The sequence below is a fragment of the Sphingopyxis sp. genome, from assembly GCF_035944815.1.
GTDB lineage: Bacteria > Pseudomonadota > Alphaproteobacteria > Sphingomonadales > Sphingomonadaceae > Sphingopyxis.
The window spans coordinates 112,263-167,388 of sequence record NZ_DASZAU010000006.1; the positions used below are offsets into that span (position 1 = coordinate 112,263).

Here is a 55,126-nt window from a genome sequence, read left to right on the forward strand (position 1 = left end):
GAAACTGGTGCGGCAGTTTCAGTCTGTCGGACGGCTTGCGGCTCATCGGGGCGGCAGTTGCTTCATCGGATCGACAGGTATGCGATTTTTGCGCAACTGGAAATGGAGTTGCGATGTCTGGACCTGTCCGGTGGCGCCGGCGCGGCCGATGACGTCGCCCATGCGCACCGTCTGGCCCCGCTTCACGTCGATCCGCCCCGCATGGCCATAAGCGCTGACCCAGCCGCTGCCATGGTTGATCAGGATCAGCCCGCCATAGACACCGATCTGGTCCCCGGCATAGGCGACGACACCGTTGGCGGTGGCGCGGATCGGAGTACCGGCGGCGGCGGCGATGTTGATCCCGTCGCTGACCTTGCCCGGCGCAATGGGACCGAAGCGGGCGAGGATCGGGCCGTTGAGCGGCCATTCGAAGCGCCCGGTGAAATAGGCCGGGCCCGCGATCGCGGTGGTCACGGGTTTGCGCGGCGCGGCGCTGCCTGTTGCAGGTTTGCCGCTGGCGGCAAGCGCCGGCTGGCTGCCCGTCGCGATGTCGTCGATGTCGAGGCGGAAGGCGGCGGCGCGCGCGCCGACATCGACCGGACCGCGCGCCGCCCGCGCGTCGGCGGGCAGGCGCAGCCGCTGGCCCACGCGCAGGATATAGGGCTCGCTGAGCGCATTGACCGTGATGATCTCGCCCCAGTCGGCGGCGTAGGCGGCGGCGATGCCGATGCCCGTCTCGCCCGCCGCGACGCGGTGATAGAGGCCGGCGGGAATGCGCAGCTGTTGTCCGGGGCGCAGCGTGTAGGGCGGGGCCAGGTCGTTTTCGATCGCGAGCGCTTCGGATCCCGCGCCCGTCATTTCGCCGATGGAGCGGAGTGTGTCGCCGGCGCGAACGGCGTAGCTGCCCGCCTTGACTTGCACGGCGTTGGTGGTGACCGGCTTCAGCGTCCAGGTCGGCTTTGCGTCGCCGCCGACGACCTCGCCTGCGAAGATGTCGCGGCGCACCGCCTCCTCGCGAACGGGTTGTTCGGCGCGCGCCGGCCGCGAAACAGGGGCTGGCGCGTGGCTCGCCGGGATACAGCCCGCGAGCAGAAACGCCCCCGACAACAGCCAGATACGATGGTTAACACCCCCCATGCGCCCTCTTTGCCAAAGCAAAGCGGCGCTGGCTAGGCTTCTGTCCCGATCTGGAACATAATTCCGATTTTTACGTGCGGTTCAGCCGCCATAGGCGCCGCGCAGCGCCGCGAGCGAGGCATCGTGCGTCAGGTCGAGCTGGAGCGGGGTGACCGAGATATATCGATCGTCGATCGCCTCGAGGTCGCTGTCGTGACCGAGGCTGTGTTCGATGCCGTGGAGGCCGAACCAGTAATAGCGATAGCCGCGCGGATCGGTGCCCTCGACGATCGAACCGCGGCCATAGTCGTGGAAGCCTTGGCGGGTGACGCGAATGCCTTGCACTTCGGCGGCGGGGATCGCGGGGAAGTTGACGTTGATCAGCGTGCGCGGCGCCATCTCCATGTCGAGCAGCGGGCGCAGCACCTGTGCGCCCCATTGCTCGGCGGCTTCGAACGGTACGCTGTCGCCCATGCCTTCCTTGGCATAGACTTGGCTGAGTGCGATCGAGCGGATGCCCGCGAGCGCGCCCTCGATCGCCGCCGACACGGTGCCCGAATAGGTGATGTCGTCGCCGAGATTGGCGCCGCGATTGACCCCCGACAGGATCAGGTCGGGCTTTTCGGGCATCAGCTTGCCGATCGCCATCATCACCGAGTCGGTCGGCGTGCCGCTGCACGACCAGCGGCGTGTCCCATGCTGGCGGATGCGCACGGGGCGCGAGAGGGTGAGCGAATGGCCGGCACCCGACTGTTCCTCGGCGGGGGCGCAGACCCAGATGTCGTCCGAAAGCTGGCGCGCGATCGCTTCGAGGACCGCCATGCCGGGGGCGTGATAGCCGTCGTCGTTGGTGAGGAGGATGCGCACGTTTCGTTTCTCTCTTTCTTCGTCATGCCGGACTTGATCCGGCATCCATTCAGCGGTTGGGTCATGGACCCCGGATCAAGTCCGGGGTGACGAGTGTTTATGTCGACGCGGGCGTCAGCTTCGTGATGCCGCCCATATAGGGCAACAGCGCCTTGGGAATATCGACGCTGCCATCGGCTTGCTGGTAGTTCTCAAGGATCGCGACGAGCGTGCGGCCCACAGCGAGGCCCGAGCCGTTCAGTGTATGGACGAACTCGTTGCCCTTGACCTCTTCGCGGCGGAAGCGCGTGTTCATGCGGCGCGCCTGGAAATCGCCACAGTTCGAACAGCTCGAAATCTCGCGATAGCTGTCCTGACCGGGCAGCCAGACTTCGAGGTCATAGGTCTTGCGCGCCGCAAAGCCCATGTCGCCGCTGCACAGCAGCATCTTGCGATAGGGCAGCTCGAGCGCTTCGAGGATTGTCTCGGCCGCGCGCGTCTTGCGTTCGAGTTCGGCATCGCTGTCCTCGGGGCGGACGATCGACACGAGCTCGACCTTCCAGAACTGGTGCTGGCGAATATAGCCGCGCGTGTCGCGCCCCGCGGACCCGGCTTCGGACCGGAAGCAAGGGGTGAGCGCGGTCATACGGACCGGCAGCTCGGCCTCGGGCAATATCTCTTCGCGCACCGCATTGGTCAGGCTCATTTCGGAGGTCGAGATCAGCCAGCGGCCGTCGGTGGTCTGGAACAGGTCCTCGCGGAATTTGGGGAGCTGCGTCGTGCCGAATGCGGCTTCGTCGCGCACCATCAGCGGGGTTGCGCATTCGGTGTAGCCCGCCTCGTTCGTCTGCTTGTCGATCATGAACTGGCCAAGTGCGCGTTCGAGGCGCGCCATCTGGCCTTTCAGGAAGGCGAAGCGCGCGCCCGACATCTTGGCCGCAGTCTCGAAATCGAGGCCGAGCGCCGGAGCAAAGTCGGCATGTTCCTGCGGTTTGAAGTCGAAGGTGCGCGGCGTGCCCCAGCGCGCAATCTCGACATTGCCTTCCTCGTCCTCGCCGTCGGGGACGTCGGCGGCGGGAAGGTTCGGGAGCGCGGCGAGAATGTCCTGCAGCGCGGCAAGCTGCTCGCGTTCGGCGTCTTCCTTGGCGGGGAGCGCGGTCTTGAGGTCGGCGACTTCGGCTTTCAGCGCCTCGGCCTTGTCCTTGTCGCCCTGCGCCATCGCCTGGCCGATCAGTTTCGATGCTTCGTTGCGGCGCGCGAGCGAGGCCTGAATCTCGGTCTGCAGCGCGCGCAGCGATGCGTCCGCTGCCACGATTTTGGCGGACAGGGGTTCGAGGCCGCGGCGCGCGAGGCCGGCATCGAAGGCTTCGGGATTGTCCCGGATCAGGCGGATATCGTGCATGCGCCGCGCTATGGCGGGGCGGCCCGCGCGGCGCAAGCCCGGTTTAGCGCTCGATCAGCGTTGCGAGCTGGCCGATTGCGGTGCCCCAACCTTCGTAAAATCCCATTTCGTCATGCTTCGCGCTGTCTTCGGGGCTTTTGTGAAGGACCCGCGCCGCATAGAGCGTGCCGCCGTCCTTCGGTTCGAAGGTCAGGATCGCGGTCAGCGCGAGCCAGGGCTCGACGGGCTGCCAGCCTTCGGTCAGCACCGTCGTGAAGACCAGCTTTCGTTCGGGGATCGCTTCGAGGAAGCAGCCATCGACATGCGGCTGGAAATCGGCGGCGCCCGGTTCGCGCATGCGGGTGACGAAACCGCCGCCGGGCCGCAGGTCGAGTGTGTCGACACGGCGTTCGATCGGTGCCGGAATCCACCAGCGGGCGAGCTTTTCGGGGTCGCTCCACGCATCCCATACGACCGCGGGTGGGGCTGCGATGTGGCGGGAAATGGTGAGTTCGCTCTTGCTCATGCTTTCGGCTCCTTGCGATTTTGCGATTCGACAAATTCGGCGAGGCGGTCGGAGCGGCCCTGCCATTCGGCGCGCTGTTCGGCGAGCCAGTCTTCGGCCGCCGCAAGCCGGGCGGCTTCGATATGACAGGTGCGGACGCGGCCACGCTTTTCGGTACGGATCAGGCCCGATGTTTCGAGTACCGACAGATGTTTCATGAAGGCGGGAAGACCCATGTCGAAGGGCTCGGCGAGCCGGCTCACCGGCGCCGCGCCCTTGAGCAACCGGCCGACCACCGCGCGCCGCGTCGGGTCCGACAGCGCGTGGAAGACATCGTCGAGCGGGTGGGATTGGTTCACCATATGGGAAACCATGGCGTATAGTTTTCCATATGGCAAACTATTATTCGGCGACAGGAAAAAAGGGCCACTCCGGAGAGCGGCCCTTCAGTAAGGTGGCGCGGGTGTCCCCGGCCGCCAGTGGATAGGTTACGCCGCGTTCGCGTCGTCGTCGTTGCGGTTCGCCGCGCGGCGACGTGCGACGAGTGCAGCGGCCGCGGCACCGAACAGCAGCATCATCGGCGGCGCGGGGACCGGCGTCGGATCGCCCGACGATCCGCCGTGGCTGCTGCTGCCGCCCGAGCTGGACGACGAAGAAGAGGATGACGACGAGCTGCTGCTCGACGAGGAAGAGGACGAGCTGCTCGTCGTGCCGAAGCTGCTGGTGCCGCCCGTCGCGCCCGACGAGGTGGCGCCGCTCGACGTGCTGCTGCTCGACGAGGACGACGAAGAGGAGGACGACGAACTCGAGCTGCTCGAGCTGCCGCCCTTCGACGAACCGCCCCAGCCCGAGCTGCCCTTCGACGAATTGCCATGCGAGGACCCGTGCGAGGAGCCATGCGACGATCCGTGCGAACTGCCGCCCTTCGACGACCCGCCCGACGACGACGAGCTCGACGACGAAGAAGAGGAGGACGATGAGGACGAGGAGCTCGACGACGAACTGCTGCTCGTGCTGGTCGTGCTCACGCTGCCGGTCGAAGTCGAGACGTTGCCCGACGACGTCGAGACATTGCCCGACGAGGTGCTGACGCTACCGGTCGACGTCGAAACACTGCCGGTCGACGTGGAAACGCCGCCCGTCGAGGTCGAGACGCTGCCGGTCGAGGTCGAAACGCCCGACGAGGTGCTGGTCGAGGTGCTGACGCCGCCCGTGGTGGTCGAGGTCACGACGATGCTGCCGCTGCTGCCGCCGCCGCTGCTGCCGCCGAAGAAGCCGCCAAAGAAGCCGCCGCCGAAGCCGCCACCAAAACCGCCGCCGATCACGGTCACGCCGCCGCCACCGCCGCCGCCTTCAAAACCGCCGCGCTGCGGGAAGGGGGCATAGGGGATCGGGGGCAGGGGGATCGTTTGCGTCACGACCTGCGTCTGCGGGGCTGCGCTGCGGATCACGCGCTTCGTCGTCACGACGCGGCGAACGCGCTTCACTGGCTTGCGCGCCGCATGGCGCTTGCGCACGACCTTCTTGGCCGGCCCCGCGCAGGGCGAGCAGGATTGCGCCGCGCGCGCCTTCGGAACGTCGGCGATCTGCATCGCGCCGCCACCGATGAGTGCCCCGCCGCAGGTGCAGGCGCAAAGCTTGGCAAGGGCCATTCGGACAGACATAGGTTTCTCTTTCTTTCCCGTTGCAGGTGCGAAGCGTCCTCGACCGACACCCAATTTCACCTTCGCTATAACCCAAAAGGCCAAAGCTTTATGAACGCGGCAATCGCGTTAACCGCGTTTGCCTGTCCGACAGCGGGAAATGGGCACCGGAATCAACCAAAATCACCGTATCTGTCCCAAAACAGAACGGAATCTGCAACGATTCTATGCGATTGGTTAATCTTCGGCCCTAAATGGGGGCTGACGCGGCCCCCCGGCCGGGTCCTTTGGCGACCGGGAATCATCGGCTGGTGTACGCCGGTTCAGCCCTGCTTCACGCGGTCGATGCGATGCGCTGCTTCGGCGCTTGTATCGTGACCGGTGGCTGGTTATAGGCGCGCCACTCCCTGCACGCTTGACGGCCTGCGGGGTGACAGGAAAGGACGCGAGAGCCCCTCATGCCGACCAAGATTGCCGATGTTGGCGCAGACGCGCTTCGCGAAGCCATATCCAATCTGGATTCGGATTACGTCCCCAGCGACGACGAAGAGTTTATGAACGAGCGGCAGCAGGACTATTTCCGCGGCCTGCTCCTCGCCTGGAAAAAATCGATCCTGTTCGAATCCGAATCGACGCTCGCGCATCTCCAGGACGGACCGCTTCGCGAACCCGACCTTGCCGACCGCGCTTCGAGCGAGACCGACTGGGCGATCGAACTGCGCACGCGCGATCGTCAGCGCAAGCTGATTGCCAAGATCGATTCGGCGATCCGCCGCATCGACGAAGGCGAATATGGCTATTGCGCCGTTACGGGCGAGCCGATTTCGCTTGCGCGCCTGCAGGCCCGGCCCATCGCGACGATGACGCTGGAGGCGCAGGAGCGTCACGAACGCAACGAACGGATTTCGCGCGAGGATTGATCGCGCGGGCGTTCGCCCCATTTACGATTCCGCAACGACCCGGACCTAGATTCGCGCCCTGACATTCAACGCGGGGAACGGGTCGCAATGGAATCGCGCGTACCAACATCAGTGGACGAGGAAGTCGCTGCGCTGTCGCGCGGCGCCGATCGGGACAGCCTGTTCATGCAGGCCAATCTGGTCGTGCCGGGCAAGACCGATGCCGTCGTCGTGCGCGTGCGCAACCTGTCGGCCGGCGGCATGCTGGCCGAGGCCAAGGTGCGAATCGAGCAGGGGGCGACGGTCGAGGTCGAACTGCGCAACGTCGGCCCGGTGCCGGGCCGCGTCGTCTGGGCGGGCGAGGGCAAGTTCGGCATTGCGTTCGACCGGCCGGTCGATCCGCAGGCGGTTCGTCGTCAGGTGGTTTCGGAGTCCGATCTGCCGCCGCATCTTCGGCGCACTGGCCTCGAACGGGGGGCCTTGTACCGCCGACGCTGATGCGTCCTGCATAGGGCAGCATCAGCGGGCGGCGGTTGTCGCGATCGTCAGGCGATCGCGAGCATCTCTTCCTTGATTTTGAGCTTCTGCTTTTTCATCTGTGCCAGCACGCCTGCGTCGGGGCAGGGGCGGCGTTCCTCATTCGCAATTTTCTCGTCGAGGTCCGCGTGGCGGGACTTCAGGGCGGAAAGGTGCGACGTGCTCATATGCCATTCTCCTTTTTCGACTCGATTGGCATGGCTGAGTAAATCACGAATCGCACCGAATGTCGTCGCGATTCGGTCAGCCGGTCCCCGTTGCGGACCAGCGGTGAACGTGGCAGGAAGGCGGGCGTGAGCCCCGAGGAAATTACCCAGCGCCTGGAACTGCTTCGCGTCGAGCATCGCGATCTCGACGCCGCGATCATCGCGCTCGGCGACGGCGCGGTGCCCGACCAGTTGCAGATCGCGCGATTGAAAAAACGCAAGCTGCGCCTGCGCGACGAGATCGCCTGGTGCGAGGATCAGCTGGTTCCCGACATCATCGCCTGATCCGGGTAAGGCGCTGAATCAAAACGGGACGCTCGGCACCCGAGATTTCATGGTTACCGCCATTGCGAAGCCGCCCGGCGGCGTGGCATCCCCGTCCCATGGTCGGTGGGCAGGCAGACATGATGGCGATGGCAAGGCCGGTGCAGCGCGCGCAGGTGGAAAATCTCTATGTCGAGGCGATGTTGCTTGCCGATGAGGCGCATGCCGCCTTTGCCGCACAGCGCGACCTTGGACGCGCGAACGGCGACGCCCTGTCGCAGATCGGCCTCGCGTGCGAATCGCTGAAGACGACGACGCGCCTGATGCACGTCATCGCCTGGCTGCTTCACCGACGCGCGATGTTTGCGGGCGATCCGGGCGCCGGGCCGAACGACAGCGCGGCGCGCATCGGAGAGCCCGTCGCCGCCGACTGGGATGTGTGCGCGCGTTTCGACATATCGGTCCGCCGCATCATTTCGGCCAGCGAGCGCCTGTTCGAACGCATCGCGGCGATCGAGGCCGGATGGGAAGCGCCGCGCGCCCTGCCGCCCGTGCAACAGCTTCTGGCCCAACTGGAAGCGCGGCTCTGAAGGCAGCCGAACGGTCGCTTTCGGCCGGTTGTGGCCATAGCTATCATCGTCACCCCGGACTTGATCCGGGGTTCACGACTTCAGTGCTGCGATGGATCCCGGATCAAGTCCGGGATGACGAATATCGGGAAGGGCGGCTCTCCACCCCGGAATCGACGCGATCCGACGTCGGCTAGTCCAGCCACTCGATCCACGCGCCATGCGCATGGGCATGGCCCAGTTTTTTCGGCGTATCGCCGGCGGGCCAGTATCGCACGACCAGCTCGTGATGATGCACCGTCCGGTTCGCCTCCAGTGCGATCCAGGCGAGCGGCCGTTCGGGTGTCGCCCGGGCGCCCGCGGCCTCCATCGCCGCCGTGACGCGCGCCTGCTGGTCGGCTGGAACATATTGCCAGACGATCGAGTGCATCAATATCCGTGTCGTGCCCTCGGCCTGCGGGCGGGCGAGTTCCGCCTCGATGAAATCGGCGGCGTTCGCGTGGACCAGTTGCGGCGGCTTCTCTGACGCAGCGGCGATCGCCGCCTCCATGCGCGCAAACCGGATATGATGTTCGGGCCAGATATAGGCCTTGAGCCGCAGCGCCTGCGCCGGGTCGGTCAGGTCGACCGGCGCGACGTCGCAGCCCTTGAGTCCCGCGAAGTCGATCCGGTGCTGCGGCGGATGACGGCCGCGCCAGTCGGGTGTAAAGGCCATTGCGCCCGGCTGCGGCCCTACCTGTACGCCGCCGAGGTCGTAGTGATAGCGGTCGATCATCAGGTTGATCCCGGCGCTCGATCCGATCTCGAGACAGTCGAAATGCGGGGGCAGACCCTGGTCGGCGAGCCACAGCATCGCCGCGATGAAGTTGGAAGATCGCCCGGCTTCGTTCGTCTGCGGCGGACCGTCGAGCCACGGGAGGAGCGCGGCTTCGTGCCGCCGGACGACTCCGGCGATGATGGCGTCGTCGTTGATATCCTCGGCATCGGCATAGACGGGCGCGAGTTCGTGCGCTGCGCCGGACAGGTGGAGCGCGTGAATGCCGCCCGCGGCGCGCAGCGGCAGCGCATCGGCGAGCGGGGCGCCCTGCCAGCCCGCGATGCGGCGCGCGAACTCGCTGGCGGGCTTGTCGAGTAGCGATCCCAGCGCCGCAACGACGCGCGCGGTGACTCGCGCATCATTGTGGCGGCAATAGGCGACCTGATTGGCAAAGGCGGTCCGGACCGCCCGGGGGCCGGTCTCCGCCATGTCGACAAACTGGTACCGGTCGCTCATTGCCCTTTCTCCCTCCGCCGCTTATGGGCTGGCGCGCTTATGCCTGAACCGATCATCTTTGCCATCCCGAAAGGGCGCATCCTCGACGAGGCGCTGCCGCTGCTTGCGGCCGTCGGTATCGAGCCTGCGGCGGATTTCTTCGACAAGAAGAGCCGCGCGCTGGTGTTCGGGACGAACCAGCCGCATATCTCGCTGATCCGCGTGCGCGCGTTCGACGTCGCGACCTTCGTCGCGCATGGCGCGGCGCAGCTCGGCATCGTCGGATCGGATGTCGTCGACGAGTTCGATTATTCGGAGCTTTATGCGCCGGTCGACCTTGGCATCGGCCATTGCCGCCTGTCGCTTGCGGGGCCCGAAGGCAGCGCCCCGCCGGGGCTGGGTGAAAGCCATATCCGCGTCGCGACCAAATATCCGGCGACGACGCGCCGCTGGTTCGAGGCGCAGGGCATCCAGGCCGAGTGCATCAAGCTCAATGGCGCGATGGAGATTGCGCCGAAGCTCGGGCTCGCCTCGCACATCGTCGATCTGGTTTCGACCGGTCGCACGCTCGTCGAAAATGCGCTCGCCGAACAGAAGATCATCAGCGAGGTGTCGGCGCGGCTGATCGTCAACCGCGCGGCGTTCAAGCTGCGCTCGGCCGAAGTGCCCGCGCTGGTCGAGAAATTCCGTCAGGCAGTCGGCGATGCGGCGGCTTGACGCCTCCGCGCCCGGCTTCGCAGCTGCATTCGACGCGCTGGTCGACGACCGGCGCGAAAGCGCGTCCGATGTGTCGGCCGACGTCGCGGCGATCGTCGCGCGCGTAAAGGCCGAAGGCGACGCCGCACTCGCCGATTATACGGCGAAGTTCGACCGTTTCGATCTCGATGCGAGCGGCTGGAGCATTTCGAAGGAGGAATGCGCCGCCGCCTATGCCGCGCTCGCGCCCGAACTCCGCGACGCGCTCGATCTCGCCGCCGCGCGGATCCGCGCCTATCACGCCGCGCAGCTTCCCGAGGATCGCGACTATCGCGACGACACCGGCGCGCGCCTCGGCGCGCGCTGGCGCGGCGTCGACGCCGCCGGCGTCTATGTTCCCGGCGGGCGCGCCGCCTATCCGTCGTCGGTGTTGATGAACATCCTGCCCGCGAAGGTCGCGGGGGTCGAGCGGATCGTGATGATGACCCCGACGCCGGGCGGCGAGACCAATCCGGTCGTGATGGCCGCGGCGCATATCGGCGGGGTCGACGAAATCTGGCGCGTCGGCGGTGCGCAGGCGATAGCCGCGCTGGCCTTTGGCACCGACAGGATTGCACCGGTCGACGTCGTCACCGGCCCCGGCAATGCCTGGGTGGCCGAGGCGAAGCGCCAGCTTTACGGCGTCGTCGGGATCGACATGGTCGCGGGGCCGAGCGAGATCGTCGTCGTCGCCGATAACAGGAACGCGCCGCACGTCATTGCCGCCGACCTTTTGAGCCAGGCCGAACATGACCCGACGAGCCAGTCGATCCTGTTCACCGACGATAGCGATTTCGCCGATGCAGTGGCCGCTGCGGTTGCGGATGTCATTCCGACGCTCAGCACCGCCGCGACGATGCGGGATAGCTGGGCCGACAATGGTGCGGTGATCGTCGTGCCGACGCTGGCCGATGCGATCCCGCTCTGCGACCGGCTGGCGCCCGAACATCTCGAACTCGCGGTCGATCCCGCCGAAGCCGACGCGCTGTTCGCCAGGGTACGGCATGCGGGGTCGGTCTTCCTTGGCCGCCAGACGCCCGAGGCGATCGGCGATTATGTCGCCGGGCCCAACCATGTCCTCCCCACCGGACGCCGCGCGCGCTTTTCGAGCGGGCTGTCGGTCACCGATTTCATGAAACGCACCAGCTTCCTCGCGCTCGACGACGCGAGCCTCGCGGCCATCGGCCCCGCGGCGGTCGCGCTCGCCGGCGCCGAAGGACTTCCCGCACACGCGCTCAGCGTGGCCAACAGATTGAAACAGAAATGAACAAACGCACCCAATCCCGCTCCGCCGCCCGGCTTGCCGCCGTGCAGGCGCTGTACCAGCACGAGATGGAGGCGACCCCGGTCGCCAAGCTGATCCACGAATTCCACATGCACCGCATCGGCGCGACGATCGAGGACGCCGAATATGCCGACGCCGACACGGCGTTCTTCGACGACATCGTCAAGGGAACGCTCGCGCGCGCCGACGAGATCGACGCGGCCATAGTTGCCCGGCTGGCGAGCGGCTGGACCATGGACCGGCTCGACCGCACGATGAAGGCGATCCTGCGCGCTGGCGTCTATGAGCTCATCGCGCGCGGCGACGTGCCAGTCGGTGCGGTGGTCAGCGAATATGTCGACGTCGCCAAGGCCTTTTTCGACGGTCGTGAGGCGGGCTTCGCCAACGGCCTGCTCGACGCGATCGGCAAGGATGTGCGCAGATAAGTCCAACCGTTGCGCAAACGCGCCCTGCATCCCCGCCTTCGCGGGGACCCGTGGCACGGCACCTTTTATCCCGCCGCGCTATTCGCTACGATTTTCGCATGAGCGAAGCCGATTTCATCGCCCGCCTGCGATCCATCGCGACCGATCCCGCTGCCCGCGGGCTGGCCGACGATGCGGCCGAATGGGAGGGCTTGGTGCTGACCCACGACATGATCGTCGAGGGCATTCACTTCCTGCCCGACGACACGCCGCAGGATGTGGCGTGGAAACTCGTCGCGGTGAACCTCTCCGACTTGGCCGCCAAGGGGGCGGCGCCAATTGGCGTGCTCGTCGGGTACAGCCTCGGCGACGATGCGTGGGACGCGGCCTTTGCCGAAGGGCTCGACCTCGTCCTCCGCCGCTTTGGCGTCATCCTGCTCGGCGGCGACACGGTGCGCGTGCCCGCGGGCGCGCCGCGCAGCTTCGGCCTGACGGCGATCGGGCGGGCACCACCGGGCGGCGCGCCCGCGCGCGGCGGGGCGCGGCCGGGCGACCAGATCTGGGTGACGGGAACGATCGGCAATGCCGGGCTCGGTCTCGCGATGCGCCTCGGCCACGAAGAGGTCAACGAGACCTGCCTTGCTGCCTACAAAAGGCCGCAGCCGCAGCTCACCTTCGGACAGGCGGTTGCGCGCCATGTCCATGCGATGATGGATGTATCCGACGGCCTTTTGATCGATGCGCAGCGGATGGCGCAGGCCAGCGGGTGCGAATTCGGGATCATGCTGGAATCGGTGCCGCTTTCGGCAGCGCTGCTCGCGGTGCGCCCCGACGTACTCGACACGCGGCTTGCCGCCGCGACGGCGGGTGACGATTATCAGCTGCTCTTTGCCGCCGATCCGTCGGCAGCGGTCGCGATCCGCGAGATTGCGGGCGGGCTGGATGTCGCGGTGACGCCGCTCGGCCATGCCGGGGTTGGCGAGGGGCTTATGCTCACGCATCGCGCGCAGCGCATCGCCTTGCCCGCCAGCCTCGGGTTTATGCACTGAAATCTCTTTATATTCTGTTCGATGGCGGGCACAGATGGGTCGATGATCGACCGACAAAACCGGCACCGCACCTGCATCCGAACGATGATGGCAATCTGTCTCGCCAGCTTGGCCGCACTGGCCGGTCCCGCACTGGCCGAGCCGGGTCCGCCGGTCGAGACGGCGCGCGCACAGGCGGTCGATCCCGAGGAACCACAGCCCGACGCGCCCGACGATCGCGCGGCCGCCGCCGCTGATTGCGACGCGGGCGATGCCGAAGCCTGTACCAGGCTTGGCTATATGCATCATGAAGGTGATGGCGTCCCGCGCGAGGACGCCCTTGCCACGCCGCTGTTCGCCCGTGCGTGCGGCATGGGCGATATGACCGGCTGCGCGATGGCTGGCTACGCCTATAGCCGCGGGAATGGCGTTGCGCTGTCGCACGAGCGCGCGGCCAGCTATTATGCCTTTGCCTGCCACGGCGGCGAGGCGACATCCTGCTCGAACCTCGGCTTGGCATATATCGGCGGCGAGGGGGTTCAGAAGGATCCCGAGCGGGCCTTCGAACTCTTCCGGCAGGCCTGCGACATGGGCGACAATGCGGGATGCGCAAACCTTGGCGCGTCCTATTCGCTCGGAAAGGGCGTCACGTCCGACCAGCGCCGGGCGGCGCGGTTGTTCAGGCGGACGTGCAAGGCCGGCGACGAACATGCCTGCTACAATCTGGGCGTCCTGCACCGTGACGGCCTCGGCATGCCGCGGGACTACAAGCAGGCGCTCGCGCTGTTCGAGCAGAGCTGCCGCGCCGACGACAAGTCGGCGTGCGGCAATCTGGCGCTGATGGTCAACGACGGGCGCGGTACGCGCCGCGACCGCCGCCGCGCGCTCGAACTGTTCGACAAGGCGTGCGCGATGGGCGAGCCCGAAAGCTGCTTTTCGCTGGGGCGCGCCTATCAGACGGGCAACGGCATCGAGCGCGATCTCGCGCGCGCCGTCGACCTCCTCGAGCGGACGCTCGAACTCGATCCCGATACCGAATCCGCCGCCGAGGCGCGCAAGGCGCTGGACGCTGCGCGTGGTACGGATAGCGGCGCCCCGGTTGAGGTTGTCGTGCCGAAATCACGGAAAAGCGCCGAATAACCGGGGTTGCGTGCGGCTTTCTTTCTTCCCATAAATCACCGTCCAAATTTGGGGCGGTCGCATCAGGGGAGAGAGCGAACCGGCATCAATAAGTCGGACGTGCTCGACTGCTATCTTCTGCGTCGCCCTTCTCATGGGGAAGGAAGCAACACGCATGAATCCGGTTTTGATCGCGATAGCGTGCGGCCTTTTGGCTGTGCTCTATGGATTCATTACCTCGCGGCAGGTGCTCAGTGCATCGGCGGGTAATGAGAAGATGCAGGAAATCGCCGGCGCCATCCAGGAAGGCGCCAAGGCCTATCTGGGCCGCCAATATCGTACCATCGCCATCGTCGGCGTCGTCGTCGCCGTACTCGTATGGTTGTTCCTTGGCGAGGTTTCCGCCGTGGGCTTCCTGATCGGCGCCATTTTGTCGGGCGTCGCCGGCTTCGTCGGCATGAACATATCGGTGAAGGCCAACGTCCGCACGGCGGCGGCGGCGCAGACCGGACTGCAGGCGGGCCTGACCATGGCGTTCCGCGCCGGCGCGATTACCGGCATGCTCGTGGCGGGCCTTGCCTTGCTCGCGATCTCGGTCTTCTTCTGGTACCTCATCGGTCCCGGCGGCTTCACCGTCGGCGGCGAGGACCGCACGGTGGTCGACGCGCTCGTCGCGCTGGCGTTCGGCGCTTCGCTGATCTCCATCTTCGCGCGCCTCGGCGGCGGCATCTTCACCAAGGCGGCCGACGTCGGCGCCGACCTCGTCGGCAAGGTCGAGGCCGGAATTCCCGAGGACGATCCGCGCAACCCCGCGGTGATCGCCGACAACGTCGGCGACAATGTCGGCGATTGCGCCGGTATGGCGGCCGACCTGTTCGAAACCTATGTCGTCACCGTCGGCGCCACGATGGTGCTGATCGCGCTGCTGCTGAAGAGCGCGGGCGACATGCTGGTGCCGCTGATGACGCTCCCGCTGCTGATGGGCGGCGTCTGCATCATCACCTCGATCATCGGGACCTATTTCGTGCGTCTCGGTTCGTCGACCAACGTCATGGGCGCGATGTACAAGGGCTTCCTCGTCACCGCGATCCTGTCGATCCCGGCGATCTGGTTCTCGACCAGCTATGCGCTGGGCGGCGACATGAACACCAACATCACGGGCACCGACTTCAACGGCAGCGACCTTTTCTATTGCTCGCTGCTCGGTCTCGTCATCACCGGGCTGATCATCTGGATCACCGAATATTATACCGGCACCAACTATCGTCCGGTGCGGAGCATCGCCAAGGCGTCGGAAACGGGCCATGGCACCAACGTCATCCAGGGTCTGGCCATCAGCCTTGAATCGACCGCGCTGCCGACGCTCGTCATCTGCGTCGGCATCATCGTCGCCTATCAGACCGCCGGCATCATCGGCATCGCCTTTGGCGCCACCGCGATGCTTGCGCTTGCGGGCATGGTCGTTGCGCTCGACGCCTATGGCCCCGTCACCGACAATGCCGGCGGCATTGCCGAAATGGCGGGCCTCGACGATTCGGTCCGTGAAAAGACCGACCTGCTCGACGCCGTGGGCAACACGACCAAGGCGGTGACCAAGGGCTATGCCATCGGTTCGGCGGGTCTTGCGGCGCTGGTGCTGTTCGGCACCTATACCGCCGACATCGCCGAATATTCGGCGAAGCTCGGCATCGACGCGCCGCTGACCTTCTCGCTGTCGTCGCCCTATGTCATCGTCGGGCTGCTGCTCGGCGCGCTCCTGCCGTACCTCTTCGGTGCGATGGGCATGACGGCAGTCGGCCGCGCGGCAGGCGACGTGGTGAAGGACGTCCGCGACCAGTTCGCGAACAACAAGGGCATCATGGACGGCACCAGCCGCCCCGATTATGCCCGCACCGTCGACCTCGTCACCAAGGCGGCGATCAAGGAAATGATCATTCCGTCGCTGCTGCCGGTGCTGGCGCCGATCGTCGTGTTCTTCGTGATCCGCGCGGTGGCCGGTCCGGCTGCGGCCCTGGAAGCGCTTGGCGCCCTCCTGCTCGGCGTGATCGTCGGCGGGCTGTTCGTCGCGATCTCGATGACCTCGGGCGGCGGCGCGTGGGACAATGCCAAGAAATACATCGAGGACGGCAACCATGGCGGCAAGGGCAGCGAAGCCCATAAGGCCGCGGTGACCGGCGACACCGTCGGCGATCCGTACAAGGATACCGCGGGTCCGGCGGTCAACCCGATGATCAAGATCACCAACATCGTGGCGATCCTGCTCCTCGCGGCGCTGGCGCACGGCGCGGCGTAAGTCGCGCCGCCTTCACAGGCGAAGAAAGAGCCCCGCCGGAGCGATCCGGCGGGGCTCTTTCTTTCTCACGATCCAGCTTGCCTCCCGGCGGCCGGATGTTAGGATTTATCCCTCATTATCAGGAGCCAAGCCCTTGGATAAGCCGTCGTACCGCCGCATCCTGATCGCCGCCGCGATGCTCGCCCCGGCGCTGCCGGCAACGGCGCCCGGCGTCATGGCTGCGGACGCCGCGCTGGCGGGTGGCCGGGTGCCGACCGCACAATTCGCCAACCGTGCGACGCTGCAGATGCCGCGCCTCTCGCCCGATGCGACGAAGATGGCGGCAAAGGTCAGCTACAAGGGGGTCGAATATCTCGCGATCTTCGACCTCACGGGAAAGGCGCAGCCCGATTATTTCCTGAAGACCGAAGCCTATAAGGAGTTCGGCGATCGCCGCATCATGAGCTGGCGCTGGGTCGGCAACCGGACGCTTGTCGTCACCGCCGCGTCGGGCGAGATCGGGTTGTTCGAGGGCGAGCATGGCCGGCTGTTCAGCTATGATGTCGAGGGCAAGAAGCTCGCCCCGCTTGCCTGGAAGGATGCCGGTGGCGACGCCAGCGATATCATCCACGTCGATCATGCGAAGGAGCGCATCCTGCTCTCGCGCACGTCGACCGCCTACAGCTATGAAATGCTGAACCGTCCCGAAGTGGCCGACGTCGACGTCCGCAGCGGCGCTTTCAACATCGTGCAGAAACCCAATATTCTCGTTGGCCAATGGGCCTCCGACGGCAAGGGCGTTGTCCGGATGGGGGTCGGCTACGACGGCGACAACGGCAAGACGCGCGTCCTCTATCGCGCGAAGGACGGCGACAACCTCAAAACCATCTATGACAAGGCCGACCCCAGTTTTTCGGGTGACTCGCTGGTCCCGCAAATATTCCTCGCCGAAGCGGGAAAGGCGATCGTGACCAGCAACAAGGACGGGTTCAACAAGGTCTACAAGCTCGACCTTGCGACGATGGAGCTCGGCCAGCCGATTTTCGAGATCGCCGGCTATGACGTCGGCGGGGTCGGCTGCAACCATGCGTGCGATGCGCTCGAGGCCGTCTATGCGACCGAAAACCGGCCCCGGACCTATTGGATGAATCCGGATTTCAAGGAGACGCAGGCGCTGTTCGAAAAGCAGTTCGGCGCCGGCAATGTGCAGATCGTGTCGAGCGATCTCGCCGACAAGGTGATGCTGGTGTGGGTCGGCAAGGCCAACCAGACAGGCCTTTATTATTCCTTCAATACCGCGACGGGCAAGGTGACCCGGATCGGCTATTCGAACGATCTGTTCCGCGATACCGAGATGAACCCGACGCGGACGATCGTCTATCCGGCGAGCGACGGCGAAAAAATCCATGCCGTCGTCACCATGCCGCGCCACCGTGCCGCGCAGACGAAATTGCCGGTGGTGATGATCACCCACGGCGGTCCCTTCGGACCACGCGACGAGGAAGGCTTCGGGCCTTTCCCCTGGCACCAGGCCATCGCCGAACTCGGCTATGTCGTGGTCCAGCCCAATTATCGCGGATCGGGCGGCTATGGCCGCGAATGGATCAAGAAGGGCCGCGACAATGGTTTCGGCCTGCGGATGCAGGACGACCTCAACGACGCCATCGACTATCTCGCCGCGCAGGGGATCGTCGATCCCGCGCGCGCGTGCATGATGGGCTGGTCGTACGGCGGCTATGCCTCGGCGCGCGCGGCACAGCGCGATCCCGCGCGCTGGCGCTGCGCGATCGCGGGCGCCGGGGTCTACGACCTGGGCGAGATGCGAAAATTCGACAAATATTATCTCGGCCGTTTCGGGGCCAATTATCTGAGCAAGGGCCCCGCGGACCTCGACACCGTTTCGCCGACGCAGAATGCGGCGGGCAAATGGTCGCCGATCCTGATCGTGCATGGCGTGAAGGACGAACGCGTACCGATCGCACAGGCCAGGCGGCTGGTCGCGGCGCTCGAACGATCGGGCAAGGTGAAGGGGCAGGACTATGATACGCTCTATCAGCCCGACAACACGCATAATTTTCCGGCGCCGACCGATGAGGCGCAGTTCCTCGAAGCGACCGAGAAATGGCTCGACCGCTTCAATCCCGCTTATGTTGCAAGCGATCCCGACAAGGAGCCGCCGGTCATCACCGCGAAATAGGGAGCGGGTTCAGTCGGCGGCGGTCGCGTTCATCTGCCGGGCATAGCCCGCCTGCACCATCGCGCTCATCCGGTCGAACAGCGCGTCGGGATCGCCGCGGCGCATCGCCGCGATCGCCGCCTCGGCCCCTTCGGCGACGACCAGCTCGCGCGTCCCCGCGTCGACGGCGGCCAGCATCTGCGCCGCGGCATCGTCGGGTGACAGGCCGTTGTCGATCGCCGCGTCGCTTGTCCCGCGAACGCTGCCGTCGGCGTTGAGCGCGTTGCGGCTGACATTGGTGCGCACCGATCCCGGCGCGACGACGAGCACTTTCAGCCCCAGATGCTCATTCTCGGCGCGCACCGCGTCATGATAGCCGATGATCCCGTGCTTTGCCGCCGAATAGGCGCTGCGCAGCGGCACGCCGGCGATGCCGGCGACGCTCGAGATGGCGATGATCTGTCCGCCGCCCGCGCCGACCATGCGCGGCAGCAATTGCTGGGTGAGGGCGATGGGGGCGAGCAGGTCGACGCCGATGATCTGCTGATACACCGAAAAATCGGTCTCGACCGCAAGGCTGCGCTGCGAGATGCCGGCATTGTTGACGAGCCCGTCGATCCGGCCCTGCCAGGCCCAGGCCTTGTCGGCGATGGCGGGAATCGCGGCATAGTCGGTCGCCTCGAACGGCAGGACCAGCGTTTCGGTGCCGCAGGCGGCGGCGACCTCTTCGAGCGCCGCGACATTGCGTCCCGAAAGAATCAGCTTCGCGCCGCGGGCCCCCAGTGCCCGTGCCAACGCCGCGCCGATGCCCGACGAGGCACCGGTGATCCACCAGATTTGATCCTGCATAATGGCTCCCTATCTCTGTTTCGTTTCAACCTGAAACGGGTATCGGGGGCCGTCAAGCCACTGCCCCGCGGATTTCCGTGCGGGGGTGGTAATTTTGTTGCGAATCTGTTATAATCCATAACAACACGTCGACATTTTGCCTCTTCCCGTCACTGGGCTGGGGCATTTTTCGGCGTTCCGATGGAGCCATATCCCTTGTCACTCTGACTGGCTAGCGCCGACCGAATGGTAATCCACCTCCAGAGGAGGGCGGGATGCAGCGGTGTTGTCGCACTTTCAGATCGGGGTCAAGGTACAAGAAAAGGAATTTGCATGTCCGTGAACACGCTCTTGTTCGAAGTCGGTGATTATGTCGTTTATCCGAAACATGGCGTGGGGCGCGTCATTGAACTGCAGCGGTCGGAAATCGCCGGCATGCAGCTCGAACTTTATGTCCTGCGCTTCGAAAAGGAAAAGATGACGCTTCGCGTGCCGACCAACAAGGCTGAGGGCGTGGGCATGCGCAAGCTGTCGTCGGACAAGACGCTGAAGGAAGCGCTGCAGGTGCTGACGACCAAGCCGAAGGTGAAGCGCACCATGTGGTCGCGCCGTGCGCAGGAATATGAAGCGAAGATCAATTCGGGCGACCTCGTGTCGATCGCCGAAGTGACCCGCGACCTGTTCCGCGCCGACGACCAGCCCGAGCAGAGCTATTCGGAACGCCAGATCTTCGAAGCGGCGTCGAGCCGCCTCGCGCGCGAACTCGCCGCGATGGAAGAAAGCGACGAAAAGACCGCGCAGGCGAAGATCCTCCAGATCCTGAACGAGCATGCGCCGCTCTATTACGCCGAAAAGGTGTAAGCGCTTCGCATAGCGAGAGACAAAGGGCGGTCCGCAAGGGCCGCCCTTTTTCGTTTCTGCACCTTCGTCATGCCGGACTTGATCCGGCATCCATCGCGGGGTCGGCGTCAGGGATAAGTCGCGCTCACGAAATAGAGCCCGTCGGGCGGGGCGTTGAGGCCGAGCGCGCCCCGATCCGCCGCATCCAGTGCCGCTTTCAGGTCGCGCGCCGACCATTTGCCATAGCCGACGAGCGCGAGGCAGCCGACCATCGACCGCACCTGATGATGGAGGAAGCTGCGCGCCGCGGCCTCGACGATCACCTCCTCGCCGTGACGGCTGACGGTCAGCCGGTCGAGCGTCTTCACCGGGCTTTGGGACTGGCAATGCGCCGAGCGGAAGGTGGTGAAGTCGTGCAGGCCGATCAATTGCTGCGCCGCCGCGTGCATCGCGTCGACGTCGAGCGGTTTGGCAACCTGCCAGGACAAGCCCCTGTCCCACGTCAGCGGGGCGCGGCGGTTGACGATGCGATATTCGTAACTGCGCCCGGTGCAGGCGAAGCGCGCGTGCCAGTCGTCGGGAACGATCTCGCACCCGACGATCGCGATCGGCGCCGGCCGCAACTGCGCATTCAGCGCCTCGGTCAGCTTGAACGGCGTCAGCGGCTTTTCGATGTCGACATGCGCGCGCATCGCGATGGCGTGGACACCGGCGTCGGTGCGGCCCGCGCTCAGCACCTGCACCTCCTCGGCGGTAAAGCGGCGGATCGCTTCCTCGATCACCTGCTGCACGCTCGGGCCGTGCGCCTGCCGCTGCCAGCCCATGAACGGGCGGCCGTCATATTCGATGGTGAGGGCAAATCTTGTCATGCGAGGCGCGTGCCTTTGGCGATCGCGCGGCCGCGCAGCAGTTCGGCCGCGTCCATCGCAGGCTTGCCGGCGCGCTGGACGCGCGTCGCGCGGATCGCGCCGGGGTTGCAGGCGATGGTGAGCGTATCGTCGAGCGTGACGCCGGGCGTAGCGCCGACGACGGTGTCGGCGGGATGCACGACTTCGGCCGCGAGGATCTTGTAACGTTCGCCGTCGAGTTCGAAAAAGGCGCCCGGCATGGGGTTGAAGGCGCGCACCTGCCGCTCGACCTGCGCCGCGCTGGTCAGGAAATCGAGCCGCGCCTCGCTCTTGTCGATCTTTGCGGCATAGGTCACGCCGTCGCCGGGTTGCGGTTCGGGCATGAAGGCGTGGAGGTCGCTCAGCGCCTTCACCATCATCAGCGCGCCCATTTCGGCGAGTTCGTCGGTCAATATTCCGGCACTCTTGCCCGCGATCGGTGTGGCTTCGACCAGCCGCATCGCGCCGGTGTCGAGCCCGGCGTCCATCTGCATGATCGTGACCCCCGTTTCGGTGTCGCCGGCGAGGATCGCGCGCTGAACCGGTGCCGCGCCGCGCCAGCGCGGCAGGATCGAGCCATGGACGTTGAGGCAGCCTTCGCGTGGGCTCTCGAGCACCGCTTGCGGCAGGATCAGGCCATAGGCGGCCACGACTGCGACATCGAGGTCGAGCGCGGCGAACTCGGCCTGCGCTTCTTCGGTCCGCAGGCTCTTCGGCGTGCGGACGGGCAGGCCCTGTTCCTCGGCCCAGATATGCACCGGGCTCTTCTGCAATTTCTTGCCGCGCTGCGCGGGGCGGGGCGGCTGGCTATAGACCGCCACGATCTCGTGCCCCGCCGCGTGGAGCGCGGCGAGCGTCGGAACCGCAAAGGGCGGCGTTCCCATGAAGGCGATGCGCATGGGCTGCGCCTTTGGCGGAGGATGCGGGGTTGTGCAAGCACGCCCTCCATCCTTCGTCATGCCGGGCTCGATCCGGCATCCATCGCCACGGCTGTGAAAATGGACCCCGGATCAAGCCCGGGGTGACGAGAGCAGGGGCCATTGAGGGATATTGTGCGCCGATTACACACCCACTACCACCACTCCATGGCCTCCACCGAAATCGAAGCGCTCGTCCAGCAACTCGCCCGCCTGCCGGGCCTCGGTCCGCGTTCGGCGCGGCGCGCGGTGCTGCACCTGATGAAGAAGCGCGAAAGCAGCTTCGCACCCTTGCTCGCGGCGCTTCAGACGGTGTCCGAGCGGTTGGTGACGTGCGGCATTTGCGGCAATGTCGACACCAGCGACCCCTGCGCGATCTGCGCCGATCCGCGCCGCGACGATCGCAGCCTGTGCGTCGTCGAGGAAGTCTCGGACCTCTGGGCACTCGACAAGTCGCGGCTCTTCCCGGGGAAATATCATGTCCTCGGCGGCCGGCTCTCGGCGCTGGAGGGCGTGCGCCCGCAGGATCTCAGCATCGACGCGCTGGTCGCGCGCGTCGCCGCCGGCGGCATCGACGAGGTGGTGCTCGCGATGAACGCGACGCTGGAGGGGCAGACCACGGCGCATTATCTCGTCGAGCGGCTCGAGGGCTATCCGGTGCGGCTGACGCAGCTCGCGCATGGTTTGCCGGTTGGCGGCGAGCTCGACTATCTCGACGAGGGGACGCTGGCGCAGGCTCTCAGGGCGAGAAGGCCGGTGGGATGAGACTCGGAGCCCAGCTATTGATCTGCGCGGTCGTTGCGGTCGTTCCGGCCTTTGCTGTTGGCGCCATGGCTCTCGACCATAATCCGCAGGGCGAATTTGCAAGCCCCGGTTATACATCTGACTTTTATACCTTGGTCGGGATCACATGGGCCTTCCTCGCGCTGCCGTCGATGGCGCTCTTGACCCTGATCGAATTTGGTCGCCGCGCCGATCATTGACCTATGGGCCATGGCTACCTAAATCGCACGCCATGGCCATCCTACCCATCATAGAGACCCCGGATCCCCGGCTGCGTGTCATTTCGAAGCCCGTCGAGACGTTCGACGCCGAGCTGAAGACGCTGGTCGCCGACATGTTCGAGACGATGTACGACGCGCCCGGTATCGGGCTGGCGGCGATCCAGGTCGGGGTGGCGAAGCGCATCCTCGTCATCGACTTGCAGGAACCCGATCCCGAGGACGAAGAGGGCAAGAAGGTGATCCGCGAGCCGCGCGTCTTCATCAACCCCGTCTTCTCGGACGAGAGCGAAGAGCATAGCGTCTATCAGGAGGGCTGTCTGTCGGTCCCCGAACAATATGCCGAAGTGACGCGCCCCGCCGAAGTCACTGTCGACTGGCAGGACGAGGACGGCAAGCATCATCAGGAGCGCATGACCGGGCTGATGGCGACGTGCATCCAGCATGAGCACGACCATCTGGAGGGCATCCTCTTCATCGACCATCTGTCGCGGCTGAAGCGCGAGATGGTGCTGAAGAAGCTCGCGAAGATGCGCAAAGCGGCGTGATCCAACAAAAAACCCCGGCGAAAGCCGGGGTTTCTTTTTGTCTGCGGTACGGCGACGCGATTACCCCGCCTTCGCCACCCCCACCATCGCGGGACGCAGCAGGCGGTCCTTCAGCATATAGCCCGCCTGCATTTCCTGGACGATCGTGCCGGGCGCCTTGTCGCTCGGGATTTCGAGCATCGCCTGATGCTGGTTCGGGTCGAGCGGCAGGCCGATCGCGGCGATGCGCGTGATGCCGTTGCGTTCGAAGACGCTCAGCAATTCGCGCTCGGTCGCTTCGAGCCCGGTGATCAGCGGCTTGATGCCCTCGTCGGCACGCTGCTCGTCGCTCAGCGCGGCGAGCGCACGGCCGAGATTGTCGGCGACCGAAAGGATGTCGCGCGCGAATTTCGTCGCGGCATAGGCGTGCGCGTCGGCGATTTCCTTGTCCTTGCGGCGCGTGACATTCTGCGTCTCGGCGCGCGCATACAGCAGGTCCTGCTGCAAGGCGGCGAGTTGTTCGGCGAGCTTCGCCGTTTCGTCCTGCGCTTCGGTCGCCGGGGTTTCGGCGGCGGTGTCTTCGGTCGCGCCGTCCTCGACGGGCGTGTCATTTTCGATATTCGTCATAAACCTATCGTATCAGTCTTGAGAGCGATTGTGCGGTGAAATCCACCATGGGAACGATCCGGGCATAGTTCAAGCGTGTCGGGCCGATCACGCCCACGACACCGACCACGCGCCCGTCCGCGCCGCGATAGGGCGCCGCTATCACGGACGAGCCCGAAAGCGAGAATAATTTATTCTCCGATCCGATGAAAATACGGGTTGCGCTGCCTTCGCGTGCGCTGTCGAGCAACTGTGCGATATCCTGTTTCGTCTCGAGTTCGTCGAGCAATTGCCGCACGCGGTCGAGGTCGCCGACCGCGCTGTCGTCGAGCAGGTTCGCCTGGCCGCGCACGATCAGCACCGGCCGGTCGGCGCCGTCCGACGACCAGATGGCAAGGCCGCGGCTGACGAGGTCCTGCGCCGCACGGTCGATCGCGATCCGTTCGTCCTCGATCTCGCGCCGCACGCGCGCCATCGCTTCGGTCAGCGTGAGCCCGCCGAGCGTGGCCGAGATATAATTGCCCGCCTCGACGAGCGCCGAGGGATTGAGCCCTGCGGGAATCTCGATCACGCGATTCTCGACCGTCCCGTCGCCGGCGACGAGCACGACGAGCGACTGGTTCGCCGACAGCGGGACAAAGGCGAGCTGCTTCAGCACGCGCTCATGCTTGGGGACGAGGACAAGGCCGGCGCAGGCCGACAGCCCCGACAGCGCCGACGTCGCCTGCGCGAGCGCGCTTTCGATCGGCCCGGCTTCGGACAGGCTCGCCTCGATCTGCGCGCGATCCTCGGCCGAGGGTTCGGCGACCTGCATCATCCCGTCGACGAACAGGCGGAGGCCCCGCTCGGTCGGCAGGCGCCCGGCGCTGGTGTGCGGGCTGGCGAGCAGGCCATATTCTTCCAGATCCTGCATCACGTTGCGGATCGACGCGGGCGACAGGTTGAGGCTCGCGAGTTTCGACAAGGTGCGCGATCCGACCGGCTGGCCGGTTTCGAGATAGGCGTCGACGACCAGCCGGAACACATCGCGCGCGCGCGTGGTCAGTTCGGTGATCGGCGGGGTGGTCATGGGCATGAATCTAGGGATGCAGGCGGCAGGGGGCAAGGGCGTCAGGGCGCATTGACGAGCGCGAAGGCGGCTTTCTCGATATCCGCGACCTGCTGTATCTCTGGCGTTCGCGTTGCGCTGTAGCAGCCGGTGTAAAACCCGTAGAGATGCGCTTCGCCATGACTGGTCCAACGCCAGCGGTCCACCGGCGCGCCCATTTCCTTGCTCGACGGGCAGGTGATCTGGTCGACATGGCCGAGCGGTTCGAGCAATTCGACGAGCTGTCCGTAAAGCGCCGGATCGCGCTTTTCATATCGCTCGTTGAAACGTTTTCCGGTGGCGAGGTCGGTTTCCCATGCCGCAAATTTCCCGTCGGCGGCGACCTCGAAATATTTGGCGACCTCTGACCCGCGATACTGGGCGTAAAAGACATTGCCGGTCGCGAGCTTCGACGCGGGCGGTTCGCCGATGCCCAGCGCGGCACAGCCCGAAACGAGCAGGCAGAATGGAACGGCCTTCATCATCCTGTTGCGTCGCATCGGCGATCCTCCCCCAAGACGTGATGGCACGGCTTATCATGACCGGCCGATGCGTCAACGCGGACTCGCCAGCCGGTCGGTGCCGCGCTAGCGTGCCTGCCGGGGGAGAATAGCATGACGACACGCCCGCTCGACCGCGACGACCCGCTCGACGATTTCGATCATCGCGACATCGTCCTGCTTGGCCGCACGCATCGCGTCTATACGATGGGCAGCGGCCCCGCGGTGATCGTGATGACCGAAATGCCCGGCATCAGCCCGCATGTGACGCGCTTCGCGCGCTGGGTCCGCGATGCGGGTTTTACCGTCTATATGCCGCATATCTTTGGGCGTGACGGCGCGGTGCCGCGCATGCCTGGCGCGCTGTTCACGATGATCGGCGGATGCATCAGCCGGCAGTTCCGCGCCTTTCAGGCGAATGAAAGTTCACCCGCAGTCCAGTGGCTGCGCGCGCTCGCGGCGCTGGCGCACAAGGAATGCGGCGGCAAGGGCGTCGGTGCGATCGGCATGTGCTTTACCGGCAATTTTGCGCTGTCGATGATGCTCGAACCCGCGGTGCTGGCACCCGTGCTCGCACAGCCGTCGCTGCCGCTGAACGACCCCGCCGGCATGCACATAGCGCCCGGCGAGCTCGCCGCGGTCAAGGCGCGGATGGAGGCCGAGGACCTGACCGTGCTCGCCTATCGTTTCGAGGGCGACAAATATTGCAAGGCGGCGCGCTTCGCCGCCTATGAAAATGCGCTCGGCGATCGCTTCATCGGCCGCGTGCTGTCCGACGATGCGGCCAACCCCGACAGCCCGATGAAGAACCCGCACAGCGTCGTCACCATCCACCTGATCGACGAAGCCGGCCAGCCGACGGTGCAGGCGCGCGACGAAATCCTCGAATTCTTCAAGATGCGGTTGAGCGAATGAGGCCGGCGGCCTAAGGGCCACCGCAATCACTATTGAAAGGACTGTTTATGCGCCCTTCCGGCCGCGCGCCCGACCAGATGCGTCCCATCGCCATCGAAACCGAATTCACCATCCATGCCGAGGGCAGCGTCCTCGTCAGCTTCGGCAACACCAAGGTTCTCGTGACCGCGAGCGTCGACGAAAAGGTGCCGTCATGGATGCGTGGCAAGGGTGCGGGCTGGGTGACGGCCGAATATGGCATGCTGCCCCGCGCGACGCACACGCGCGGCAGCCGCGAAGCGGCGAAGGGCAAGCAGTCGGGGCGCACGCAGGAAATCCAGCGGCTTATCGGGCGCAGCTTGCGCGCCGTCGTCGACATGAAGAAGCTTGGCGAGCGCCAGATCATCATCGACTGTGACGTGATCCAGGCCGATGGTGGCACGCGCACCGCGTCGATTTCGGGCGCGTGGGTCGCGATGCGGCTTGCCATCGACAAGCTACTCGCGGCCAAGACGATCGCCGAGGATCCGATCGAGGACAAGGTCGGCGCGATCTCGTGCGGCATGTACAAGGGCACGCCGGTGCTCGACCTCGACTATGACGAGGATTCGGTAGCCGAGGCCGACGGCAATTTCGTCCTCACGGGCAAGGGCCAGATCGTCGAAGTGCAGGCGAGCGCCGAAGGCGCAACCTATGACGAGGAAGGCCTGCTTCGCCTGCTCCGTCTCGCGCGCATCGGTTGCGGCGAGATCTTCGCGGCGCAGGACCGCGCGACGGGCCGCTGACATGAATCGCAAGCTCGCTCCCGGCAAACTCGTTATCGCGAGCCACAATGCGGGCAAGGTGCGCGAAATTCGCGCGCTGCTCGAACCCTTCGGGATCGAGCCGGTGTCGGCGGGCGACCTCGGCCTTCCCGAACCCGAGGAAACAGGAACGACCTTTCGCGAAAATGCGCTGCTGAAGGCGCATGCGAGCGCGTCGGCCGCCGGGCTGCCCGCGCTCGCCGACGACAGCGGGCTCGAGGTGACTGCACTTGGCGGACGCCCGGGCGTCTACACCGCGGACTGGGCAGAGCGGCAACGGTTCGAGGGCAATCCCGGGCGCGACTGGTATATGGCGATGGGCAAGGTCGAAGGCTTGCTCGCCGAACAAGGCGAGGACGTCGACCGCAGCGCGCGCTTCGTCTGCACGCTCGCGCTGGCATGGCCCGACGGGCATGCGGATGTTTACGAAGGTGCTGCGGAGGGTGCATTGACCTGGCCGCCGCGCGGCAAGCTTGGCTTCGGTTACGATCCGGTCTTCGTTCCAACCGGTAAAACATTGACTTATGCTGAAATTGCCCCGGCCGAAAAACATGCGATCAGCCATCGTGCCGATGCTTTTGCCAAGCTGGTGGCAGGGGCGTTCTGACGGGCCCCGCATGGCCGAACCGCTAGCCCTTTATGTCCACTGGCCGTTTTGCGTCAGCAAATGCCCCTATTGCGACTTCAACAGCCATGTGCGCGAAAGTGTCGATCAGGCGGTGTGGCGCGAGGCGTTGCTTGCCGATCTGCGGCATGAGGCGGCGCTGCTTCCGGGGCGCTCGGTCGGGTCGATCTTCTTCGGCGGCGGCACGCCGAGCCTGATGCCGCCCGAAACTGTCGCGGCGGTGATTGCCGAGGCGGAGGCGCAGTGGGGCCTGACCGACGATGTCGAAATCACGCTGGAGGCGAACCCCAATTCGGTCGAAGTTGCCAATTTCGCCGATCTTGCCGCCGCCGGGGTCAACCGCGTGTCGATCGGTGTGCAGAGCTTCGATCCGCAAGTGCTTGAATTTCTGGGTCGTGCGCACAGCGAGGATGAAGCGCGCCGCGCGATCGCCACTGCACAGCGGCATTTCGCGCGCGTCAGTTTCGACCTGATCTATGCGCGGCCGGGCCAGTCGATGGCGGCGTGGGAAACCGAACTGGCGGGCGCGCTGGCCTTCGGCACCGACCATCTCTCGCTCTACCAGCTCACGATCGAACCCGGCACGCGCTTCGCTACGCTGGCGGCAAAGGGTGATCTCACCATTCCCGATGGCGACGCCGCCGCCGACCTGTTCGATGCGACGCAGGCGATGACGCGCGCCGCCGGCCTGCCGCGCTACGAAGTATCGAACCATGCGCGCATCGGGCAGGAGAGCCGCCACAATCTCGCCTATTGGCGCTATGCCGACTATGCGGGCGTCGGTCCGGGCGCCCACGGGCGGCGGCTCGCGCAGGCGACCGAGCGGCACAAGAAGCCCGAGAATTTCGTCGCGGCAGTGACCCGCAACGGTCACGGGCTGAAGGTCGAGACCGACTTGCCGGCGCATGAACGCGCGACCGAGGCGATGCTGATGGGGCTGCGGCTGACCGAAGGGATCGACCTGGCGCGGATCGAGGCGCGCAGCGGGCTGGCGCGCGCGGGGTTCGTCGATGCGGATGCGGTGGCGCGGCTGGCGGGGCAGGGGCTGATGCGGCACGACGGCGACCGGATGGCGGTGACCGACGAGGGCATATTGCTGCTCGACTCGATCCTTTCCGAGGTCGTGCGGACCGGCTAGGCTTGCCGCGAAGCGAGGCCGATTTTGAGCGACACCCTGATCCGCGACTGGGACGCCCATCTGGCGCATGAAAAGCGCCGGTCGGAGCATACGCGCCGCGCCTATATCGCGACCGCCGAGCGTTTCTGCGGCTTCCTCTCGCAGCATCGCGGCGGCGCGGTCGATGCGGGCATGCTCAAAAGCCTGACCCCGAACGACTTGCGCGCTTACCTCGCCGATCGCCGTGCCGAAGGGCTGGGCAATGCGTCGGCGGCGCGCGAGCTGTCGGCGCTGCGCGGTTTCCTGCGCTTTGTTGGCGGGTCGAATGCCGACGTGCCGCAGATGCGCGGGCCCCGCGTCAAAAAGGGGCTGCCGCGCCCGGTCGCACCCGCCGAGGCAATTGCACTCGCGCAGGATGTCGAGGACAATGCCCGCGAAGGCTGGGTCGGCGCGCGCGATTTCGCGCTGCTGCTACTGCTCTATGGTGCGGGGCTACGCATCGGCGAGGCGCTGTCGCTGACCGGCGCGGCGCTGCCGCTCGGCGACACGCTGCGCGTCATGGGCAAGCGGGGCAAGACACGCATCGTGCCGATCCTGCCTGCGGTCGCCAATGCGGTATCGCGCTATGTCGCCGCCTGCCCTTATCCAATGGTAAAGGAAACGCCGCTGTTCCTCGGCGCCCGTGGCGGCCCGCTTGCACCCGGAGTGGTCCGCGCCAGCGTCCGGTCGGCGCGTCGTTCGCTCGGCCTGCCCGAACGCACGACTCCGCATGCGCTACGCCACAGCTTCGCGACGCACCTGCTTGCCGGCGGCGCCGATCTCAGGAGCCTGCAGGAACTGCTCGGCCACGCAAGCCTCGCCTCGACGCAGGTCTATACCGCAGTCGATGCCGCGCATCTGCTCGACATTTACCGGTCGGCGCATCCGCGGGCGTGACGTCCGGTTTGGGGTGGGGAGCGGACGTTGCGAAGCCCGCACACTATCTGCGCACGCAATCTACCAGCGTAGACGATGCTTGATACGACCCCACAGTGAGACTCGCTCATTCATATTTACAGGGGCGCCGCCAAGACGAGCGGCGGGCTGGCCAGCGAAGACGATATTGAGCATTCCCTTGGTCAAACCTTCAGGAACAGAGATCGCTGCCGATGCAGAATCTTGGCGCATATCATCGATGAAAACCTCCACCATCGGAGCGCTTGCCCACACGATGAGATGATCGGGGGTCCACTCGACCTCGCCAAGGGTGCGTCCAATAGACGGTCTCATGGTGATGGTTGATCTGGTTGGCACAACGAACTCTTCGGCCCATGGCTCAAGCCACACCAAAAGTTCGTCGCGCCTAGGGTTGGAGAGGCTCCATTGATTGTCCAGCTCAGCCATCGCGATCAGCATTCCAGATTGAGCTTATGTCCGCAACCGGTCGGATGCAGACCTCGCGGACCCGTGCAAACCGCAATCAGTCGCGGCGGGTCTTCGGCTTCCAGGTCACGACGCGGTAGACGTAGAGCAGCACCAGCGAGCCGATCGCGAGCAAGGCGAGCGGGCCGATGAAGCGGTCGACTTCGGCGAATTGCTTGCCGAACCACGAGCCCGCGCCGGCAAGCGCGGCGATCCAGATCGTCGATCCGGCGGCGGTCCAGAGCAGGAATTTGATCTGGTTCATACGCACCATACCCGCGGGCAGCGACACCATCGTGCGCGCGATCGGCAGGAAGCGGCAGACGAAGACGATGCCCGAGCCATAGCGGATGAACCAGTCGTGGAGCTTTTCGACCTCGTCCCAGTCGAGCGTCAGCCAGCGGCCATAACGGTCGACGAGCGGCCGCAGCCGTTCATAGCCGACCCAGCGGCCGACAGCATACCACACCCAGTTGCCGAGCGTCGTGCCGGCGACGGCGACGGCGACGAGCGTCCAGTAATCGAAGCGTCCCTTGGCGACCATCACGCCGCCGAGCCCCATGATCACTTCCGACGGGATCGGCGGGAAAACATTTTCGAGGAACATCAGGATGAAGATCCCGATGTAGCCCCACGACTGGACGAGGTTGAGAATCATTTCGGTCATTGGGGGAATATGTCCTGCAGGGGGTCAGCGAAGGCGGCGCGCGATCGCATCCCAGATCATGCCCGCGGTATCGCTGTTGTTGAAGCGGTCGATTGCGACGATGCCGGTCGGCGAGGTGACGTTGATTTCGGTCAGCCATTCGCCGCCGATCACGTCGATGCCGACGAAAACCAGCCCGCGTTCGCGTAGCTGCGGCCCCAGGACATCGCAGATTTCCTGTTCGCGCGGGGTGAGTTCGGCGGCTTCGGCATAGCCGCCGACCGCGAGGTTCGAGCGGAACTCGCCCTCGCCGGGCTTGCGGTTGATCGCGCCCGCGACCTCGCCGTCGACGAGCACGATGCGCTTGTCGCCCTTCGACACGCTCGGCAGGAACTGCTGGACCATGAAGGGTTCGGGCCACACCTGTCCGAACAGCTCGACGAGCGCACCAAGATTGCCGCCGTCGGCATCGATCTTGAACACCGCCTTGCCGCCATTGCCGTGGAGCGGCTTGATGACGACGGCGCCGTGGCGCGCCTGAAAATCCTTCACCGCATCGAGGTCGCGCGTCACCATCGTCGGCGGCATGAACTCGGGAAAGTCGAGCACGAACACCTTTTCGGGCGCGTTGCGGACCGAGACGGGGTCGTTGACCACCAGCGTCTGCCCCGCGAGCCTTTCGAGCAGCCAGGTGCCAGTCAGATAGCCGAGGTCGAACGGCGGATCCTGCCGCATCAGAACGACGTCGACGTCGCGGCCGAGGTCGAGCGTCACCGCCTCGCCGAATTTATAATGGGCGCCCGCTTCGCGCTGCGCCTCGACGATGCGATGCGCCTTTGCCGTCAGCCGCCCGGCCTCCCATGTCAGGCCGCGGACATCGTAGTGATAGAGCTCGTAGCCGCGTTCGAGCGCCTTCAGGATCAGGTGGAAACTGCTGTCGCCAGCGATGTTGATGCCATCCATCGGGTCCATTTGTACCGCGGCGCGCAGGGTCATTCGATCTTCCTCAGGGTTGCCAGACGTGGACCAGATGGCGCGGCAGGCGCCGCGGCGCAAGCAGCATCACGTCGATGCGTATGTCGTCGCGCGGGCCTGCGAAGCGCGGGCGGAGCATTTCGGCGGCGGCGGCGACGCGGCGCAGGCGATATTGATCGATCGCGAGGTCGAGGTCGGCGGCGCGGTCGCGCCACTTTACCTCGATAAAGGCGATGGTGCGGCCGCGCCGCGCGACAAGGTCGACCTCGCCAACGGGGACACGCAGCCGCTCGCCCAAAATGCGCCAGCCGTGCAGGCGCAGCCACCAAGCTGCACGGCGTTCGGCCTTTCGTCCGCGCGCTTCGGCGGCGGCGCGGTTCAAGCCTGCTCTTTCAGCGTCAGCGCGCGGGCATAGACGTCATGGCGGTCGAGTCCGAAGCGTTTGGCCACCGCCTTTGCTGCCTGTGCGACGGGGCGGTCGGCCATCGCCTCGCGCAGCGCGGCGTCGAGCGTCGCATCGTCAGCCTGTTCGGCCGCGGCTTCGCCCGGCGGGCCGACGATGACGACGATCTCGCCCTTCGGTGGGGCGTCGGCGTAACGCGCGGCAAGTTCGGTCAGCGTGCCCGTGACGCATTCCTCGTACAGCTTGCTGATTTCGCGCGCGACCGCCGCCTCGCGGTCGCCGAGCCCTTCGGCCATGGCCGCAAGGGACGCCGACAGCCGGGGCCCGCTTTCATAGAAGACGAGCGTCGCGCGCAGCGCCGCGAATTCGGCGAGCGTATCGGCGCGCGCCTTCGCCTTGTTGGGCAGGAAACCCGCGAAGAGGAAGCGGTCGCTCGGCAGGCCCGAGAGGGTGATCGCGGCGATCGCGGCGCAGGGGCCGGGCAGGGTGGTGACAAGATGCCCCGCCGCGCGCGCGTCGCGCACCAGCTTGTACCCGGGATCCGAAATCAGCGGGGTGCCGGCATCCGACACCAAAACGACAATTTCCCGTTCCATGCGCGCAACCAGCGCGGCGCGGGTGCGTTCGTCGCTATGATCATGATAGGGGGTCATCGGCACACGCAAACCCAGATGCGACAGCAATTTCGCGGTCACGCGCGTATCCTCTGCGGCGATCACGTCGGCGGAGGCAAGCGTCTTGGCGGCACGCGGAGTGATGTCGCCAAGGTTGCCGATGGGCGTCGCGACGATATAGAGACCGGGCAAGGGAGAATCTGAGATGTTCGAATCTGGCATGACGCCGAAAATGGCAGAAACTGCCGACCAGTGCCAAAATAAAGCATCGCCGCGCCGCCAGATGCTGCGCCATCTTGGCGCAGTGGTAATGGCGGGTCTGCTCGCGGCGTGTCAGGTCGTCCCGAAAAGCAATGGCCCCGCGACCCCGCCGCCGCCGACCAACCCCGACGACAATGTCGGTCCCGGCCTGCCCACCGACACCGATCGCCACCGCGTGGCGTTGCTGGTGCCGCAGACGGGTGCGAACGCCGACGTCGGCACCGCGATCGCCAATGCGACGACGCTTGCGCTGCTCGATTCGCGCACCGAACGCGTGCGCATCACCACCTATGATACCGCGCTTGGCGCCGCTGCGGCGGCGCGGCAGGCGGTCGCCGACGGCAACAAGCTGATCCTCGGCCCGCTGCTCAGCGAAGACGTCGCCGCAGTCGCCCCCGTCGCGCGCGAGGCGAAGGTTCCGGTGCTGAGCTTCTCGAACGACAGCAGCGTCGCGGGCAACGGCGTGTTCATCATGGGCTTCGTCCCCGGCCAGTCGGTCGAGCGTGTCGTCGCCTTTTCGCGGTCGAAGGGGCATCAGCGTTTCGGGGCGCTCGTCCCCAAAAACGTCTATGGCGACCGCTCGGCGGCAGCTTTCCGCGCCGCTGTCACCCAGGCCGGCGGTACGCTGGTCGCGGTCGAAAGCTATGACCGCAGCGCGACCGCGCTGACCGGGGCCGCGCGCCGGATCGCCAACGCCGGCGCGATGGACGCGGTGCTGATCGCCGACAGCGGCGGCAACGCCATTCGCGCGGTTCCCGTGATCAAGGGCAGCGGCAACCGGCAGATCCTCGGCACCGAACTCTGGAACACCGATGCCGGGCTCGGCAGCAGCGCGGTGATGCGCGGCGCTTGGTTCGCCAGCGTGTCGGACGGCCTTTATGGGCAGCTTGCGACCAAATATCGCACGCGCTTTGGCAAGGCGCCGTACCGGCTCGCGAGCCTTGGCTATGATTCGGTGCTGCTCACCGTTCGCATCGCGCGCGACTGGAAACCCGGCACCAACTTCCCCGCGACGCGCCTGCTCGCCGCCGACGGTTTCGGCGGGATCGACGGTATTTTCCGTTTCAACAATCGCGGCATCGCGGTTCGCGCGCTCGAGGTCAGCGAGATCGGCGCCGGCGGCTTCCGCGTCGTCGATCCCGCGCCGACGAAATGGTAATCGCCGGACGGTAGTGGCATAGCCGCCACAGTCGGACGAAAAAGCGCCGCGACGCGCACCGTCGCAGCCTTTACGCAGCGCGCGCGTTCACTATATGGACATTGCGCGCGGCGCATCGATTCCGCACGCCTTTTTTAACGACCCAGGAGATACAGCTATACCACCGCCCATGACCCGTCGCTCAATGGCACCGCTGCCGCCCAAAAACGGCCCGCGTTACAATGAATTCATCGCCTCGCCCAAAGTCCGCGTGATCGACGAGGAAGGCGAGAATCTGGGCGTGATGCTGACAGCCGAAGCGATCGAGCAGGCGGCCGAGGTTGGCCTCGACCTGGTCGAAGTATCTCCGAACGCCGATCCGCCGGTGTGCAAGTTCCTCGACGTCGGCAAGTTCAAATATGAGGCGCAGAAAAAGGCGAACCTCGCGCGCAAGAGCCAGAAGACGCAGGAAATCAAAGAGATCAAGATGCGTCCGAACATCGACGATCATGATTTCGACGTGAAGATGAAGAAGGTCTTCGACTTCCTTGAGGAAGGCGACAAGGTCAAGATGACCATGCGTTTCCGCGGCCGCGAGATGAGCCACACCCAGCTCGGCCTCAACGTGCTCCAGCGCGTCGCCGAACTGACCGCCGAAATCGCGAAGGTCGAGGCGCATCCGCGCACCGAAGGCCGTCAGATGCTGATGGTGATCGCGCCGAAATAAGCGCGCCGGCTCAGCCGATACGAAAATCGAGGGCGGTCGTTCCAGCGGGGCGGCCGCCCTTTTCGTATCGGCGCTCGATCATTTTGACTTCGCGGTCGGGCGATACCGCGACGAACGTCGAGGCGCGGGTGCCATAGACGTCGCCGCGCAGGAACAGCGCGGGGTCGTCCTCCGCCATCAGCGTGTCGAGCAGGGCTTCGGGGGCGGCGCGCGTGTCGACCGCCAGCGCCGCGCGCAGCCGCTCGGCGCGCGGACAGGGGGCGTCGACCGGCTCGTTGGCGAGCGCATGGATGCCGGGTTCGAGCGGCATGACCAGCGGCACGGGACGATTGGTCAGCAGTCGGGCTTCGCCGTCGCCCACCGCGAAAAGGTTGAACGCGTTGAAGCGCGGCAGGTCGTCGGCGGTTGGGTCGGCGAAGCGGCCTTCGCCGCGCAGCAGGTCGGACACGAGCGCGCCGCGCGATTCCTTTGCGGGATCGGGCATCGCGCCGCGGACGTTGGTCACGACGACGGTGCGGCCGCTGGGCTTGTGTACGCCGAGCCAGGTCCCGCCTGCCTGAAGGTCGCGGCCGGCGATGATGCCGCTGCCGTCATCCCATCCGGCGAGCGGTGCGGCGGGGCGTGCGTGAAATTCATCGCGGTTGCCGATGAGGATGAGCGGCCAGTCGGCATGGACGCGATGAGCAAGGGCGACAACACACATGGCGCGCATATCGGGGTTCGGCCGCGCCTTGCCAAGCCTCTTGACAAAAAGCTTGGTTGAATGTTCAATCAACTCATCTTGACGAGGGAGGACGCCGATGGCCGACGAATTCGAGAAGATGGGCGAAACGCTGAAGGCAAGGACCGGCAAGGGGCTCGACGAATGGGTCGCTGCGGCGCGCGCGACCGGAATTACCGGCCATATGGCGCTGGTGAACCACCTGAAATCCGAACATGGCCTCGGGCACGGCTATGCCAATATGATCGTCCACGCCGCGAACGCGTCGTCATCGCTGTCGCAGGACGACGATGCGCTGGTCGACGCGGCGTTCGACGGCGCCAAGGCGCATTGGCGGCCGCTTTACGACCGGCTGATCGCGACGGTGCAGGGGTTCGGCGGCGACGTCGAACTCGCGCCTAAAAAGGGCTATGTCAGCCTCCGCCGCAAGAAACAGTTCGCGCTGCTCCAGCCGTCGACCAAGGACCGGTTCGATATCGGCCTCGCGCTGAAGGGCGAGGAGCCTGCGGGCAAGCTCGAACTGGCGGGAAGCTGGAACGCGATGGTCTCACACCGCCTCCGCATCGCCGCCGATGCGGAGGCGGGCGACGATGTGGCGGGCTGGCTCCGCGCCGCCTACGACCGCGCTGGATAGCAGAACCATGAACGCCGCCGACACCCGCCAGCGCATCCTGATGACCGCGATGGAGCTGTTCTGGGAGAAGGGTTATCTCTCGACCTCGGTCAGCGACATCCTCTCGCGCAGCCAGGTCCATTCGGGCAGCCTTTATCATTTCTTTCCGGGCAAGCAGGATGTGCTCGTCGGCGTGCTCGAACTCTATCGCGACGGGATCGACGAGATGCTGCTTGCGCCGAACTGGGAGGGTGTCGACGATCCGATCGAGCGGGTCTTCGCGTTGCTCGCCGGCTATCGCACCCACCTGATCGTCACCGACTGCACCTATGGTTGTCCGATCGGCAGCCTCGCGCTCGAGATCCACGAGCCCGATCCGGTGGTGCGCGATCTGATGGCGGCGAACTTCACCAACTGGTCGGCGGCGATTGCCGGTTGTTTCGAAGCCGCGGCCGGCCGGCTTCCGCCGGGCACCGACCGCAACGCGCTCGGCGAGTTCGTGCTGACGGTGATGGAAGGCGCGGTGATGCAGGCGCGCACCTATCGCGATATCGGCTATTTCGACCGCAACATAGCTGTATTGCGCGACTATATCACCATATTGCTGGCGACCGAGAAATCTGGTAATTTCGCCTGATCTTTCTGGAGGGGGAGGTGAATATGTCCGAAGCCGTTAAAACGCCCTGGCACATCTGGGTTGTCGGGGGATTGTCGCTGGTCTGGAACGCCTTTGGCGCGATGGACTATACGATGACCAAGATGGGCAACGCCGAATATCTGGCCGCCTTCACGCCCGAACAACAGGCATGGTTCGCCAGCTTCCCGATGTGGGCAAACATCGGCTGGGCGCTCGGCGTGTGGGGATCGCTGCTCGGTTCGCTGTTGCTTCTGGCGCGCAGCCGCCATGCGGCGACCGCCTTCCTGATCTCGATCGCCGGGCTCGCCATCAGCTGCATCTACCAGTTCGGCATGCATTATGCCGACCTGATGCGCATGTTCGGTACCTTCCCGATGATCTTCACCGCGGTGATCTGGGCGATCCTGATCGCGCTCTATCTTTACGCGCGGGCGCAGGCGGCAAAGGGCGTGCTGCGGTAAGCATGTCGGGTTAGGGGTGGGGAGCGGACGTTGACCTCGGGTAGCTGATCCCGCAAAATCATCTAACGATGAACCGCACCATGCTATCAACCGCGCTAATGTTGGCGGTCTGCAGTTGCTCTGAGTTCGAAGAGTCGCCTGCGCTGAATCCTGCGCCGATATATGGTTGCTATGTCGCTCCCGAAGCGCCTTCGATTACGATCACTTCTGTCGGGGTGACGATTGGCGGCATCAGCGAAACAGCGCCCTTCCACTACGAATTCAGTAAGGCGGGGGCGATATTACGAATGCCGTTTGCAGCGCGCGTCCGCGATGGACAATACAGTTTTGAACGATCGAGCGATCACCTTTTTCAAATCATTCATACCGCCACCGGCCCAACAATTCTGATCGCATTTGGGCCGGACGGTTGGATAAAGAAATACCGTCGAAGCTCCTCGAATGAGTGCGCTCCCTGACGTCCGCAACCGGTCGTTAGCCGACGTTCCTACCGCCCCCGAATGAACGCCCGCACGTCGGCCGACAATTTATGCCGGTCTTCGTCGCGGATATACATCATGTGGCCCGCGCCATAATAGGTGTACTGGATGCGGTCCTGCGGGATGCCGGTGCGCGACAGCGCATATTCGGCGGCGAAAAAGGGCGTCGCGAAGTCATAATAGCCCTGTGCGACAAGCACCTTCAGCCCCGAATTTTCGCGCAGAGCCTGCCCGATATAGGGTGCGACGTTCATATAGGCGTTGCTGTCGCGGCCGCCGATGCGCCAGTCCCACTGGCCGCCGATCCGGCCGATCGACTGATATTCGCGGTCGGTCTTGAACCCGAGGCCATCGCGGCTCCAGCTGTTGATCGCGGCGGTATAGCTTGCGTCGATGCCATAGAAGCTCGGATCATTGTCGGGCTCTTCGCCCGCGCTGTCATAATCCTTGCCGGTGTAGCGGCTGTCGAGGCGGCCGACGGTCAACCCGCGGTCGCGGAGCAACTCCTTGTAGAAACGGCTGGGCGTCACGCGCAGGTCGGCATTGTCGAGGAAGGTTTCGCTGAGGCCGGTGAAGCGCGATAATTCGCGGCGGATCGCGGCGCGCTCCTCGCCCTGCAGTTTCTGGCCCTTGAGCAACGCGGTGGCATAGGGGCCGATCGCCCATTGCCGCGCTTCTTCGGCAAAGGCTTCGGGCGACGCACCCGTCGCCTTGCCATGATAGAGCGCGGTGACGGCCATCGAGGGCAGGTTGGTGATCGGCGACAGCTCGTTGCCCGGCGTATCGGCGCCCGCGGCAAAATCGAGGACGGTCGAGATCAGGATGATGCCGTTCAGCGCGACGTCGTTATACGTCTCGTTCATCAGCTGGTTGGCGACCGCGGCCGAGCGCGTCGTGCCATAGCTTTCGCCGCCCAGATATTTGGGGCTGTTCCAGCGGCCATTGTCGTTCAGCCAGCGGCGGATCACCTCGGCGACCAGCTTCGCGTCCTGCGTCACTCCGTAATAATCCTCGGGCTTCGCCTTGCCGATCAGGTGCGAGAAACCGGTACCCGGCGGGTCGATGAACACGACGTCGGTGACGTCGAGCAGCGCATCGGGATTGTCGACGATCGGATAGGGCGGGGCGCCGTCGTCGACGCCGGTGCCGGGAATCGCGACGCGCTTCGGCCCGAACGCCCCCATCATCAACCAGACCGTGCCCGACCCCGGACCGCCGTTGAACAGGAAGGTGATCGGGCGATTGGGGTCGCGCGGTTCCTTGACATAGGAGGTGGTGACGACCGCCACTTCGGGCACGCCATCCTTGTTCTTGATGATCGTCTCGCCGATCGTCGCGGCATAGTTGATCCGCTGGCCGCCGAAGGTGCCCGACAGCTTGGTCGTGCGGACCTGCGGCTCATAGTCGGCGGTTTTTTCGGCCTTCGTCTTTTCGTCGGCAGGCTTGTCCTGCGCGTAAAGCGTGGCGGGCGCGGCGGCGGCAAGCGCCAGGGCGATAAGCGACAGACCTGTTTTCATTGATGGTTCTCCCCGTTGCGGGGCGGACCCTAGGCAGCCGAAACCGCAGGGGCAAGAGCGCTTGTCGGAAAACGTATACGTTTTGTCGAAGCGGAGGTCAGCGCCCCCACTTCGTCTTGCTCTGCTTCCCGAACCGCCCCTTGCGCGTGCCGGGCTTGCCTTCGTTGCTGCGTCCGACCCGCGGCGCCACCTGCTGGTCGGCGGGCAGGCCGAGTTCGTCGGCTTCGAGCTTGCGGATCTCGTCGCGCAGGCGGCCGGCTTCCTCGAATTCGAGGTCGGCGGCGGCGTCGCGCATCTTCTTTTCGAGCTCCTGGATATAAGCGCGGAGGTTGTGCCCGACCATGTGCGCCGGCTTGTCGTCGCCGATGTCGATCGTCACCTGATCCTTCGACGCGACATGCGCGATGATGTCGCCGATGTTGCGCTTGATCGTCTGCGGCGTGATGCCATGCTCGGCGTTATAGGCTTCCTGCTTTTCGCGGCGGCGGTCGGTTTCGCGCATCGCGCGTTCCATGCTGCCGGTGATGCGGTCGGCGTAGAGGATGACGCGGCCATCGACGTTGCGCGCAGCGCGGCCGATCGTCTGGACGAGCGATGTCTCGCTGCGCAGGAAGCCTTCCTTGTCGGCGTCGAGGATCGCGACGAGCCCGCATTCGGGAATATCGAGCCCCTCGCGCAGCAGGTTGATGCCCACGAGCACGTCGAACACCCCGAGCCTGAGGTCGCGGATGATTTCGATACGCTCCAACGTCTCGACGTCCGAGTGCATGTAGCGGACCTTTAACCCCGCTTCGTGGAGGAATTCGGTGAGGTCCTCGGCCATGCGCTTGGTGAGCGTGGTGACGAGCGTGCGATAGCCCGCCGCCGCGGTCGCCTTCGCCTCGGCGATGAGGTCGTCGACCTGTTCCTCGACCGGCTTGATGATCACCGGCGGATCGATGAGGCCGGTCGGGCGGATCACCTGTTCGGCAAAGACGCCCTGCGTGCGGTCCATCTCCCACGTCCCCGGCGTCGCCGACACGCTCACCGTCTGCGGGCGCATCAGATCCCATTCGGCAAAGCGCAGCGGGCGGTTGTCGATGCAGCTCGGCAGGCGGAAGCCATATTCGGCGAGGGTGATCTTGCGGCGATGATCGCCCTTCGACATCGCGCCGATCTGCGGGATCGTCTGGTGGCTCTCGTCGACGAAGAGCAAGGCATTGTCGGGCAGATATTCGAACAAGGTCGGCGGCGGCTCGCCGGGCAGGCGGCCGGTGAGGAAGCGGCTGTAATTCTCGATGCCCGCGCAGCTTCCGGTGGCAGCGATCATTTCGAGGTCGAAATTGGTGCGCTGTTCGAGCCGCTGCGCTTCGAGCAGCCGGCCCTCGGCTTCGAGCTCCTTCAGCCGCTCGGTCAGCTCGTGGCGGATCGCCTCGCTTGCCTGCTTCAGCGTCGGTCCCGGCGTGACATAGTGGCTGTTCGCATAGATGCGGACATGGTTGAGGTTCGCGATCTTCTTGCCCGTCAGCGGGTCGAACTCGGTGATCTCCTCGATCTCGTCGCCGAAGAAGCTGACGCGCCAGGCCATATCTTCATAGTGCGAGGGGAAGATTTCGAGACTGTCGCCGCGCACGCGGAAATTGCCGCGCGCGAACGCCTGATCGTTGCGCTTGTACTGGAGCGCGACGAGCTTGCGGATGATCTCGCGGCTGTCGGCGACCTGACCCTTCTTCAAATCGAAGATCATCGCCGAATAGGTTTCGACCGACCCGATGCCATAGAGGCATGATACCGACGCGACGATGATCACGTCGTCGCGTTCGAGCAGCGCGCGCGTTGCCGAGTGGCGCATGCGGTCGATCGCCTCGTTTACCGAGCTTTCCTTCTCGATATAGGTGTCCGACCGCGGCACATAGGCCTCGGGCTGGTAATAGTCGTAATAGCTGACGAAATATTCGACCGCATTGTTCGGGAAGAAGCTCTTGAACTCGCCATAGAGCTGCGCGGCGAGGATCTTGTTGGGTGCGAGGATCAGCGCCGGGCGCTGCAGCTCGTCGATGACCTTCGCCATGGTGAAGGTCTTGCCCGATCCGGTGACGCCGAGCAGCACCTGATCGCGCTCGCCGTCGAGCGCGGTCGAGACGAGCTCCCGGATCGCGGTCGGCTGATCGCCCGCGGGCTCATAATCGCTAACTAACTCGAATCGTTTGCCGCCTTCGACCTTGTCGGGGCGGGCGGGGCGATGGGGGACATAGCCCTCCGCCGTGTCGATTTCGTCGAGCGAGGTGCGAATCTGGATTGCCATCGCTGCCAATATGGTATCGATTGCGGCCAACGACAATAATGGTGGTTGCAACCAAATCGCAGCATCTGGGTTCACCCATTTGCTCAACAGGAGGATGAATTCATGAAGAAATTTGCGACGATTGCGGCCCTCGGGATTGCGCTGGCCGTTTCGGGCTGCGGCAAGAGCGAAAATAACGCCGGTGGCACGGTGAAGCGCGAAGCCGGCAACTGGAAGACCAGCGTCAAGCTGGTGAAGTTCGAAATGCCCGGCATGCCGCCCGAAGCGAAGGGCATGATGGAAAAGCAGTTCGAAAACGCCACCGGCATGGACCAGTGCTTCACGCAGGAACAGGTCGACAAGGAAGACATTGCTGCCGAACTCGCCAAGGGTCCGGGCAGCGGCGGCGAATGCACCTGGTCGAAGAAGGAAGTCGCTGGCGGCAAGATCGACGTCGCAGGCAAGTGCACCGTCAATGGCCAGCCGGTCGAAATGGCGATGGCGGGCACGATGGAAGCCAAGAAGACCGACGTGACGATCACCACCAAGGGCAAGGCGCCGACCGGTCAGGGCGATATGGAAATGGTCATGCAGATGACGAGCACCCACACCGGGCCCTGCACGGCTCCGGCCGCGACCTAAGTCGTCGCACTTCGGGTGAAAATTGGGGGGCGCCGGTGGAAACCGGCGCCCCTTTCATATAGGTTGCGCCGCGAAGGGGGATGGCGATGCCTGTCTATGTCACGACCGGAGCCGGAGATCGGGACGTCGAGTTCTGCGCGTTGCGCATCGGCGGCGCCTGAATTTGCCGACTTTGCTCGATCGTCGTTCGACACCACTGCTGCTGGGGCTCGCAACCGGCCTGCTCGCGGTTGCTGCAGGGCTCCTCGCCGGGGGCGATGCCGCCGAACGCGCGGGGCTGGCGGCGCGCTGGACGGCGCGTGCCGGGCTGCCGCTCTTCCTTGTCGCCTTTCTTGCATCGACGCTCGTGCGCCGCTGGCCGGGACCGGTCACGCGGGCGCTGCTTCGCCGGCGGCGTCAATGGGGGCTGGGGTTTGCGCTGGCGCACACGATCCACCTCGTCGCGCTCGGCATCAATGTGACCATCTATGCCCCGGGACGTACCTGGCAGTCGCTGATCGGTGGCGGGCTGGCCTACGCTTTGCTCTATCTGATGGCATTCACCTCGACCGACGGCTGGCAGCGTCGCCTCGGCAAATGGTGGGCGGGGCTCCACACGGTGGGGATCTATTATTTGTGGTTCATTTTTACCGCGAGCTACGCCGGACGCGCATTCGGCGACGATCCGGGTAAACGCGTCGTCGGAATATTGTTCGGAAGCATCATGATCGCCGCGCTGGCGCTGCGTCTGTGGTCGCGCCGCCGCCGGGCGGTTCCCGGAACGAGTGGATAAGGGAGAGGGTCGACTTGCCGGGCGGAAGGACAGGTGGGGCTGTCGGACCGCCCGGCGAAGTCTTGGAATGAAGCCGGAGGGGGGTTGAAAAGTGCCAGGGACCAGCTCGCACCTTTCGCCTGTCGGCTTCAACGCCGCGTCATCGTAGGAATGCCGCGACGCCCGAAAAGATGACACAATTTGGTACGCGCGGCAGTTACAAGGGGTCACATGCCGAAATGTTGCCGTTTGATAACCAATCCTTAACCCGATTTCGCGTTTTTCCGGGCGGATTGGCGAGCGAGTTTTCTTCTGATATGTCGTGCGACCCGTCTGTTACCGTTACGTGGAAGTAACAATGGCTGGTCGCGCTGGATGATTGGCGTATCTACCGCCCCGCCCGTCGGGGGCATTTGAGGGTAGCATGGACCACGCGAAAGCGAACGAGACACAAAATTCGGCCGAGACCGACCGGATTATCGCGGAGGAGCTCGAGCGCCTGCTCGATTCCCCGATGTTCGTTCGTTCGCCAGTCCTGTCGCGCCTGCTGCAATTCCTTGTCGAGCATCGCCTGCGCGGAGGACGCAGTTCGCCGAAAGCCTATGCGATCGCGACCGAGGCACTCGGCCGCAGCGAAGATTTCGATCCCGCGGTCGACAGCTACCCGCGCGTCATGGTCGGACGATTGCGCACGCTGCTCGACCGCTACTATGCCGACACGCCGTGGATCCACCGGCTGCGCGTGCCGCAAGGCAGTTACGAGGTCGTCGTGCAACATCGCTCGGCGCCGCCTTCGCGGTCGCTAGATGACGCGCCCGGCGACGATGACGTCAAGGCAGCAGCCACGACGAGCCCCGGGCGCCCGCCTATCCCCGGGGGCGTGGCGCGTCCGCCGGCAAGTGGCCCGGCCTATGGTCGCTGGCTGGTCGTGTTCGCGCTGCTCGTGATCGCCCTGTCGGCGCTCTGGACACTCCGCGGCGGACCGGGACGCCTGTTCGCCGGCGAACCGGTGCCGGTTCCGCTGATCGAAGTCAGCGCCCCGGCGGCGGGTAACTCGCCCGAATCGCGCGCGCTGGCGCGGGCGCTCGACGGGAAGCTGCGCGACGGCCTGCGTCGCTTCGACCTGATCGACCTGCTGAGTGCCAAGGCGCCTGGCAGCGCCGCGCCGCGGGCGGCCGACTATCGGCTCGACGCGTCGCTGGTGCGGACGACCGACGGGAGCGCCGACATCACGCTGGTGCTCAACCGCGTTGCGGACCAGCGCGCCATCTGGTCCCAGCAACTGCGCCTCGGTGACGAGGATACGCCCGAATTCGTCGGGCTAGAACCGGCGATCGCACAGATTGCGGGCGACTATGGCGTGATCGTGCGCGATCAGGTCCAGCGCCAGCCCGACAATTTTTCGGCGGGGTATCCTTGTTTCGCCCAGTTCAACCGGATGCGCCAGATGCGCAACATCGCGGCGGTCAAGCAGGTCGATTCCTGTCTGCGGGCGACCTTGCGCGGCAATCCGCGCGATTCCGTCGCGCTCACCGCGCTCTCGTTGCTGCGCTATGGCGATTGGCAGCCGCAGCGGATGACGGCGGCGGGCCGCGAGGCGCTGGTCGAGGCGCGGGCGCTTGCGCAGCGATCCTATGAAAACAGTCCCAATTCGTCGACGGGCCTGTTCGCCATGGCGCGCGCGCATTTTTACGCCGGCAATTGCGCCGGGGGGAATGCGATGGGGGACGCGGCGCTGGCGCTCAATCCCTACGATCCCGACATGTCGGGCTTTCTCGGCCTGTTCAAGGTGACCTGCGGGATGATGCCCGAGGGCGAAACGCTGCTGCGGCGGTCGCTTGCGCTCGACTCCTCCTATCCGGGGGTTCCGGCGGTGACGCTGGCATTCATCCTGTCGCAGCGCGACGAACAGGAAGAGGCGCAATCGATCCTCGACCATATGCCATCGCCGAGCAACATGGAGCCGCAATATATGATGGTGCGGTCGATCGTGCTGGCGCGGCGCGGTCAGGTGGCGGAGGCGCGGGCGCAATGGCAGCAATTGCTCGATTATACGCGCCAGCCCGCCAATGCCGCGCCCGAGGTCGTCGTCGGCCGGTTCATCATCACCCCGGTGGTGATCCAGCGCGCCGCCGCGGCGCTGCGCGAATCGGGGGTGGTTCCGGCGCGCGCCACGCCTTGACGCTCCGCCGGCCGCCGCGCAGGATGGCGCGATGTTGTCCGGCCTCGCCCTGTTGACACTTGCCGCGGCGACGCCGCCGCCCGCCGCCGTCGCGGTGCATTTCGACCGCGAAGGCCGAATCGAGACGCGCGTTGCCGACGGTCTTGCCGATCGGTCGGCAGGGCGGGCAATCACCCCCGACGACCCGGTTCGCATCGCCTCGATTTCGAAACTCGTCGTTGCGCTCGGCGTGTTGCGGCTCGTCGAGGCGGGGACGCTCGATCTCGACCGCGATGTGTCGGATTATCTCGGCTGGCGGCTGCGCCATCCGGGCTGGCCCAACCGGCCGATCACCCTGGCGCAGCTGCTCGGGCATCGTTCGGGGCTCAACGACGAGACAAATTATGCGCTGCCGCTGGACGCCGATCTCGAAACCGCGCTGCGCGCTCCCGCCGCATGGGACAGGGCGCGTCCGCCCGGCGGGGATTTTGCCTATGCCAATTTCAACTATCCGGTCGTCGCCGCTGTGATCGAAGCAGCGACGGGCGAGCGTTTCGACGCGGCGATGAGCCGGCTGGTCCTTCGCCCGCTCGCCATCGACGCCTGTTTCAACTGGCCGACGTGCAGCGATACGGCCGTCGCGCGCGCCGTCGTACTCTACGGCGCCGACGGCGGCGTAGTGCGCGACGACTTGAAAGGCGTACGTCCAGCCTGTCCTGTCGTCCCGGCGGCGGGCGGCAGCTGCGACCTTGCGACGTACCGGCTCGGCCGCCATGGCGCGGGGTTCAGCCCGCAGGGCGGCCTGCGTATCTCGGCCAACGGGCTCGCGCGGATCGGCGTGATGCTGCTGCGTCGCGGAGAAAATTTCCTGAAACCCGATAGCCTCGCCCGACTGGAGTCGATGGCTCCCGTCCGCCCGACGAGCGGCGAGGGCACCGGCGGCTTTTTCTGCGAATATGGCGCCGCGATGCACAGCACCGGCGGTCCGGCGCTGGTCGATCCGGCGTGCCGCGACGATCTGTTCGGCGACGGGCGCCTGCGCCTTGGCCACTCGGGCGACGCCTATGGATTGCGTTCCGGATTATGGTTCGACCTTGAAGGCGGTGAGGGCATTGCCTATTTCGTGACGCAGGTGCCGGAGGGGCAGAAAGGGACACGGTCGGCATATAGCGCTGCAGAGGAAGTTCTGGTCGATACGGCGCTTCGCCGCCCGGCCGGTGCCAGCCCTCTTGCCAGCCCCGCCCACGGGCACTAGGGCAATTTTCAACATTCACGACATAGTCAGAAAAAAGGAACTGTGCATGAGCGATTCGGCCGAAAAGGTTAAGAAGATCGTCGTCGAACATCTGGGCGTCGAAGCCGACAAGGTCACCGAAGAAGCGAGCTTCATCGACGATCTGGGCGCCGACAGCCTCGACATCGTCGAACTGGTGATGGCGTTCGAAGAAGAATTCGGCGTCGAAATCCCCGATGACGCGGCGGAAAAGATCGCCACCGTCAAGGACGCGATCGACTATATCGAAGCGAACAAGGGCTAACGTCCTGCGATCCGGCCTGGCCGGATGCGGCGGCGACGCCGTCCACGCATTTCCGGCTCCCCGGTCTCGAGCGCTTGCGCGCAGCGGCCGGGGAGCTTTTTTTATGCGCGCGGCTCCTCTAGAAGCGCGCCGAAGATAGCGATGCGGCACCCTGCGGGGGCAGGGGCCGATGAAAGGAATGATTATGCGCCGGGTTGTGGTGACGGGTTTGGGTTTGGTGACGCCGCTGGGCGCCGATGTGGAAACCACATGGGCCAATCTGATCGCGGGCAAGTCGGGCGCCGGCACGATCACCCATTTCGACGCGTCGGACCAGAAATGCACGATCGCGTGCGAGGTGAAGGGCCCCGACCATGAATATGGCTTCGACCCCGGCAAGCGCGTCGATCACAAGGTCCAGCGCCAGGTCGATCCTTTCATCATCTTCGGCATCGATGCCGCGGGGCAGGCGCTCGAAGACGCGGGCCTCACCGAACTCACCGAGGAACAGAAGGTGCGTGCCGGCTGCTCGATCGGTTCGGGCATCGGCGGCCTGCCGGGCATTGAGAGCGAAAGCCTGCTGCTCGCCGAAAAGGGCCCGGGCCGCGTTTCGCCGCACTTCGTCCACGGCCGCCTGATCAACCTGATCTCGGGGCAGGTCAGCATCAAATATGGCCTGAAGGGCCCGAACCACGCGGTCGTGACGGCCTGCTCGACCGGCGCGCATTCGATCGGCGATGCGGCGCGGATGATCCGTGACGACGACGCCGACATCATGCTCGCGGGCGGCGCCGAGGCGACGATCTGCCCGATCGGCATCGCCGGCTTCGCGCAGGCGCGGGCGCTCAACATGAGCTATAACGACCGCCCCGAACAGGCGAGCCGCCCCTACGACAAGGACCGCGACGGTTTCGTGATGGGCGAGGGCGCGGGCGTCGTCGTGCTCGAGGAATATGAACATGCCAAGGCGCGCGGCGCGAAAATCTATGCCGAAGTCGTCGGCTATGGCCTGTCGGGCGATGCCTACCACGTCACCGCGCCCGATCCCGAAATGGACGGCGCGTTCCGCTCGATGAGCGCCGCGCTGAAGAAGGCGGGCATGACCCCCGCCGACATCGACTATATCAACGCGCACGGCACCTCGACGATGGCCGACACAATCGAACTCGGCGCGGTGAAGCGCCTGTTCGGCGATGCGATGTCCAATGTCTCGATGAGCTCGACCAAGTCGGCGATCGGGCACCTGCTCGGCGGCGCCGGGGCGGTCGAGACGATTTTCTGCATCCTCGCGATCCGCGATCAGGTCGTGCCGCCGACGCTGAACCTCGACAATCCCGACGAGGGTACCGAAGGCGCCGACCTGGTCCCCAAGGTGGCGAAAAAGCGCAAGGTGCGCGCGGCGCTCAACAACAGCTTCGGTTTCGGCGGCACCAATGCCAGCCTGATCGTCAAGGCGGTCGACTGAGCTATCCGCATCGGTCGATGATGCGGGCCATGCGGCCCGCCCCGTGATCGCGCTCACATCGATTCCCGGTGGCGCGGGCTAGCCCGTGGCTTGCCCCGCCGGCGCTTGGGCTGGCGGGTGAAGCAGGAGAGTGGTCCGTGCCGCATTTGTCCCTTCGGTTCGCGTTGGTCGGTCTCGCGTTGTCCGCCTTCGCTGCGACCGCGCAGGCCGCCACCGCATCACCTGGCGATATCGGTCCATATTCGCCGGCTGCCACCTGCACCGAAGGCGTACCCGAACCGGCCACGCCGTTCATGACCGATCGGCCTCCCGTCCGGGTCGCACATTGCGCTTATGGGCGGGCCGAACTGATCGAGCGCTTTGCCCGGCTGCTGGAAAGCAAGGCACCGCGGCTCGAACTCGAAACGGTGGAGCGGATGTTCGGTCTGCCTCCGCTTGTGACGAGCTATCCTTCGCGGCTTTCGGCCTGGTACGATCTCAAGCTGCGCGGCGGTCAAGGCGCCGACGAATGGATCGCGTTCGTCAACTTTCGCGAGAATTATTATCCGCTCGACGATTCGCGTCCGCCCCGCCTGACCGAAGGCGAACGTCCGACGCGCATCGATCCGGACGACCATGGGTCCATTCTCTTCTCGCTTCGCTTGTATGAAGAGGCGCCCAAGCCCGGCTCGCCCAAGTGCGTTCCGGTCTCGCTACTCTATGACAGGGCGCTCGGCAGCGGATGGCATGACGATACGGAATCCTCCCTTCCTGCGTCGCATTCGACGTGGAAATCGGTCGCGTTGAGGCAGGGCGACAAGACCTATTTCCCCGACGTGAAGACCGAAAGATATGTCGCGGCGCGGACCGAGATCGAAGCGGTCTGTTTTAAAGAGGGGCGCATCGACCAGGAGCCGTCGAAACCGGAACCGCCTTCGGGGACGGGGGAAAGACCTTAAGCGGACGGCAGAACCTTGAAGTAGCGGGCCCGATCGCGCGCCTGTCCGGAGGTACACCGGGCAGGCTGTAAAACCCTCTTTCCTACATTCCCGGGCCATGCTCTATCACCTTGTCGCCGTGCTTCGGCTTAAGGCGACAAAGGAGACAGTCGGGGCCTGTGCGTCCGTATCCTTTGTCTCCTTTGGCGCCGAATAAGGAGAAAATGGTGCATCCGTTCCGCTGGCTGACGATCGCCGTCTTTGCGTTGCTGCTCGCCGCCTGTTCGCCCGGCGCGCCGAAGGATGCCGAGGTCGTGATCCCGCAGGGTGCGAGCATCGCGAAGGCGGGGCAGATTCTCGAAGATGCCGGGCTCGTTTCGGCATCGAGCTTTCGCAACGAAGCGCGCTTCTTCGGCTCGGACGACCCGATCAAGCCCGGCGAGTATAAAATCGAAAAGGGGATGGATGCGGGCGACATCCTCGAACTGTTCCAGTCGGGCAAGACGATCCAGCGGATGGTCATGATCCCCGAAGGCATGCCCTCGATCATGGTGTGGGAACGGCTGATGGCCGAAAAAAGGTTGAAGGGGGAAATCCCGGTGCCCGCCGAAGGCAGTATCCTGCCCGACAGCTATGCCTTCACCACCGGCGAAAGCCGCGCTGCCGTCGTCAAGCGGATGCAGGCGGCGATGGACAAGGCGTTCGACGAACTCTGGGCGAAACGCACCCCGCGCACCGCTGTCAAGGATCGCAACCAGGCGATGACGCTCGCCTCGATCGTCGAGAAGGAAACCGGCGTGCCCGCCGAACGCCGCACCGTCGCGGGCGTCTATACCAACCGGCTCGCCGTCGGCATGCGGCTGCAGGCCGATCCGACGATCATCTATCCGATCACCAAGGGCAAACCGCTGGGGCGGCGCATCCTGCGCTCCGAAATCCAGGCGGTGAACGGTTATAACACCTACAGCATGGTCGGGCTGCCCACGGGACCGATCGCCAATCCGGGCAAGGCATCGATCGCCGCCGTGCTCGATCCGGAGGCGAACGACTATCTCTTCTTCGTCGCGAAGGGCGACGGCGGGCATATTTTCGCGCGCACGCTCGCCGAACATAATGCCAATGTGCAGAAATGGTATGCGCTCCGCCGCGAGCGGGGGGAAATGGAGTAGCCGGCCCAACCGTCGAACCAAAAGGGAGAAGGGCGATGCGCAATCTTCCGGCCAGCCTGTTCCTGCTGCTGGCGATGACCGCCTGCATGGCGGGCGGCGGCAGCGCCGCCGAAGAAACGAACGGCGTCCGCATCGAAAATGGCCCGCTCCTCGGCGCGCCGCGCGCGACGCACCAGCTGGTCGCCACTGGCGCGGGGCAATTGCTCGCGATCGGCGGTTGCGTGCGCGCGGGCTGCGAGGCGGGGCCTGCGAGCGCCACGGTCGATATCATCGACGCCACGACGATGGAGCTTAGCGGCACCGGTCACCTGCTCGCCGGACGCATCCAGCCGTTGGCGGCAGCGCTGCCCGACGGGCGCGTGCTGGTCCTCGGGGGATGGGTCGGGGGCCGCGTTTCGGCGTCGACCGAAATCTTCGACCCGGCGACGGGCCGATCGATCGCCGGACCCGCGATGGCGGCGCCGCGCAACGCGCCCGCGATCGCCCGGCTCGCCGACGGCCGTATCCTGATCGCAGGCGGCTACGACGGCGCCGACGTGCGCGCCGATGCCGAAATCTTCGATCCTGCATCGAGACGCCTGACGCCCGCGGGCTCGCTCGCAGCGGCGCGAAGCGGGGCGACCGCGACGCTGCTGGCCGACGGCCGGGTGCTGGTCGCCGGCGGCGGCCGCCCCGATCGCGAACCGCGCCGCGCGCTCGCCAGCGCCGAGATATTCGATCCCGCCACCGGGCGGTTCGGCGCTGCCGGAACGATGGCGCAGGGGCGCTACAAGCATGGCGCGGTGCGCCTGGCGAACGGCGACGTGCTGATCGTCGGCGGATCGGATGCCCGCGATTATGGAGGCAAGCTACGCTCGGTCGAGCGCTTTGACGTCGCGGCCGGCCGCTTCGTTCCGGCCGGAAACCTTGCCGACCCGCGGTTCAAGATTGCCGACGGCCTGCTGCTGCTCCCCGGAAACCGCGTGCTCGTCGCGGCAGGCGATACCGCCCCCGAAATCTTCGATGTCGCCCGCGGCACCGGCACGCGCCTCGATCATGATCTCGGCGGCCAATGGAATTATATGACGCTCGTTCGCGCCGATGCGCGGACGGCCCTGCTCGCGGGCGGCTATCGCGAGGGGCGGATCGAGCCGACCGACCGCAGCTGGATCATCTATTTGCCGAAGGGGTGACATCATGACGACCGCCAAGCTTTTCCTTCACGGCGTTCCCGACAGCCCGGCGATCTGGCGGCCGCTGCTCGCCCAACTCGACCTTGGCGATACGCCCGTCGCGGTCCCGGCGCTCCCCGGCTTCACCGCGCCGCTTCCCGCCGGTTTCGCCGCGACCAAGGAAGCCTATGCCGACTGGGCGGTGGGGCAGGCGGAGGCGCTGTACGCCGCGCACGGCCCGATCGACATCGTCGGCCACGACTGGGGCGCGCTGATCGCGCAGCGCGTCGCGATGCTGCGCCCCGGCCTCATCCGCAGCTGGGCGATCTCGAACGCGGTGATCGAACCCGAATATCGCGGCCACCGCATCGCGCGCATCTGGAACACGCCGATCCTCGGCGAAATCTTCATGGCGCTGAGCAAGGCCGACAAGCTCGCCGACGGGCTCGCGGCGCAGGGCATGCCCGCCGACATCGCGCGCGAAGAGGCGGAGCAGTGGAGAAACAAGGACAAGCGCCGCGCGATCCTCAAACTTTATCGCTCGGCGAAGGGGCTCAGCTTCGAGCATGACTGGGCGCGCGACATCCCGAAATTGCCGGCGAACGGCGCGCTCATCTGGGGCGCGGGCGATCCCTATGTCGAACTGTCGGTCGCGCAGCGTTACGCTGCGAATACGGGCACGCCGCTGACGGTGATCGAGGGGGCAGGGCATTGGGCGATCGCCGAGCGGCCGATCGAGGTCGCCGCGGCGCTCAAGGCCTTCTGGAGCGGGCTTTGAGTCCTGTCCTGATGGATGATCGCTCTGTCCGATCATTCTAAGCCGATTAATCGATTGGATCGCCGGACCATCTTCCGGCAATGACTGTGCATCGAGAAAGGGCGTCCTGTGGACGATGGCAAACCTCCCCCGAAACTGCCTCGTCCATCCCTTCTCGGATCAGCCGGCCCGGGCTTCCCCCCTCCCTACCGGACCGCTGGCGCCGTGCCCATCATCGTAACCGCGACGATGGGTGCGGCGGACCAGCGATATTTCGACAATCTGCGCGCCGCGCATTTCCCGCCCGAACGCAACCATCTGGCTGCGCACATCACGCTCTTCCACCAGCTGCCGCCTTCGTCGCTCGACGAGCTCGACCGGCTGGTGCGCGTCATTGCGGCCGACACGCCGCCGCCTGCCGCGCATCTGCGCGAGGTCTATTCGCTGGGGCAGGGCGTGGCATTCCGGATCGACAGTTCCGCGCTGATCGCGATCCGCGACCGCATCGCCGATCGTTTCGCCGGCATGTTGACGGCGCAGGATCGGGGGACGCCGCGCCTGCACATCACCGTCCAGAACAAGGTCGCGCCGGCGGCGGCGCGCGAATTGCTGGCAAGGCTAGCCGCCGATTTTCGTGCGCGCCCGCTGGAAATAGCCGGACTGGCGGCGCATCATTATCTCGGCGGGCCCTGGCAACCGGTATTTGCGCGCAATTTTCGCGGCGCACGCACATGATATTGACCCGGGCGCGCACCCTGCCTATAGGCGCGGCTCGCCCGGCGTGGCGGCCTTTCGGGGCGGAGTAGCTCAGCAGGTTAGAGCAGCGGAATCATAATCCGCGTGTCGGGGGTTCGAGTCCCTCCTCCGCTACCAAAGCCATTTTTCCGTCAAAGTCCGTCTCTGTCCGTCTGCGGATTATTTTGCAATAAAATCAGCTGTTTCCGGCGTCCATCCGGGGCCGTTTTTGTCCGTCCCTGTCCGTCTGAATCCGTCTGCAGCGATTTGAATCCGGGGCCGGATTGGGGCATTTTTTGCCTGCACCCCAGACAGGCGATACCCCAGTGGCTCTCAAAGACCTCGAAATCAAATATGCGGCGCGGCGCGCCCGGGACTATAAACTCTTCGACGGGGAGGGGCTTTATGTACTCGTACGGCCCGGCGGATCGAAGCTCTGGCGCTTTAAATATGCCTTCGGCGGCAAAGAAAAAACGCTGAGCTTCGGCAAATATCCAGCCATATCCGCAGCGGCCGCGCGTCAGATGCGTAGCGATGCCAAGGCATTGCTGGCGAGGGGCGTCGATCCCGGCGCGGAGAAGAAAGCGAAGAAGTCTATCGCCGAGCCGCTCACGCTCTTCGAGCCGATTGCGCGGGCCTGGCATGCGAATCGTGCCGAAGAACTCGGCGATGCCCACGCCGTGCGCGTACTGAACCGCATGCAGCGCGATGTCTTTCCCACACTCGGCAAGCGCGACATCAGGGTGATCACGGCTCCTGAGGTGCTGGAAGTGGTGCGGGCAGTGGAGGCGCGCGGCGCACTCGATATTAGCCGCCGGATCAAGCAGGGGATCGGGCAGGTGTTTCGCTTCGCGATCGCGAGCGGCTGGGCAACGAACGACCCGACGCTCAGCCTCAACGATGCACTCAAGCCGAAGCCGAAGGTGAAGCATATGGCGCGGGTTCCGTTGGCCGACCTTCCCGAACTTGTCTCTGCCATCCGAAACTATGACGGCGAAGATGATAGTCGGCGCCGGGAGACGACGCGCGATGCCATGCTGTTCACCTTGCTAACCTGGGCGCGGACGAGCGAAACGCGCTTCGCTGTCTGGGACGAATTTGAGGATTTGGACGGCGAGAAGCCGCTCTGGCGCCTGTCCGCAGACCGTATGAAGATGGATCGCGAGCACCTGGTGCCGCTTTCCTCGCAGGTCGCGGAACTCTTGCTGCGCCGTCGGCGGGCATCGGACCACGCTTTCGTCTTTCCCGGCGAGAAGTCGGGACAGCCGATCTCGGAAAACACGATGATCTTTGCCTGCTACCGCATGGGCTATCGTCGCAGGCAGACCGTGCATGGATTTCGGGGGCTTGGCTCGACATGGGCCAATGAAGCCGAATGCTATCGGCCGGACTGGATTGAAATGGCGCTAGCGCATGCCGACGAGGATGAAGTTCGCGGGGCCTATAACAGCGCGCTTTATCTGACGCCTCGCCGCCGCATGCTGCAGGATTGGGGCGACGAAATCCTCGCTTCCGATCGGATCGAAAAAGTGCCGGTGACGAGGATGTCGGCGCCGGGCCCCGGGCCGGCCCCGGCCGCCGCCTCGCCGCGTGACCTTCCCCCGGCCCCGGAGCGCCTTCCTTACTGGCGAAAATCCGGCTCGCTCCGGATCCCCCCCAGATCGCGCCTCTAGCCACGACGCCGCTTCGAAGTCGGTCGGCGCCTCCGGCGCCCGCCCTGACGGAGGAAGAGGAGGGCCGGGCGGGCCGGCGGATCGGGTACAGCGAGAGAGGCTCGCTGCGGGTCTGTCTGGAGACGCGATATGGGCAAGACAAAAACTCCCCGCGAGCGCTGCGGCACGCGGGCGCCGCTGTTTGAAGAAATCACCGGGCGCATCATCGCCGAATTAGAGGCGGGGCGGCTGCCCTGGGTCCAGCCTTGGAGCAGCGCAAAGGCAGCCATCGGCATGCCGTTCAATGCCGCGAGCGAGCGCCGCTATAGCGGCGTCAACATTCTCACCCTCTGGCATGCCGTCATTACCCGCGGCTTCACCGGGCATGGCTTTCTGACCTTCCGGCAGGCCGCGGCCTTGGGCGGTTCGGTGCGGCGCGGCGAGCGGGGAATCGCGGTTGTCTACAGCCACAGGGTCGGCAAAGGCGAACAGGGTGGAGGCG

Annotated in this window: 62 protein-coding genes and 1 tRNA gene (2 of these 63 only partly in view); 41 read left to right on the forward strand and 22 right to left on the reverse strand. The window is 65.5% G+C overall.

Annotated elements, in window-relative coordinates; all coding sequences use genetic code 11:
* From VGU00_RS09400 to VGU00_RS09425, 6 genes are all read right to left on the reverse strand, one after another.
* A protein-coding gene (locus VGU00_RS09400) for a potassium channel family protein (protein WP_327467809.1) crosses the window boundary here: on the reverse strand, positions 1–46 show its 5' portion. 1,022 nt of this gene lie to the left of the window's left edge; 46 of the gene's 1,068 nt are visible here — the first part of the coding sequence; it begins with the start codon at positions 44–46; its stop codon lies off the left edge, out of view.
* Positions 43–1,119: a M23 family metallopeptidase gene (locus VGU00_RS09405; RefSeq protein WP_327467811.1), complete on the reverse strand. Its 1,077-nt coding sequence runs from the start codon at positions 1,117–1,119 to the stop codon at positions 43–45. Before VGU00_RS09405 ends, VGU00_RS09400 begins: the two co-directional genes overlap by 4 nt.
* Before the next feature lie 81 nt (positions 1,120–1,200).
* Complete coding sequence (surE, locus tag VGU00_RS09410; protein ID WP_327467813.1) at positions 1,201–1,965, reverse strand: 5'/3'-nucleotidase SurE; 765 nt, start codon at positions 1,963–1,965, stop codon at positions 1,201–1,203.
* A gap of 97 nt (positions 1,966–2,062) precedes the next feature.
* Positions 2,063–3,346 (reverse strand): serine--tRNA ligase, encoded by a 1,284-nt coding sequence (serS, locus tag VGU00_RS09415; protein ID WP_327467815.1) that lies wholly within the window; start codon positions 3,344–3,346, stop codon positions 2,063–2,065.
* Positions 3,347–3,389: 43 nt separating this feature from the next.
* Positions 3,390–3,851, reverse strand: coding sequence for an SRPBCC domain-containing protein (locus tag VGU00_RS09420; RefSeq protein WP_327467817.1), 462 nt, complete (start codon positions 3,849–3,851; stop codon positions 3,390–3,392).
* Positions 3,848–4,192 (reverse strand): metalloregulator ArsR/SmtB family transcription factor, encoded by a 345-nt coding sequence (locus VGU00_RS09425; RefSeq protein ID WP_327467819.1) that lies wholly within the window; start codon positions 4,190–4,192, stop codon positions 3,848–3,850. The genes VGU00_RS09420 and VGU00_RS09425 overlap by 4 nt, the downstream gene beginning before the upstream one ends.
* Before the next feature lie 151 nt (positions 4,193–4,343).
* On the opposite strand from VGU00_RS09425, the gene VGU00_RS09430 reads away from it, so the two are divergent.
* The 3 genes from VGU00_RS09430 to VGU00_RS09440 all read left to right on the forward strand — a co-directional run bounded on the left by VGU00_RS09430 (position 4,344) and on the right by VGU00_RS09440 (position 6,870).
* Positions 4,344–5,216, forward strand: a complete 873-nt coding sequence (locus VGU00_RS09430; protein ID WP_327467821.1) for a hypothetical protein — start codon at positions 4,344–4,346, stop codon at positions 5,214–5,216.
* A gap of 715 nt (positions 5,217–5,931) precedes the next feature.
* Complete coding sequence (dksA, locus tag VGU00_RS09435; protein ID WP_327467823.1) at positions 5,932–6,393, forward strand: RNA polymerase-binding protein DksA; 462 nt, start codon at positions 5,932–5,934, stop codon at positions 6,391–6,393.
* Positions 6,394–6,504: 111 nt separating this feature from the next.
* Positions 6,505–6,870, forward strand: a complete 366-nt coding sequence (locus tag VGU00_RS09440) for a PilZ domain-containing protein (protein WP_327467825.1) — start codon at positions 6,505–6,507, stop codon at positions 6,868–6,870.
* Positions 6,871–6,917: 47 nt separating this feature from the next.
* Here VGU00_RS09440 and VGU00_RS09445 read toward each other — a convergent pair whose 3' ends face one another.
* The gene (locus VGU00_RS09445; protein ID WP_082665215.1) at positions 6,918–7,076 is read right to left on the reverse strand and encodes a YdcH family protein; all 159 of its coding nucleotides are present in this window, start codon (positions 7,074–7,076) and stop codon (positions 6,918–6,920) included.
* Positions 7,077–7,202: 126 nt separating this feature from the next.
* Between VGU00_RS09445 and VGU00_RS09450 the strand changes: the two genes are divergently transcribed.
* Both VGU00_RS09450 and VGU00_RS09455 read left to right on the forward strand, forming a co-directional pair.
* Entirely contained in the window at positions 7,203–7,400 is a 198-nt protein-coding gene (locus VGU00_RS09450; protein WP_327467828.1) for a YdcH family protein, read from the forward strand.
* Between the two features lie 98 nt (positions 7,401–7,498).
* Entirely contained in the window at positions 7,499–7,969 is a 471-nt protein-coding gene (locus tag VGU00_RS09455; RefSeq protein ID WP_327467830.1) for a DUF1465 family protein, read from the forward strand.
* Positions 7,970–8,141: 172 nt separating this feature from the next.
* On the opposite strand, the gene VGU00_RS09460 is transcribed toward VGU00_RS09455, so the two are convergent.
* Positions 8,142–9,221, reverse strand: coding sequence for a DUF2332 domain-containing protein (locus tag VGU00_RS09460; protein WP_327467832.1), 1,080 nt, complete (start codon positions 9,219–9,221; stop codon positions 8,142–8,144).
* 39 nt (positions 9,222–9,260) lie between these two features.
* Here VGU00_RS09460 and hisG point away from each other — a divergent pair, with 39 nt between their 5' ends.
* The 7 genes from hisG to VGU00_RS09495 all read left to right on the forward strand — a co-directional run bounded on the left by hisG (position 9,261) and on the right by VGU00_RS09495 (position 18,240).
* Positions 9,261–9,917, forward strand: a complete 657-nt coding sequence (gene hisG / locus VGU00_RS09465; RefSeq protein ID WP_327467834.1) for an ATP phosphoribosyltransferase — start codon at positions 9,261–9,263, stop codon at positions 9,915–9,917.
* Positions 9,904–11,202 (forward strand): histidinol dehydrogenase, encoded by a 1,299-nt coding sequence (hisD, locus tag VGU00_RS09470; RefSeq protein ID WP_327467836.1) that lies wholly within the window; start codon positions 9,904–9,906, stop codon positions 11,200–11,202. The genes hisG and hisD overlap by 14 nt, the downstream gene beginning before the upstream one ends.
* On the forward strand, positions 11,199–11,645 hold the full coding sequence (nusB, locus tag VGU00_RS09475; protein ID WP_327467838.1) for a transcription antitermination factor NusB: 447 nt from the start codon (positions 11,199–11,201) through the stop codon (positions 11,643–11,645). Before hisD ends, nusB begins: the two co-directional genes overlap by 4 nt.
* Positions 11,646–11,743: 98 nt before the next feature.
* Positions 11,744–12,673 (forward strand): thiamine-phosphate kinase, encoded by a 930-nt coding sequence (gene thiL, locus VGU00_RS09480; RefSeq protein WP_327467840.1) that lies wholly within the window; start codon positions 11,744–11,746, stop codon positions 12,671–12,673.
* A 42-nt stretch (positions 12,674–12,715) separates the two neighbouring features.
* Positions 12,716–13,792, forward strand: a complete 1,077-nt coding sequence (locus VGU00_RS09485; protein WP_327467842.1) for a tetratricopeptide repeat protein — start codon at positions 12,716–12,718, stop codon at positions 13,790–13,792.
* A gap of 154 nt (positions 13,793–13,946) precedes the next feature.
* Entirely contained in the window at positions 13,947–16,064 is a 2,118-nt protein-coding gene (locus VGU00_RS09490) for a sodium-translocating pyrophosphatase (protein ID WP_327467844.1), read from the forward strand.
* A 133-nt stretch (positions 16,065–16,197) separates the two neighbouring features.
* A complete protein-coding gene (locus VGU00_RS09495; protein WP_327467846.1) occupies positions 16,198–18,240 on the forward strand; it encodes an alpha/beta hydrolase family protein in 2,043 nt (680 codons plus the stop codon).
* 9 nt (positions 18,241–18,249) lie between these two features.
* On the opposite strand, the gene VGU00_RS09500 is transcribed toward VGU00_RS09495, so the two are convergent.
* Positions 18,250–19,068 carry an SDR family NAD(P)-dependent oxidoreductase gene (locus VGU00_RS09500; protein ID WP_327467848.1) on the reverse strand — a complete coding sequence of 273 codons (819 nt, stop codon included), beginning with the start codon at positions 19,066–19,068 and terminating at the stop codon, positions 18,250–18,252.
* 312 nt (positions 19,069–19,380) lie between these two features.
* Here VGU00_RS09500 and VGU00_RS09505 point away from each other — a divergent pair, with 312 nt between their 5' ends.
* On the forward strand, positions 19,381–19,908 hold the full coding sequence (locus VGU00_RS09505; protein ID WP_058802493.1) for a CarD family transcriptional regulator: 528 nt from the start codon (positions 19,381–19,383) through the stop codon (positions 19,906–19,908).
* Between the two features lie 107 nt (positions 19,909–20,015).
* Here the strand turns inward: VGU00_RS09505 and truA are convergent, their stop codons facing one another.
* Positions 20,016–20,756: a tRNA pseudouridine(38-40) synthase TruA gene (gene truA / locus VGU00_RS09510; RefSeq protein ID WP_327467851.1), complete on the reverse strand. Its 741-nt coding sequence runs from the start codon at positions 20,754–20,756 to the stop codon at positions 20,016–20,018.
* A complete protein-coding gene (gene fmt / locus VGU00_RS09515) occupies positions 20,753–21,673 on the reverse strand; it encodes a methionyl-tRNA formyltransferase (protein WP_327467853.1) in 921 nt (306 codons plus the stop codon). Before fmt ends, truA begins: the two co-directional genes overlap by 4 nt.
* Before the next feature lie 186 nt (positions 21,674–21,859).
* On the opposite strand from fmt, the gene recR reads away from it, so the two are divergent.
* From recR to def, 3 genes are read left to right on the forward strand one after another with little or no spacing between them, the layout of a single operon-like run.
* Entirely contained in the window at positions 21,860–22,456 is a 597-nt protein-coding gene (gene recR, locus VGU00_RS09520; RefSeq protein ID WP_327467855.1) for a recombination mediator RecR, read from the forward strand.
* A 17-nt stretch (positions 22,457–22,473) separates the two neighbouring features.
* Positions 22,474–22,674 carry a hypothetical protein gene (locus VGU00_RS09525; protein WP_327467857.1) on the forward strand — a complete coding sequence of 67 codons (201 nt, stop codon included), beginning with the start codon at positions 22,474–22,476 and terminating at the stop codon, positions 22,672–22,674.
* Positions 22,675–22,706: 32 nt separating this feature from the next.
* Positions 22,707–23,240, forward strand: coding sequence for a peptide deformylase (gene def / locus VGU00_RS09530; RefSeq protein ID WP_327467859.1), 534 nt, complete (start codon positions 22,707–22,709; stop codon positions 23,238–23,240).
* Between the two features lie 60 nt (positions 23,241–23,300).
* On the opposite strand, the gene grpE is transcribed toward def, so the two are convergent.
* The 3 genes from grpE to VGU00_RS09545 are packed head-to-tail and all read right to left on the reverse strand — an operon-like array spanning position 23,301 to position 25,412.
* Positions 23,301–23,846: a nucleotide exchange factor GrpE gene (gene grpE, locus VGU00_RS09535; protein WP_327467861.1), complete on the reverse strand. Its 546-nt coding sequence runs from the start codon at positions 23,844–23,846 to the stop codon at positions 23,301–23,303.
* A 4-nt stretch (positions 23,847–23,850) separates the two neighbouring features.
* On the reverse strand, positions 23,851–24,894 hold the full coding sequence (hrcA, locus tag VGU00_RS09540) for a heat-inducible transcriptional repressor HrcA (RefSeq protein WP_327467863.1): 1,044 nt from the start codon (positions 24,892–24,894) through the stop codon (positions 23,851–23,853).
* Positions 24,895–24,935: 41 nt separating this feature from the next.
* Positions 24,936–25,412 (reverse strand): hypothetical protein, encoded by a 477-nt coding sequence (locus VGU00_RS09545; protein ID WP_327467865.1) that lies wholly within the window; start codon positions 25,410–25,412, stop codon positions 24,936–24,938.
* 114 nt (positions 25,413–25,526) lie between these two features.
* Here VGU00_RS09545 and VGU00_RS09550 point away from each other — a divergent pair, with 114 nt between their 5' ends.
* From VGU00_RS09550 to VGU00_RS09570, 5 genes are read left to right on the forward strand one after another with little or no spacing between them, the layout of a single operon-like run.
* Positions 25,527–26,327, forward strand: coding sequence for a dienelactone hydrolase family protein (locus tag VGU00_RS09550; protein WP_327467867.1), 801 nt, complete (start codon positions 25,527–25,529; stop codon positions 26,325–26,327).
* Positions 26,328–26,374: 47 nt separating this feature from the next.
* Positions 26,375–27,091 carry a ribonuclease PH gene (gene rph, locus VGU00_RS09555; RefSeq protein WP_327467869.1) on the forward strand — a complete coding sequence of 239 codons (717 nt, stop codon included), beginning with the start codon at positions 26,375–26,377 and terminating at the stop codon, positions 27,089–27,091.
* A 1-nt stretch (position 27,092) separates the two neighbouring features.
* Entirely contained in the window at positions 27,093–27,716 is a 624-nt protein-coding gene (gene rdgB / locus VGU00_RS09560) for an RdgB/HAM1 family non-canonical purine NTP pyrophosphatase (RefSeq protein WP_327467871.1), read from the forward strand.
* Between the two features lie 10 nt (positions 27,717–27,726).
* Positions 27,727–28,872, forward strand: a complete 1,146-nt coding sequence (gene hemW, locus VGU00_RS09565) for a radical SAM family heme chaperone HemW (RefSeq protein WP_327467873.1) — start codon at positions 27,727–27,729, stop codon at positions 28,870–28,872.
* Positions 28,873–28,896: 24 nt separating this feature from the next.
* Positions 28,897–29,787: a tyrosine recombinase XerC gene (locus tag VGU00_RS09570; protein ID WP_327467875.1), complete on the forward strand. Its 891-nt coding sequence runs from the start codon at positions 28,897–28,899 to the stop codon at positions 29,785–29,787.
* Positions 29,788–29,847: 60 nt separating this feature from the next.
* Here the strand turns inward: VGU00_RS09570 and VGU00_RS09575 are convergent, their stop codons facing one another.
* The 5 genes from VGU00_RS09575 to rsmI all read right to left on the reverse strand — a co-directional run bounded on the left by VGU00_RS09575 (position 29,848) and on the right by rsmI (position 33,112).
* Complete coding sequence (locus tag VGU00_RS09575) at positions 29,848–30,246, reverse strand: hypothetical protein (protein WP_327467877.1); 399 nt, start codon at positions 30,244–30,246, stop codon at positions 29,848–29,850.
* A gap of 64 nt (positions 30,247–30,310) precedes the next feature.
* Positions 30,311–30,919, reverse strand: coding sequence for a DedA family protein (locus VGU00_RS09580; RefSeq protein WP_327467879.1), 609 nt, complete (start codon positions 30,917–30,919; stop codon positions 30,311–30,313).
* Between the two features lie 24 nt (positions 30,920–30,943).
* Entirely contained in the window at positions 30,944–31,894 is a 951-nt protein-coding gene (gshB, locus tag VGU00_RS09585) for a glutathione synthase (RefSeq protein ID WP_327467881.1), read from the reverse strand.
* Positions 31,895–31,904: 10 nt separating this feature from the next.
* A complete protein-coding gene (locus tag VGU00_RS09590) occupies positions 31,905–32,255 on the reverse strand; it encodes a YraN family protein (protein ID WP_327467883.1) in 351 nt (116 codons plus the stop codon).
* Complete coding sequence (gene rsmI, locus VGU00_RS09595) at positions 32,252–33,112, reverse strand: 16S rRNA (cytidine(1402)-2'-O)-methyltransferase (RefSeq protein ID WP_327467885.1); 861 nt, start codon at positions 33,110–33,112, stop codon at positions 32,252–32,254. The genes VGU00_RS09590 and rsmI overlap by 4 nt, the downstream gene beginning before the upstream one ends.
* A gap of 61 nt (positions 33,113–33,173) precedes the next feature.
* On the opposite strand from rsmI, the gene VGU00_RS09600 reads away from it, so the two are divergent.
* Complete coding sequence (locus VGU00_RS09600; RefSeq protein ID WP_327467887.1) at positions 33,174–34,310, forward strand: penicillin-binding protein activator; 1,137 nt, start codon at positions 33,174–33,176, stop codon at positions 34,308–34,310.
* A 169-nt stretch (positions 34,311–34,479) separates the two neighbouring features.
* Positions 34,480–35,016 carry a translation initiation factor IF-3 gene (infC, locus tag VGU00_RS09605; RefSeq protein WP_327467889.1) on the forward strand — a complete coding sequence of 179 codons (537 nt, stop codon included), beginning with the start codon at positions 34,480–34,482 and terminating at the stop codon, positions 35,014–35,016.
* Between the two features lie 10 nt (positions 35,017–35,026).
* Here infC and VGU00_RS09610 read toward each other — a convergent pair whose 3' ends face one another.
* Entirely contained in the window at positions 35,027–35,719 is a 693-nt protein-coding gene (locus VGU00_RS09610; RefSeq protein ID WP_327467891.1) for an NRDE family protein, read from the reverse strand.
* 97 nt (positions 35,720–35,816) lie between these two features.
* Here VGU00_RS09610 and VGU00_RS09615 point away from each other — a divergent pair, with 97 nt between their 5' ends.
* The 4 genes from VGU00_RS09615 to VGU00_RS09630 all read left to right on the forward strand — a co-directional run bounded on the left by VGU00_RS09615 (position 35,817) and on the right by VGU00_RS09630 (position 37,906).
* Positions 35,817–36,371, forward strand: a complete 555-nt coding sequence (locus tag VGU00_RS09615) for a DUF4287 domain-containing protein (RefSeq protein WP_327467893.1) — start codon at positions 35,817–35,819, stop codon at positions 36,369–36,371.
* Positions 36,372–36,378: 7 nt separating this feature from the next.
* Complete coding sequence (locus VGU00_RS09620) at positions 36,379–36,987, forward strand: TetR/AcrR family transcriptional regulator (protein WP_327467895.1); 609 nt, start codon at positions 36,379–36,381, stop codon at positions 36,985–36,987.
* 23 nt (positions 36,988–37,010) lie between these two features.
* Positions 37,011–37,448, forward strand: a complete 438-nt coding sequence (locus VGU00_RS09625; RefSeq protein ID WP_327467897.1) for a hypothetical protein — start codon at positions 37,011–37,013, stop codon at positions 37,446–37,448.
* A 68-nt stretch (positions 37,449–37,516) separates the two neighbouring features.
* On the forward strand, positions 37,517–37,906 hold the full coding sequence (locus tag VGU00_RS09630) for a hypothetical protein (RefSeq protein WP_327467899.1): 390 nt from the start codon (positions 37,517–37,519) through the stop codon (positions 37,904–37,906).
* 29 nt (positions 37,907–37,935) lie between these two features.
* On the opposite strand, the gene VGU00_RS09635 is transcribed toward VGU00_RS09630, so the two are convergent.
* Positions 37,936–39,444: a S10 family peptidase gene (locus tag VGU00_RS09635; RefSeq protein WP_327467901.1), complete on the reverse strand. Its 1,509-nt coding sequence runs from the start codon at positions 39,442–39,444 to the stop codon at positions 37,936–37,938.
* A gap of 97 nt (positions 39,445–39,541) precedes the next feature.
* The gene (gene uvrB / locus VGU00_RS09640; RefSeq protein ID WP_327467902.1) at positions 39,542–41,728 is read right to left on the reverse strand and encodes an excinuclease ABC subunit UvrB; all 2,187 of its coding nucleotides are present in this window, start codon (positions 41,726–41,728) and stop codon (positions 39,542–39,544) included.
* A 102-nt stretch (positions 41,729–41,830) separates the two neighbouring features.
* Here uvrB and VGU00_RS09645 point away from each other — a divergent pair, with 102 nt between their 5' ends.
* The 14 genes from VGU00_RS09645 to VGU00_RS09710 form a co-directional block, all read left to right on the forward strand.
* A complete protein-coding gene (locus tag VGU00_RS09645; protein WP_327467904.1) occupies positions 41,831–42,349 on the forward strand; it encodes a DUF3617 domain-containing protein in 519 nt (172 codons plus the stop codon).
* A 163-nt stretch (positions 42,350–42,512) separates the two neighbouring features.
* Positions 42,513–43,121: a hypothetical protein gene (locus VGU00_RS09650; protein ID WP_327467906.1), complete on the forward strand. Its 609-nt coding sequence runs from the start codon at positions 42,513–42,515 to the stop codon at positions 43,119–43,121.
* 403 nt (positions 43,122–43,524) lie between these two features.
* Entirely contained in the window at positions 43,525–45,282 is a 1,758-nt protein-coding gene (locus VGU00_RS09655) for a tetratricopeptide repeat protein (RefSeq protein WP_327467908.1), read from the forward strand.
* Positions 45,283–45,313: 31 nt separating this feature from the next.
* A complete protein-coding gene (locus VGU00_RS09660) occupies positions 45,314–46,516 on the forward strand; it encodes a serine hydrolase domain-containing protein (RefSeq protein ID WP_327467910.1) in 1,203 nt (400 codons plus the stop codon).
* 46 nt (positions 46,517–46,562) lie between these two features.
* Positions 46,563–46,799 carry an acyl carrier protein gene (locus tag VGU00_RS09665; protein WP_003039428.1) on the forward strand — a complete coding sequence of 79 codons (237 nt, stop codon included), beginning with the start codon at positions 46,563–46,565 and terminating at the stop codon, positions 46,797–46,799.
* A gap of 184 nt (positions 46,800–46,983) precedes the next feature.
* On the forward strand, positions 46,984–48,243 hold the full coding sequence (gene fabF, locus VGU00_RS09670) for a beta-ketoacyl-ACP synthase II (RefSeq protein WP_327467912.1): 1,260 nt from the start codon (positions 46,984–46,986) through the stop codon (positions 48,241–48,243).
* 137 nt (positions 48,244–48,380) lie between these two features.
* Positions 48,381–49,181 carry a hypothetical protein gene (locus VGU00_RS09675; protein WP_327467914.1) on the forward strand — a complete coding sequence of 267 codons (801 nt, stop codon included), beginning with the start codon at positions 48,381–48,383 and terminating at the stop codon, positions 49,179–49,181.
* Between the two features lie 203 nt (positions 49,182–49,384).
* Complete coding sequence (mltG, locus tag VGU00_RS09680) at positions 49,385–50,329, forward strand: endolytic transglycosylase MltG (protein WP_414713522.1); 945 nt, start codon at positions 49,385–49,387, stop codon at positions 50,327–50,329.
* Positions 50,330–50,364: 35 nt separating this feature from the next.
* Complete coding sequence (locus tag VGU00_RS09685) at positions 50,365–51,501, forward strand: kelch repeat-containing protein (RefSeq protein WP_327467916.1); 1,137 nt, start codon at positions 50,365–50,367, stop codon at positions 51,499–51,501.
* Positions 51,502–51,505: 4 nt separating this feature from the next.
* On the forward strand, positions 51,506–52,258 hold the full coding sequence (locus tag VGU00_RS09690; RefSeq protein ID WP_327467918.1) for an alpha/beta hydrolase: 753 nt from the start codon (positions 51,506–51,508) through the stop codon (positions 52,256–52,258).
* Positions 52,259–52,486: 228 nt separating this feature from the next.
* Entirely contained in the window at positions 52,487–52,972 is a 486-nt protein-coding gene (locus tag VGU00_RS09695) for a 2'-5' RNA ligase family protein (RefSeq protein ID WP_327467947.1), read from the forward strand.
* A gap of 61 nt (positions 52,973–53,033) precedes the next feature.
* A tRNA-Met gene (locus tag VGU00_RS09700) sits at positions 53,034–53,110 on the forward strand.
* Positions 53,111–53,298: 188 nt separating this feature from the next.
* On the forward strand, positions 53,299–54,645 hold the full coding sequence (locus VGU00_RS09705) for a tyrosine-type recombinase/integrase (protein WP_327467920.1): 1,347 nt from the start codon (positions 53,299–53,301) through the stop codon (positions 54,643–54,645).
* Between the two features lie 129 nt (positions 54,646–54,774).
* Positions 54,775–55,126, forward strand: the start of a protein-coding gene (locus VGU00_RS09710; RefSeq protein ID WP_327467922.1) for an ArdC family protein. The gene runs 692 nt beyond the window's last position; the window shows 352 of its 1,044 coding nt (coding positions 1–352); it begins with the start codon at positions 54,775–54,777; its stop codon lies off the right edge, out of view.

Bases quoted from the DNA above. Each gene is read 5' to 3' on its own strand.
- VGU00_RS09425 (WP_327467819.1), bottom strand. From the start codon at position 4,192: ATGGTGAACCAATCCCACCCGCTCGACGATGTCTTCCACGCGCTGTCG.
- nusB (WP_327467838.1), top strand. From the start codon at position 11,199: ATGAACAAACGCACCCAATCCCGCTCCGCCGCCCGGCTTGCCGCCGTG.
- VGU00_RS09550 (WP_327467867.1), top strand. From the start codon at position 25,527: ATGACGACACGCCCGCTCGACCGCGACGACCCGCTCGACGATTTCGAT.
- VGU00_RS09505 (WP_058802493.1), top strand. From the start codon at position 19,381: ATGTCCGTGAACACGCTCTTGTTCGAAGTCGGTGATTATGTCGTTTAT.
- VGU00_RS09485 (WP_327467842.1), top strand. From the start codon at position 12,716: ATGATCGACCGACAAAACCGGCACCGCACCTGCATCCGAACGATGATG.
- VGU00_RS09635 (WP_327467901.1), bottom strand. From the start codon at position 39,444: ATGAAAACAGGTCTGTCGCTTATCGCCCTGGCGCTTGCCGCCGCCGCG.
- VGU00_RS09545 (WP_327467865.1), bottom strand. From the start codon at position 25,412: ATGCGACGCAACAGGATGATGAAGGCCGTTCCATTCTGCCTGCTCGTT.
- VGU00_RS09695 (WP_327467947.1), top strand. From the start codon at position 52,487: ATGGGTGCGGCGGACCAGCGATATTTCGACAATCTGCGCGCCGCGCAT.
- rsmI (WP_327467885.1), bottom strand. From the start codon at position 33,112: ATGCCAGATTCGAACATCTCAGATTCTCCCTTGCCCGGTCTCTATATC.
- VGU00_RS09615 (WP_327467893.1), top strand. From the start codon at position 35,817: ATGGCCGACGAATTCGAGAAGATGGGCGAAACGCTGAAGGCAAGGACC.
- hemW (WP_327467873.1), top strand. From the start codon at position 27,727: ATGGCCGAACCGCTAGCCCTTTATGTCCACTGGCCGTTTTGCGTCAGC.
- fabF (WP_327467912.1), top strand. From the start codon at position 46,984: ATGCGCCGGGTTGTGGTGACGGGTTTGGGTTTGGTGACGCCGCTGGGC.
- uvrB (WP_327467902.1), bottom strand. From the start codon at position 41,728: ATGGCAATCCAGATTCGCACCTCGCTCGACGAAATCGACACGGCGGAG.
- VGU00_RS09500 (WP_327467848.1), bottom strand. From the start codon at position 19,068: ATGCAGGATCAAATCTGGTGGATCACCGGTGCCTCGTCGGGCATCGGC.
- VGU00_RS09645 (WP_327467904.1), top strand. From the start codon at position 41,831: ATGAAGAAATTTGCGACGATTGCGGCCCTCGGGATTGCGCTGGCCGTT.
- serS (WP_327467815.1), bottom strand. From the start codon at position 3,346: ATGCACGATATCCGCCTGATCCGGGACAATCCCGAAGCCTTCGATGCC.
- def (WP_327467859.1), top strand. From the start codon at position 22,707: ATGGCCATCCTACCCATCATAGAGACCCCGGATCCCCGGCTGCGTGTC.
- VGU00_RS09575 (WP_327467877.1), bottom strand. From the start codon at position 30,246: ATGCTGATCGCGATGGCTGAGCTGGACAATCAATGGAGCCTCTCCAAC.
- VGU00_RS09690 (WP_327467918.1), top strand. From the start codon at position 51,506: ATGACGACCGCCAAGCTTTTCCTTCACGGCGTTCCCGACAGCCCGGCG.
- rdgB (WP_327467871.1), top strand. From the start codon at position 27,093: ATGAATCGCAAGCTCGCTCCCGGCAAACTCGTTATCGCGAGCCACAAT.
- VGU00_RS09445 (WP_082665215.1), bottom strand. From the start codon at position 7,076: ATGAGCACGTCGCACCTTTCCGCCCTGAAGTCCCGCCACGCGGACCTC.
- truA (WP_327467851.1), bottom strand. From the start codon at position 20,756: ATGACAAGATTTGCCCTCACCATCGAATATGACGGCCGCCCGTTCATG.
- VGU00_RS09580 (WP_327467879.1), bottom strand. From the start codon at position 30,919: ATGACCGAAATGATTCTCAACCTCGTCCAGTCGTGGGGCTACATCGGG.
- VGU00_RS09460 (WP_327467832.1), bottom strand. From the start codon at position 9,221: ATGAGCGACCGGTACCAGTTTGTCGACATGGCGGAGACCGGCCCCCGG.
- VGU00_RS09685 (WP_327467916.1), top strand. From the start codon at position 50,365: ATGCGCAATCTTCCGGCCAGCCTGTTCCTGCTGCTGGCGATGACCGCC.
- VGU00_RS09610 (WP_327467891.1), bottom strand. From the start codon at position 35,719: ATGTGTGTTGTCGCCCTTGCTCATCGCGTCCATGCCGACTGGCCGCTC.
- VGU00_RS09455 (WP_327467830.1), top strand. From the start codon at position 7,499: ATGGTCGGTGGGCAGGCAGACATGATGGCGATGGCAAGGCCGGTGCAG.
- VGU00_RS09660 (WP_327467910.1), top strand. From the start codon at position 45,314: ATGTTGTCCGGCCTCGCCCTGTTGACACTTGCCGCGGCGACGCCGCCG.
- hisD (WP_327467836.1), top strand. From the start codon at position 9,904: ATGCGGCGGCTTGACGCCTCCGCGCCCGGCTTCGCAGCTGCATTCGAC.
- hisG (WP_327467834.1), top strand. From the start codon at position 9,261: ATGCCTGAACCGATCATCTTTGCCATCCCGAAAGGGCGCATCCTCGAC.
- fmt (WP_327467853.1), bottom strand. From the start codon at position 21,673: ATGCGCATCGCCTTCATGGGAACGCCGCCCTTTGCGGTTCCGACGCTC.
- grpE (WP_327467861.1), bottom strand. From the start codon at position 23,846: ATGACGAATATCGAAAATGACACGCCCGTCGAGGACGGCGCGACCGAA.
- gshB (WP_327467881.1), bottom strand. From the start codon at position 31,894: ATGACCCTGCGCGCCGCGGTACAAATGGACCCGATGGATGGCATCAAC.
- hrcA (WP_327467863.1), bottom strand. From the start codon at position 24,894: ATGACCACCCCGCCGATCACCGAACTGACCACGCGCGCGCGCGATGTG.
- thiL (WP_327467840.1), top strand. From the start codon at position 11,744: ATGAGCGAAGCCGATTTCATCGCCCGCCTGCGATCCATCGCGACCGAT.
- recR (WP_327467855.1), top strand. From the start codon at position 21,860: ATGGCCTCCACCGAAATCGAAGCGCTCGTCCAGCAACTCGCCCGCCTG.
- VGU00_RS09405 (WP_327467811.1), bottom strand. From the start codon at position 1,119: ATGGGGGGTGTTAACCATCGTATCTGGCTGTTGTCGGGGGCGTTTCTG.
- infC (WP_327467889.1), top strand. From the start codon at position 34,480: ATGACCCGTCGCTCAATGGCACCGCTGCCGCCCAAAAACGGCCCGCGT.
- dksA (WP_327467823.1), top strand. From the start codon at position 5,932: ATGCCGACCAAGATTGCCGATGTTGGCGCAGACGCGCTTCGCGAAGCC.
- VGU00_RS09600 (WP_327467887.1), top strand. From the start codon at position 33,174: ATGCTGCGCCATCTTGGCGCAGTGGTAATGGCGGGTCTGCTCGCGGCG.
- VGU00_RS09420 (WP_327467817.1), bottom strand. From the start codon at position 3,851: ATGAGCAAGAGCGAACTCACCATTTCCCGCCACATCGCAGCCCCACCC.
- VGU00_RS09665 (WP_003039428.1), top strand. From the start codon at position 46,563: ATGAGCGATTCGGCCGAAAAGGTTAAGAAGATCGTCGTCGAACATCTG.
- VGU00_RS09620 (WP_327467895.1), top strand. From the start codon at position 36,379: ATGAACGCCGCCGACACCCGCCAGCGCATCCTGATGACCGCGATGGAG.
- VGU00_RS09655 (WP_327467908.1), top strand. From the start codon at position 43,525: ATGGACCACGCGAAAGCGAACGAGACACAAAATTCGGCCGAGACCGAC.
- mltG (WP_414713522.1), top strand. From the start codon at position 49,385: ATGGTGCATCCGTTCCGCTGGCTGACGATCGCCGTCTTTGCGTTGCTG.
- VGU00_RS09490 (WP_327467844.1), top strand. From the start codon at position 13,947: ATGAATCCGGTTTTGATCGCGATAGCGTGCGGCCTTTTGGCTGTGCTC.
- rph (WP_327467869.1), top strand. From the start codon at position 26,375: ATGCGCCCTTCCGGCCGCGCGCCCGACCAGATGCGTCCCATCGCCATC.
- VGU00_RS09625 (WP_327467897.1), top strand. From the start codon at position 37,011: ATGTCCGAAGCCGTTAAAACGCCCTGGCACATCTGGGTTGTCGGGGGA.
- VGU00_RS09630 (WP_327467899.1), top strand. From the start codon at position 37,517: ATGAACCGCACCATGCTATCAACCGCGCTAATGTTGGCGGTCTGCAGT.